This is a genomic window from Nonomuraea maritima, assembly GCF_900100395.1.
Lineage (GTDB): Bacteria > Actinomycetota > Actinomycetes > Streptosporangiales > Streptosporangiaceae > Nonomuraea > Nonomuraea maritima.
Genome location: NZ_FNFB01000025.1, coordinates 1 through 56397 on the forward strand (window position 1 = coordinate 1; position 56397 = coordinate 56397).

A 56397-nucleotide genomic window follows, 5' to 3' on the forward strand; every position below is an offset into this window, starting at 1 on the left:
CGACCGAGTCGATCATCGCTGCGGTGTGGGTGTCCTGGTGAGTGTCCACGCCGCCGGCGACTTCTGGCATCGGCGGGTTTTCGGGTGTAATGGAAGTCATCGTCGTCCTGTCGTCTTGACCGGGGGCAGGGCGGCACGCACCAGCCGGGCAACGCGGACAAGACAGTGATGGGGCCTCTGGCCAGGCTCCTATGAAGTCACGGGCGCCACGTCCGGTGAGTGCAGATGAGCGCCTCCCGGCCAGGGCCGACAGATCCCGTTGAGGACCCAAGGTCAGTCAGTCGCTGGGTCAGACCCTGGCGGGAGACGCTCATCTACATCATCACTGTCAGACGCGGTGCCGCGCCAGGTGCTCCAGCACGGCCTGGTTGGCCTCCCACCCGTCGGGGAACTTGACCGGCACCCCGAGCTGCACCGGCTCGGCCGAAGGATGGGCGTCCAGCAGTTCGGCGATGCCCGCCCTGGCCACCACCACGCACGCGTGCCGGTGCCGGGAGGCCAGCACGCACAGCCGTCCCGACTCCAGGTGGAACGCCGTCGCGTCACGGCGTCCCGACAGGGGGTGCAGCACGATCGTCACGTCGTACTCGCGGCCCTGCAGCCGGTTCGCGGTGTCGACGGTGATCTCCGGCGGCAGCCCGGCCGCCCGGATCGCGGCCACCTGGTCGCGGTGCGCCGCCCCGACCGCGATGCGGTCGGCCGTGACCGGCCGCTCGCCCTGCTCAGAACTCGCCACCGCGCCCCGCTGCAGCAGCCGCTCGGCCAGCATCGCCACCGCCTGCACGGCCTCGCCGTCGGTGCGCACGGTGTGCCGGTTCGGCAGCTCCAGCAGTGCCCAGCCCGAGCGGGCAGCCTCCTCCAGCGCCCGGTCGTGGACGGTCCCCATGCCGCCGGTCGTCAGCTCAAGCCGCCGGTCACCCGGCCCGGTGCCGGACCGGAACCCGGTGAACGGGTAGAACGCCTGCGACACCACGGGCGCCGCCGACGCGGGCAGCCGCCACGACACGGGCAGCCGGTGCACCGGCAGGTCGGGGTTGTGGCGCAGCAGCACCGAGACCGCGCTCTGCAGCGGGTCCCACGACAGCCCCGACCAGCGGTCGCCGTCCACGATCGAGAACGGGTCGAGCTGCCCGGGGTCGCCCACGAACAGCGCCCGCTCGAACAGGCCGGCGATCCGCAGCAGTTTGTCCGAGCGCATCTGGTACGCCTCGTCCACGATCGCCCAGGGCCACACCCGCTCGCTGATCCACGCCCACTTGTCGGCCGTGGCGATGACGATGTCGGGGTCGTTCAGGTCCTGGACCCGGGTGGCGACCCGGACGCCGGCCAGCTCCAGCAGGCGCGGCGGCGGCGTGTACCCGCCCGCCGACAGCCGCCCGACCCTCAGGTGGGGGTGCTTGTCGCTGATCCGTACGACCAGGTCGTCGACCTGCTCGTTGGTCTGGGCCACGATCATCAGCGGCTCGCCGGTGGCGGCGATGTGGGCGGCGGCCCGTACGACGAGAGTGGACTTGCCCGCGCCCGGCGGGGAGTCGACGACCACGCCCCGGTGCCGGGGCAGGTCGGCGAGGACGTTCTGGATGACCTGCTCCGGGCTGTCGGTCACGACCACTCCTCCTGGGCGTCCTCGTCGTCGGGCGTGTACCCCCGCGGCGGCCCGCCGTGCGTCCACGGGGTGGCCTCGGCCTCGGGCAGGGTCGCCGACCCCTGGAAGTCGTCGGTCAGCGACGTGTAGCACACCCGCTCGCCGACCTCGGGAACCGAGCCGGGAGCCGCCGTCTTGCCCCTGCCCATGCCCTTGGTGATCTTCACGGTGATCAGGCCCTCGTCGGCCGCGACCAGCACGGCGCCCTGGCCGCGGCGCTGCGGGGTGCCGAGTGAGGTGCCTTGCGGCAGGCGTACCGGATCGTCGGTCTTGACCACCACGAGCGGGCGAAGCTTGCGGGAGCGGCCCTCGCCCTCGGTGTTCTCGGGGTCCGTCTCGACGACCTCGCCCGCGAACGCCTCCCCGGTCAGCCGGTACTCGGCCATCACCATCGGGTCGTCGTAGGCGCGCTGCACGTCGTAGGCGGCCTGGGCCCGTTCCATGCGGGCCAGCCGGGCGGCGGCGGCCACCGCGCCGTCGCGCCGGGCCTGCGGCGGCGCCCCCTCGGCGACGTGCGCCGCCATGCCGCTGAACGAGCCGCGGTCCTGCTCCCAGCGCTGCGCCACGCTCGCGCCCTCCGGCAGCGCCGCCAGCAGGTCGATCGCCTGCCAGACCAGCCGCCACGTCGGCTCCAGCTGCGTCCGCAGCGCCTCGGCGACGCGCTCGGCGGACCCGCTCTCGATCGCGGGCGCGAGCACCTCGGCGTCGAAACCAGGGTCGGTCGCCGGACCCGCCGGCGGCCAGACGAGCGGGTCCTCAGCCTCGTCGCTCGGCCCTGTGGTGATCCACGACATGAGCGCCGCCAGGTTGGCGTCCTCCAGCGAGCTCTGCCCGCTGGCCCAGTGCCGGCCCAGTTCCTCGGTCGCCGCCAGCATGATCGAAGAACCCGGGTACGCCGCCCGCTCGGCGAAGTACGTCAGCCACCGCCCCAGCAGCGGCACCGACCCCGGCACCGGATACGGCCCGTCGGCCCGGCGGAACCGCGTCGAGCGGCCGAGCAGCGCGGTGAACGCCACCCCGCCCTGGTTGGGCACGACGAGCTGCGGCGCGTCGACCGCCCGCTCGTACGGGTCGGCGTTCTTGCGCTCGACCGTCTCGGTGTCGACGGTCAATGCCTCGACGTACGGCAGCAGCACCCCGGCCAGCTCGGCCGCCCACGCGAAGCGCAGGTCGCGGTTGCGCGGCTGGGCCACCACCAGCAGGCGCGGGTCGTCGCGGTCGGTGCCGAGCATCGCCGCCAGCGGCGCGGCTGCCTCACCCGACAGCTTGAGCGGGATGAACACCATCGGCCGCCGCGACAGATGACAGTGCCGCACGGTCGCGACGGGCTGCGCGATGCCCTCGTCGAGGGCGCGCAGCCGGGCCAGCGAGGTCAGCAGGCTCATGCCGGTCCTCTCACCACAGCCGCCTCAGGACGGCGGAGCTCATGTCAGGCACTCCCTGCGCAGGCGTTCGGCGTTGCGGAGCAACCGGGCGATCTCCTCCTGGCCCTCGGCCGGAGTGCGCGTGCCGTCGGCCAGGCCGAGCGCCTCGGCCACCGAGGCGACCCCGCCGAGCTCGTCGCGCACCTGGCGGCCGAGCAGGTCGGAGGCGCCCTCCTGGCGGGCCTCGTCGCGGCAGAAGAAGCACATGTCGCAGGTGGACAGGCAGTCGGGCGCGTAACGCGCCGTCGTACGGCTCAGCGCGTCGGCCAGCTCGGCCACCGGACGGGTGGGCCGGCCGTCGTCGTCGGGCCGCAGGTCGAAGGTCAGGTCGTCGGGCAGCGCGTCGAGCAGCCGGTCGAGCGTCGTCATGCGGGTGAGCTGGCGCCGCAGCACCGCCAGCTGCTTGCGCACGTCGACCAGCGTGGCCACCGGGCGGTTGGCGAAGTTCTCGGGGCACACGAGCACCACGTCGTGCGAGACCAGCCCGGGGTCGTGCCCCAGCTCCTCGAGCGTCGTCCGCATCGCCAGCACGTAGACCGCCGCCTGCCGGGCCGCCGCCGCCACCGCCGCCGGATCGGCCTGCCCGTCGATCACCGAGAACGACTTGACCTCCACGACGTGGAACCGGCCCCCGAGCTGGAACGCCACCAGGTCGGGCTCCAGGTACGCGGTGTGCCCGGCGATGCTCAGGCTGAGCAGCGGGTGATCGTAGAAGGTGGCCGCGCTGACGGGCTCGGCCGCCGTCGTGGAGCGGGCGGCGTGGTCGAGGAGGGAGCGGGTGTGGGTGTGGCGCAGGTGGGCGCCGACGTTCTCGACGTCGTGGTAGGCCACCTCCTCGACCGGCAGGTCGAGCAGCTCGCGCAGCATGCGCAGCAGTTCGGCGCACCCGTCGGCCTTGACCAGCGCCTCGAACATGTTGCCGCGCGTGATGGCGAACGGCGACTGGCCGAACGGCGCGGGGAAGCCCAGGTGGCGGGCGGCGGCGTCCTTGTCGATGCCGGCGCCGTCCATGAGGGCCCGGCGGGCGCAGCCCGGGTTGGCGGCCAGCGCCGCGATGGCGCGGGCGTCGTGCGGCCGCGGCGGCGTCGTGCCCCGCAGCGCCTCCAACCGGCGCACCGGGTCGCCTTCGCGCTTCAAGCCGGTCACTTCGCCTTCTCCTTCGTGATCGTGCTCAGCGTAGCGGCGCCGAACAGGCGCGCCGTGTCACCGAGTTGGACGGCGGCGCGTCGCGCCAGCTCCGCGCGGTCGCGCGTGTCGCGTTCCACGTGCACGGCGAGCTCGGCCCTGGCCGCGGCCACGACCCGCGCAGGGTCGGGCGGGGCCAGGCCGGAGTCGGTGGCGCCGGGGATGTTCCTGGCCATCCTGGCCAGCAGGCGGACCGCCCGCTCGTCGTCGCTGCGCTGTTTCGCCACCGCGATGGCGCAGTTGAGGAAGTCGACGCGGGGGCTGAGCGGGCCGACGACGCGGCGTTCCAGCGGCCAGGTGCTCAGCGTGAGCAGCCCGCGGGCGGCCGACAGCCGGTCGGTCAGGGCGGCGCACAGGTAGTACGGCCGTCCGAAGGGCGACGACCGGAACGAGCGCTCCTCGTCCCGGCGCAGGCTGGTGAGCCGGTCGCTGCGCAGCGTACCGCCGAAGAAGGCGTCGCTGACCGCGACGATCAGCCGCGGCTGGGCGGTCGCGCCGAGCAGCCGCAGCCCCTGGTGCACCTGCTCGCGCACCGTCACCAGGCGCGGCGGCTCCTGCTTGGCCTGCGGGTGCTCGCCGCTGACGAGCGCGTCCCAGGCCCGTTCGGCGCTGCGCAGGTCGGCGCGCAGGCTGCGGGCGGTGCCGCCGTCGCGGGCGCGCATCGCCCTGCGTACGGCGGCCCGTAACTCGTCGATCCGCCGCTCCAGCTCGTCCAGCCGGTCACCCATGGCGGCGAGCGTACCAACAGTCCCAGTATTTTCCAGTATTTTCCGGGATATCGGGCGCGATCTACGCTGTAAAGGCGGGCTCGGCGGAGACCCACGTGCGGTCCTCGGTGAGGAAGCGCCCCAGCCGCAGGCCGACTGCCGCGAGCTCGGCGGCCAGCTCGTCGTCGGTGAACCTCCGCGACGAGAACGACTGCGTCCAGACCCGCTCCTCGCCGCCCTCCTCGCGGTACGCGTAGCGCATCGTCGCCTCGAAGATCCCCGGCGACACCTGCTCCACGGCCGCCATCGTGACCGAGACGGGACCGTCCGCACGTCCCGTGCCGGACCGCCACCGGTCGTGCGCGTCGGCGGGCATCCACTGGATCAGCACCTGGCCGCCGGGCCTCACGTGGCGCGCGCAGGCCGTGAGCAGCGTCCGCCGCGTCGGGTCGTGCACGGTGTTGACCAGCTGCGAGGCCAGCATGACGGTGTCGAAGAGGCGCTCCAGCCGCAGGTCCTCGACGCGGCTCAGGACCGTGCGGGCGCCGCGCACGCGGGCGAGCATCTCGGGGGACTCGTCGACGGCGACCACGTCGAAGCCGCGTTCGAGCAGCGGGTGGGTGACCCGTCCGACGCCCGCGCCCAGTTCGAGGATCGAGCCGCCGGGCGGCGTCACCTGTGCCACGATGCCGGGCTCGTCGCCCGCCCGCAGCAGGCTGTAGAAGTCGACAGGCGAGCCGTCGGGGGTGATGGGGCCGGAGCCGGTTCCACGTTCGCGCATGCTCAGAACGTAACTCCGCCGACCGCGCACGACACCCGCCGTGTCGAACAGCCGCCCGCGGCCGGAGGTTCGGTCGAAGTGGGTCATGATCGGCGAATACCGCCGATGTCACCGCATGACGGGAGTGACGGGTGCGGCGACGGGGCATGCAACTGCGGTCGGGATCGAGTGATCGGAAGGAGACCTCCCATGGAAGAACGCGTTGCCGGTGCGTCCGCCGGGCAGGCGTCGGCTCGCGTGCCGTGCACGCCGCCCGCCGCCTCCCAGCTGTACGAGATCGCCGTCCTGGACACCACCGCCGAGGACGGGCGGGCGCGCTGGCACACCATCGGGTGGGGCGTCGACCGCATCCACGCGCAGAGCCTCGCCGAGTCGTACGTGACGCGCCCGATGTGCCCCTACGAGGAGGCGCGGATCCGGCACAACGGCCGGCTCGTCGCCGTCCACCGCCGCCCCGCCTGACCCCCCGCCTCACCCGGGGATCGGCGACGCCCCACACTCCGTCGCCGGAAAGAAACCTGCGAATCGGCCCGATCCATGGTCACCGGAAGGCTGTTTCGTCATAGGATTTTCTGTTGATGAATGTATGCGTACGTCCCGGGCCGGCGACCGGGGTGTGGAGGCGAAGGTCGTGAGTGTGTCGGAAGACCGTCCGTCCCGGTGGACGTTTCTCACCCACCATGCCCGGGTGCTGGTGGAGATCGCGCGCAACCCGGAGATCAGGCTGCGCGACATCGCGGCGGCCATCGGGATCACCGAGCGCGCGGTGCAGGGCATCGTCCGCGACCTGTACGAGGCCGGCTACCTGCACCGCGACAAGATCGGCCGGCGCAACCGCTACAGCCTCAACCTCGACCAGGCCTTCCGTTACCCGACCGAGGCCGGGGTGCCCGTCAAGGTGCTGATCGACATCTTCTCCCGGCACGACATGAGCGGGCCCGGCGCCGAGTGACGCGCGCTCACCCGGCGGGCAGGCGCAGGGCGATCATGGCGACGTCGTCGTCGGTCTTGCGGGGCAGGTAGCTCAGCAGGTCGTCGCAGAACCTGTCGAGCGGCGCCCGGTGCAGCGCGGCCGCGCGGGCGCGCAGCCGCTCGAAGCCCTTGTCGAGGTGCTCGGTCGGCCGTTCGACCAGGCCGTCGGTGTAGAGCAGCAGGGTGCTGCCGGGCGGCAGCGGTTCCCGCGCCGACGTGCACGGCTCGTCGTAGGGGATCCCGAGCAGCGGGTTGGGCGCCGCCTCCAGGAAACGCGCCTCCCCGTCGCGGGTGACGAGCAGCGGCGGCGGATGCCCGGCCACCGCGTAGTAGAGCTCGTGACCGCCGTCACCGGTCTGTTCCACCCTGGCCAGCACGCACGTGGCCGTCTCCTCGGCGTACAGCGTCTTCATCGCGGTGTTCAGCCGGCCCAGGATGTGACCCGGCGGCTCCTGACGGTCGACGACCAGGCCCCGCAGCATGTTGCGCAGCTGACCCATCGTGACGGTGGCCCGCAGGTCGTGACCGGCAACGTCGCCGATGGCCAGCACGGTCGCGCCGTCGGGCAGCACGAACGAGTCGTACCAGTCGCCGCCCACCTCGGCGGCCGTCGGGCTGGCCCGGTAGCGGGCGGTGATCTGCAGGCCGGGCAGCTTCGGGGGGTCGGCCAGCAGGCTGTGCTGCAGCGCGAGCGCGATGCGGTGGGTGCGCTGGAAGCGCATCGCGCTGTTCAGGCGGTCGTGCATCTGGTCGATCAGCTCGCGCAGCAGGGCCAGGTCGCCCGGGCTGATCGGCGCCCGGTCGCCGCAGACGCTGGCGCTGAGCACGGCGGCGACGGTCCCGTCCACGACGATGGGGACGAGCGCCACGCAGTGGCCCCGGGTCTCCTCCAGCCACGCCCGCGTGCCCTTGGGCACGAGGTCGGGGGGAGGCTCGCCCGGGGGGAAGGTCTTGAGGAACGGCTTGCGGCGGCGGATCGACCGGGCGAGCCTGCCGTCCGGTGGATGGCGCTCCTCGCTGAACGGCGGCAGCTGCAGCAGCCCGGGACGCACGACGACGGCCACGCGCTCCAGAAGGAAGTCGCCGCCGCGCGACAGGTCCTCGGACAGGTCGATCACCCAGTGGAACGCGCACCCGTCGGCGAGCTCGGGCACGATGACGTTGGCGAGCGCGTTCAGCATCTCCTCCACGCTCGTCAGGTCGCCCGTGGCCGCGGCCGCGGCGTCGAGCAGCCGCCTGCGGCGCTGCGCCTGCCAGTGGTCCTCGATGTCGGTGGCCGTGCCGACCCACTCCACCACGCGGCCCTGCTCCCGCACCGGGACGCCACGGGCCAGGAAGTGCCGGTACTCGCCCGGCTCCGTACGCAGGCGGTAGACGCGCTCCCACGGCTGGACCGGCTCGTTGAGCGCGCGCCCCCACGCCTCGACGGTGGCCGTGCGGTCGTCCGGGTGCAGGGTCTCCACCCAGCCCTCGCCGCGGTACTCCTCCCAGGTCTGCCCGGTCACCCGCTCCCACCCGGGACTCGGCACGATCACCCTGCCCTTGGGGTCGGTCACCCAGAAGATGTCGGCGCTGACCCGCATCAGGCAGTGGTAGCGGTGCAGGATGCGGCGGCGCTCGTCGGCGACCTCCTGCAGTTGCCGCGACACGGTGACCTGCTCGGTCACCTCCATGAGCACGGCCAGCACGCCGTACGTGCCGTCGGAGAAGACGATCCGGGAGAGGCTGAAGGTGAAGTACCGCTCGGAGGGCTCCACGTGGGCCAGCGACTCGGAGCCGGGGACATCGGCGCGCACCACCGGTTCGCCCGTCCGGTAGACCTCGTCGAACAGCCCGAAGCACTCCTCGTCGCCGAGCTCGGCGAACGCCTTCCTGATCGGCACGCCCAGGGGCCGGTCGCCGAACAGCTCGGTGTACCTGGGGTTGTGGTACACCAGCCGGTGCTCGGGCCCCCTGGTCACCGTGATGGCCAGTGGAACCGGGTCGAACACCTCGAACATGGGCCCGTGGACGCTCCGGTCGTGGACATTCTCCATGGCGATTTCCCCCGATGAACACCTCTCGTCGGCCGCGCGCCAGACCGCCCGGCCTGCGGCACCGGAGGCGAAACCCCCCTGTGACGAGTCTCGCACGCAGCGTCGCCGCAGGTCGCGCCGGGGCCGCCGGGAATCGCGGGCGAAAGCGGGGAAAACGGGTGGAGCAGGCGTGGCCGGCGGGGCTACGGTGAACGCGAGGCACCAGGAACAGCGGCGCACCGGCATCGCCGGAACGCGTTCCGCGCATCGGGGGCCTCTCCTCCCGGTAGGTCTTGTGACCGAGGTTCGACTCCTCCTGGGCGTCCCCCGGACGACCGCGTGACGACGGCGAGGCTCTGCGGACTCCCGGCCGCCCCCTGGGCAGCCGGGGACGTCCCCGCCACGCCGCCGGCGGTCTCCGGGGGCCGCTCTTTTCTCCCATCCCGCTCCGACGGAGGTTCTCAGGTGGCACACGTGACCGTGATGGAGTGGCAGCGCGTCCTCATGTACGTCGACGGGCAACTGCGCCGCGTCCTCGACCCGGGCCGGCACCGCTACCGCGCCCGGCGCACGACCCTGGTCACCGTCGACCTGCGGCCCCGGCTCCTCAACGTGCCAGGGCAGGAGCTCATCACGACCGACGGCGTGAGCGTCCGGGTCACCGTGACGGCGCGGTGGCAGGTCGCCGACCCCGTCGCCTACACCGGCGCGGCCACCGCTCCCGACCAGTTCCTCTACGCGGCCGCGCAGGAGGCGGTCCGCGACCGCGTGGCGGGCCTGCCGCTGGAGGCGGCGCTGGCCGAGCGGTCGCTGCTGTCGGAGGGGCTGACCGAGTCCGTCCAGGCGGCGGTGCGGGAGCTGGGGATCGAGGTCTTCGACGTACGCGTGCGCGACCTCATGCTCCCGGGCGAGCTGCGCCGCGCCGCCATGGACGTCGTGGTCGCGCGCGAGCGGGGCAGGGCCGCGCTGGAGGAGGCGCGGGCCGAGGCGGCGGCGCTGCGGTCTCTCGCCAACACCGCGCGCCTGCTGGAGGAGCACCCGTCGCTGCTGCGGCTGCGTACGCTCCAGGTCGCCGCCGACCGGCAGACGACGCTCGTCCTCGACCCGCGCGCGCACGCCGACTGACGGCGGCGGATCAGGCCCGGCCCGGGCGCCTGCGCGCACCCGGGCCGGGGGTCTCAGGGGGCGGGCCTCAGAAGGCGATGCCCACGCCGCCGAGGCGGGCGAGCCGCCGCTCCTGGGCGGGGGTCAGCGCCGGCCAGTGGCGGCCGCCCGGACGGGGCAGCACCCGTGAGGCGTAGTCGCCGGGCTGGAACGCGGCGTCGAACAAGCAGCCCGTGCCGTACGTCGCGTCGAAGGACGGGCAGGAGGCCGCGATCGACGCGGGCGTGGGCCTGACCCCGGTCCGCACCCACGACGACAGCGCGGACATCGCGGTGGCGTACTCCGCGGTGCTCAGGGTGCTGTGCTCGTTCTCCCTGGTGAAGGTCTGCACGAGCCGGTCCGAGGCGCCCTTCAGGCTGGCCCGGTAGGCCGACTCGTGCTCCACGAACGCCGTGGGGTCGTCGATCGCGTGCATCGTCAGCACCGGGATCGACACCGCTCCGGTGATGTCGCTGTCGAACGACAGGTCGCGCACGGCCGACGGGTCGGCGGAGAACCGCTCGACGCCGGCGTTCAGCGCCTTGTCGTCGTGCGAGCCGGTGTAGCGGACGTGCCGGTTGTCGAACGGGTTCCGCCCGCCGAGCCGGTTGTGCACGATGTCGCGGAAGGTGAAGGTGGCGAACCTGAGGTGCGATTCGAGGGTCCGCTCAGGGACCTTCGTCACGGCCAGGATGTCGTCGAGGTTGCGCTGCTGCTCGGCCGTCCGCTCGGCGGGCGCCAGGTCGTAGCCGGTGCACTCGCGCAGGCGCGCCCGCAGGCCGGTCGTCGTCATCGTGGAGCCCTTGCGCAGGCCCTCCCAGAGCGGGTACTGCGGTTCGGAAGGGCGGGGATGGTTGCGGCAGTAGTACTGGTAGACGACCCGCAGGTCGACGCGGTAGTCGTAGCCGCGCGTGCCGCCCGCCAGCACGCCGTTGGTGAGCAGCACCCCGTCGTACGGCGCGTGCTTGCCGCGGCCGTAGATCTCTGCGACCTTCGCGGCGACGTCGCCGCCCCACGACTGCCCGTGGACGTACGTCCGCTGCGGCTCGCCGAAGGTCTCGACGAACAGGCGGCGCAGGTTCTCGGTGTCCTCGGCGGCCATCCTCGTGCCGTAGCCGCCGCGCCGGTAGGCGGAGCCGGCCCAGGCGTAGCCCTCGCGGACCATCACCGACCAGCGCGCGAGGTCCTCGGGGCTGCGTTCGGGGTCGGACGCCTCGGTGAGGTCGGGGCCGCCGTGGGCGTGCACGACCAGGGAGCCGTTCCAGGTGCGCGGGACGGCGATGGCGTAGTAGGCGCCGTTCGCGTCCTGCCCGCCGTAGCAGGTGGCGAGCTGCGCGACTTCGGCGGGGCACGGCGTCGGCTCGGGCCGCGGCGACGCCGACGCCGCCGCCGGGGAGGTGGGCGCGAGCAGGGCGGTCAGGAGCACGGACGCCGTGAGCACGGCGGCCGGCGCGGTGCGGCGCCGGGCTCGTAACGGGGGACGGGGGGTGCGGCCGTGGGCCGGGCTGATGTCCATGGAAGTGGTCCTCCTTCGTCACTCCGCGTTCGACGTGTCGACGTGGAGTTCTCAGGGGTGTGAGGGTTCGATGGTAGGAACGATCTTCGGCCGGGTGAACGTTTCGTTGATTGTGTTCACTTCCGCGTTCCCTGCGACGTGAGGGCCGCCGGTCTCCCTGTCGGGTGACCGGCGGCCCTCACGTTCGTCCGATCTCGTCGCGCCCGCGGAACGGGTCAGCCGGTGCCCACGCCCGCCTGGATGTTCTCGGCGACCTCCTGCGGGCTGATGTCGGCAGCCTGCGCCGCGCTCTGCAGGTCCTGGGCGGTGATGTTGGCGGAGTTGCCGTGGTCCTCGTCCGGCTCTCCGCAGCCACAGCTCAGGCACATGTCGTTCTCCCCTCCTCGGCGAGGCACTCATACCCGACATGAAGTGATGAAACGGATTTATCCGCCAGGGTGGAGGGATGCCTGAGTCCGTGCTCAAGGGGTCGTCGGTGCCGGATTGATGGACGATTCCTGATTTGTCGGGAGAGGCAGACGTACGCTATTTGACCGAAAAAGTCATGAAATGACCGAATATCGGCAAAGGAAGCGGTGAAAAACGGGTGTGATTGCGGTGTGGATCTTCTATGGTGGGGCGCTGACCATGCGTAAGGAGAAGTTCACTGTGCAGAGCCTTGTGAAAGGAAACCGCCGTCGCACCGGTCTGGTCGCGGCCGTCGTGCTCGCCGGCGGGTTACTGACCGCCACTCCCGCCACCGCGGCCACCGCCGCGACGGAAGGGGTCACCGCGGCCGCCCAGACCAGCGCTGCGGCCCGCCCGTCCAACGGCCGCATCCTGTACGACCGCTACAGCGGCGGCCGGGGACGGCTGACGATCAAGAACGGCACCTCGAGGGACAGCGTCATCACCCTGGTCAAGGGCAAGACCAAGGCGATCAGCATCTATGTCCGCGCCCGCTCCACCGCGAGCATCAAGGACGTCAGGGACGGCACGTACCGCGTCTACTTCACCAGCGGCTACCGCTTCGACAACGCCAGGAAGCGGTTCACCAGAAGCGCCACCTACCAGCGCTTCGACGACCGGCTGAGGTTCGTCACGACCTCGACCTCGTACCGGATCTACACCCTGTCACTCCAGCCCGTCGTGGGCGGCAACGCCCGCAGCAGCGCCGTGAACCCGAAGGACTTCCCCTGATCGGCGCCCCCCGAGCCGATTCCGAGGAGCCGGACGCCTGTTCACCACGGGCGTCCGGCTCCTCGCGCGTCACGGCTGCTCACGCAGCATCCGCAGCAGGTCCCACTCGGTCTCGCACACCCGCCGCCCGATCGCGGCCAGCTCGACCGACCGCGCGCCGCCCCGCAGGTGGCGCATCGCCTGCATGACGCAGATGACGCCCCACTTCAGCACGCCGAACGTCTCCCACCAGCGCAGCGCCTCCAGGTCGACCGGCTGCCCACCGGCCGCCTCGTAGCCCTCGACCAGCTCGTCGTAGCCGCCGAACCCGCCCACCGGCAGCGGCGACCCGAACCGCCACGCCTTCACGCACAGCCACCCGAGGTCCTCCAGCGGGTCGCCGGCGTGGGCCAGCTCCCAGTCGAGCACCGCCCGGACGCCCTCGGGCCCGACGATCAGGTTGCCGTTGCGGAAGTCGCCGTGCACGACCGTACGGCGACTTCGGCGCGGCCGGGTCGCGCCCAGCCGGCGCAGCGCCAGCTCGAACACCGGATGCGGCTCGCCGAGCTGGTCGAGCAGATCGCGCCAGCGCTCCAGCGGGTCGTCCTGGCCGTCGTCCGGCACCGCCGACAGCGGCATCCGGTGGATCGCGGCGAGCGCCTGCCCGCACTGCCGGGCCAGCCGCGGCCGGGCGGGCGCGTACGCGTCGTCGCGCAGGATCCTGCGCGGGATCGTCTCGCCCGGCACGCGCGTCATGAGGATGTACGACTCCGCGGAGGCGATGATCCGCGGCACCGGCACCCCGGCGGTCGCCGCGGCCCGCATGAGCCGCGCCTCGGCCGCCAGCCCCGCCCCTGCCGCGCCGCCGACGCCTCCGGGGGAGTCGAGCCGCAGGATCAGCTCGTGCCGTCCGCCCTCGGGCATGACGACGTCGAGTGACCACGTCTCACGGGACGCGCCGCCCGGCAGCCGGGCACTGGCGGAGACGACCGCCTCGGCGCCGAGCGCCGCGCGCACTATCGCGGCAGGGTCGGCCGTCTCAGGGTCGGTCGTGGCAGGGTCGGTCGCGGCAGGGTCGGTCATCGCAGGCCGAACTCCCAGTTGCCGCCGGCCGCGTACGTGCCCAGGATGCGCCGCCCGACCGAGTCGACGTGCACCTCGTCGGGCCCGTCATAGACCCGTCCGGCCCTGGCGTGCCGGTACATCCGGTCGAGCGGCGTGTCAGGGGTCAGCCCGGCGGCGCCGTACACCTGGATGGCGCGGTCGATCACGTTGTGCAGCATGCGCGCGCCCACCACCTTGATCGCCCCGATCTCGACCCGGGACTGCGAGCCCGCGTCGATGTTCGCGGCGGCGTGCAGCGTCAGCAGCCGGGCGGACTGGATCTCGGTGTAGGAGTCGAACACGTGCTGCCGCATGAGCTGCTTGGCCGCCAGCGGCTCGCCGAAGGCCCGCCGCTCGTGCAACCGGCGGCACATCAGGTCGAAGGCCCGCTGCGCCTGCCCCAGCCAGCGCATGCAGTGGAAGATGCGCCCGGGGCCGAGCCGCCTCTGCGCGATGACGAACCCCTGGCCGCGCGGCCCCAGCAGGTTCGACGCGGGCACCCTGACGTCCTCGTAGCGCACCTCGCAGTGCGCGCCGTCGAGACCCAGCACCGGGGTCTCGCGCACGATCGTGTAGCCAGGAGTGTCGGTCGGCACCAGGATCATGGAGAACGCCAGGTGCGCCGGCGCATCCGGCTCGGTCCGGCACATCACCGTCGTGTACGCCGCCCGCGACGCCCCGGTCGTGAACCACTTGTGCCCGTTGATCACCCATTCGTCGCCGTCGAGCACGGCAGACGTGGTGAGCTGCGTCGGGTCGCTGCTGGACACCGCGGGCTCGGTCATCGCGAAGCTCGGCGAGATGTCGCCGCGCACGAGCGGCTCCAGGTAGCGGGCGCGCTGCTCGGGGGAGGCGTGCTCGTGCAGCATCAGCGAGTCCTGCAGCGTGTACGTCCCGAGCGCCAGCTGCCCGTACTCGCTGCGTCCCTGCACCTCGTTGACGTAGACGTAGTCGAGGAACGGCAGCCCGCCCCCGCCGAGCCCGCGCGGGTGGCCGAGCGCCCACAGGCCCTCCTTCTTCGCCTGCGCGCGCAGCTCGCCGAGCAGCGCCGCGGCCTCGGGGCCGCCCGCGTCCAGCACCGGTTCCGCGGGCTCGACCCGCTCGGTCATGAACGCGTACACCGCGTCGCGAACCGGCCGTACGCTGTCAGGCACCGCGAAGCTCATGCGCTCGATCACATCCCGGAACACCGCCGGGGTCAACAGGGCCGGGGTCAACAGGTCAGGGCAGCCAGCTCACCCGGCCGCGCAGGAACGCGTACCCGACGAAGGCGACGGAGTCGATGAGGGTGTGGGCCACGATCAGCGGCATGGCGCGCCCCCACCGCCGGTACGCCCACCCGAACACCAGCCCCATCACCACGTTGCCGACGAACCCGCCGAACCCCTGGTAGAGGTGGTACGACCCGCGCAGCACCGACGAGACCGCCACGGCCTTCCACGGCCCCCAGCCGGCCTGGTCCATCCGGTGCAGCAGGTAGCCGGCGACGATCACCTCTTCCAGCACCCCGTTCTGCGCCGCCGCGAGCAGCAGGACGGGCACCTGCCACCACACCTGCGGCAGCGCGCCCGGCACGACGGTCAGGTTCACCCCGAGCGCCACGACGGCGAGGTAGAAGGCCAGCCCGGAGCCGCCGATGGCGGCCGCCAGCGCCGCGCCGCGCGCGAGGTCGAAGCCGGGCCTGCGGAAGTCGGCCCCGATCGTGCGCATGGACTCGCCCGAACGCACCAGCAGGTACGCCACCAGCCCGACCGGCGCCACCGCGATCGCGATCTGGACGAGCTGCAGCGAGAGGTCCAGCCAGGGACGGCCGGGAGCCAGCGACCCGACCAGCACGGCCTGCTGGTTCTGGAGCTCGCGCGGCGCGGTCAGCGCCCCGATCAGCCGGACGACGGCCACCAGTGCGCTGGCGCCGAGCGAGACCGACAGCACGGCGCCGACCTCGGCGCGGATGAGCCGAGGGGTGAGCACCGGCGCGGGCGCGGGAGGGGAGGAGATGTGCATGCCCGCAGGCTAGCCCTAACATGATCGGATACGGATAAAAGGCGACATACCAGCATGTCAGCCCAGCGGGAACCCCACTTACCGGGGTCCGCCTCGCCGACCGAGCAGCCGTGCGGCCCGGCGCGGCGGGCGATGGCGTGTTAAGCACGTCTTGTGACACCTACCGAACCGCACGACGTACCCACCGCCGCGCAGCTCGTGGCCGCCGTACGCGACTTCCTGCAGACCGACGTGCTGCCGGCCGTCGAGGGCCGGGTCCGCTTCCACACCCGGGTGGCGGTGAACGTCCTCGGCATGGTGGAGCGGGAGCTGGAGCTGGGCCCCGCCCAGGCGGCGGAGCACGCCGCCCGCCTGGCCGAGCTGGGGGTGGCCGACGACGCGGAGCTGGCCGCCGCCATCCGCGCGGGCCGCGTCCCCGACGACGGCCCGCTCCTCGACCTGCTGGAGCAGGCCGTGCGCGCCAAGCTGGAGGTCGCCAACCCGGGCTACCTCGCCCACGACTGACGAAGCGGCCCGCCCCCGCGCGAACGGGAGCGGGCCGCATCGGGCGCGGATCAGTGGGAGCCGGCCAGGTCCAGGTCCTTGACGTCGGGGTCGCCCTCGTCGGCGAAGTAGTCGCCGCGCTTGGTCGCGTCCTGGCCGTCGGCCACCTTGGCCGCCCGGAAGATCAGCGTGCCGACCGCCGCCACCGCCAGGTTGACGATCAGCGCGAGGAACCCGGCGTAGATGGTCATCGTGGTGTCGAAGCCGAGGTTCTGCAGCCCGAACGCCGAGCCGCCGAAGTGCTGCTTGCCGTTGGCGGGGTTGGGGATGAGGTACAGCATCCACATGCCCGCCGCGAGACCGGCCGCCCAGCCCGCGATGAGCCCGCCCTTGTGGAACCAGCGCGTGTACAGGCCGAGCGCCACCGACGGCAGCGTCTGGAGGATGATCACGCCGCCGATGAGCTGCAGGTCGATCGAGAACTGCGGGTCGAGCAGCAGGATGCACAGCACCGCGCCCACCTTGACGACCAGCGACACGATCTTGGAGACGCTCGCCTCCTGGGAGTCGGTGGCGTTCTTGTTGATGTACTCGCGGTAGATGTTGCGGGTGAACAGGTTGGCCGCCGCGATCGACATGATGGCGGCCGGGACGAGCGCGCCGATGCCGATGGCCGCGTAGGCGACGCCCGTGAACCAGTCGGGGAACATCTGGTCGAGCAGCACCGGAACGATCGTGTTCGAGTCGGCCTTGCCGCCCGCGGTGATCGGCTTGGTGCCGGCGGCGATGGCCATGAAGCCGAGCAGGGCGATGAGGCCCAGCACGAGGCTGTAGGCGGGCAGCGCCGACATGTTGCGCTTGATGACGTTGCGGTTCTTGGAGGCCAGCACGCCGGTGAGGCTGTGCGGGTAGAGGAACAGCGCCAGCGCCGAGCCGAAGGCGAGGGTCACGTACTGGAGCTGGTTGTTGGCGGTGAGCAGGATGCCGTCGTTGGGGTTCGGCGTGGCGGCGAACTTCTCCGCCGCCGCGTCGAAGATCGACGACCAGCCGCCGAGCTTGGCGGGGATGTAGATGACGGCCGCCAGGATCACGATGTAGATCAGCGAGTCCTTGACGAACGCGATGAGCGCGGGCGCCCGCAGACCCGACTGGTACGTGTACGCCGCCAGGATCGCGAAGGCGATGATGATCGGCAGGTGCCCGGTGATGCCCATCGCCTTGAGCACGGCCTCGATGCCGACGAGCTGCAGCGCGATGTACGGCATCGTCGCGACGAGCCCGGTGATGGCGATGACGAGGGCCAGCGTCGGCGAGCCGAAGCGGGCCCGGACGAAGTCGGCCGGCGTGACGAACCCATGGACGTGCGACACCGACCACATGCGGGCCAGCACGAGGAAGACCAGCGGGTACACCACGACGGTGTACGGCAGCGCGTAGAAGCCGAGGGCGCCGGAGCTGAAGACGAGGGCGGGCACCGCGACGAAGGTGTAGGCGGTGTAGAGGTCGCCGCCGATGAGGAACCAGGTGATCCAGGATCCGAAGCTGCGCCCGCCGAGGCCCCACTCGTTGAGGCTGGCCAGGTCGTTCGGCCTGCGCCAGCGGGCGGCCACGAAGCCCATGCCGCTGACGATCGCGAACAGGAGGATGAAGACGACCAGTTCGGTCGTGTGCGCGCTCACTTGGTCATCCTGTAGACGATCGTCGTGGTGGTGACGCCGACCACGATGAAGGCGACCTGGAGCCAGTAGAAGAGTGGCCAGCCGAACAGGCGGGGCTCGTCGCCGTTGTAGAGAAACGTCAGCAGCGGCAGTGCGATCGGCACGACCAGCAGCCAGTTCCAGGGGCTGCGGTCGGTCCGCTGCTGCCCGGGTTCCCCGGTAGTCATCGACCCTCCGACACGTTGTTCAGGAGCGTTTGTCAACGCCACCTGACATGGAGTGAATGGAGGGAGATTAGCTTCACCGGCTTATTCGACCCAACATTTTGTGTATTACAGTTTGGCCGCAATGCCGAGTTCGTCTCGCAATACGAGACGAAATGCGGCGGCGCAAAAAATCCGCATCCTGCACCTTAGCGAGCACCATCTGGGGTCAGGCAGCACGTGATCGGCGAGTGGTAGGTAGCCAGCGCCGAACGGTCACCCGGCGGCATCCGTGACAAACCGACCGATCCGGGCTCTATCGCTCGTCGTAGAGGGCGGCCGTACGGGCGGCGGCGTCCGCGACCATCGCTCGTAACCGCTGCGGTCCGAGCACCTCCGCCTCCGGCCCGAACCGCAGCACCTGCGCGTACGCCACCTCCAGCGACTCCACCGCCAGCCGTACGGTGCCGTCGGGCTCCAGCGAGGCGAGGGCGTCGTCGAGCGCGGCCGGGTCGGCGACGTGCCGCAGCATGCGCACCCCGCGCTCGCTCAGGCGCAGCGTGACCACCTCCCGCAGCAGCGAGCGGGCGAACGCCGCCGACCGCTCCGCCCAGAAGGCGGCCAGGTCGAACCCGGCGTCCCGCTCGAACCGCTCGTCCAGCACCGTGAGGTCGCCGAACCGGTGCACGCGGAAGATCAGGTACCGCTCGCGCAGCCGCGCCGCGAGATACCAGACACCCGCCTTGAGCACCAGCCCGTACGGCTCCAGCACCCGCTCGGCGTCCCGGTAGACGGCAGTGACCCGCCGGTCGTCCCAGACGGCCCTGGCCAGCGGCGTCAGGGCGGACGGCGGCGGCGAGTCCCCGGCGAACCAGCCGGGCGCGTCCAGATGGAAACGCTGGGCCGCGGTCGCCGGGGCGTCCCGGAGGCCGGGGGAGAGCGCGGCGGCGGCCTTCAGCCTGGCCGTGGCCGCCACCTCCTCAAGGCCCATCTCCCGCAGCGCGGCCGGCACCCCCGACAGGAACAGCGCCTGCGCCTCGGCCCGGTCCAGCCCGGTCAGCCGGGTCCGGTAACCGTCCAGCAGGCGGTACCCGCCGCCCCGCCCGCGTTCGGCGTAGACCGGCACGCCCGCCGCCGACAGCGCGAGGACGTCGCGGTGCACCGTGCGCTCGGAGACCTCCAGCTCCACGGCCAGCTCGGCCGCCGTCATCATGCCCCTGGCCTGCAGCAGCAGGACCAGCGAGATCAGCCGCGAGGCGCGCACAGCGGGAGCACCACCGCGGACGGGTGGTCGGGGGAGTGGAACACCTCGACGTCGGCGGGGATCATCCGGCCGTCGGACGTCAGCGGGTCACCCGTGCCGGTGTTGCGGGAGATCGTCGGGTACGCCCCCGCCGCCACGTGCACCCTGACGCGGTGGTCGCGGCGGAACCGGTGCGCGATCGGCCACAGATCGACCGTGACCCGCCGGACACCGTCCGCGTCGCCGGTGCCGTCGGCGGGCCCGAGACGGTGCACGCCCTCGCACACGTTCATCGACCGCCCGTCCGGGTGCACATCGCACACCCGTACCACGACGTCCACGAACGGCGTGCTGGAACGGACGAACAGTTCCGCGCGGACCGGGCCGATCGCCTCGAGGTCGGCGTCCAGCGCAGGCGAGCTGTAGACGAGCACGTCGCGCCGCTGCTCCAGACGCCGCTGGTCGCGCGGCCTGGAGTCGCCCAGCAGCACCGGGCCGCCGATCACCGGCGTCGGGTGGGCCGGGTGGTAGCGGAAACGGTCGGGCTCCGCGGCCCGCGGAGCCTCCTGCCCGAGCCCGAACCCGTGCTGCAGGTGCCAGCGCCGCTCCCGCATGCCGGACACCGGCCAGTCGGAGTGGTCGCGCCACTCCTCCGCCCCGGTGACGTAGATCCGCACCGGGTCCGGCCGCAGCCAGGAGCGGTCGCCGAGCAGGTGCGCGCGGAACCAGGCCGACGCCTCGGTCAGCGACGCCCTGCCGTGCCGCGGATCGACGTGGTACCAGGGCCCGATCGTCAGGTACGGCCGCCGCCCCGCGGCCCGCAGCGCCGCGTAGTCCTTGAGCTGCCACGGCAGGAACACGTCGTACCAGCCGCCCAGCATGTTGACCGCCGCGTCGACCTCGCCCACCTTCGCCGAGAAGTCGCGCCTTTGCCAGTACGGGAGGGGGTCGGCGTGGTGGGTCAGCAGGTCGCGGTAGAAGCGCAGCGGCCGTCCTGCCGAGGCCAGGTCGAGCTCGACGAGCGGCCGCCCCGACAGGACCGCCCTGCGGGTCAGCCGCGGCGCGGTCAGTGGCGCCGCCGTGCCGCCGAACCTGTGCGACATGCCGTCGGTGAGCGTGGTCCAGCTCAGCACCGACTCCAGCGCGAACGCGCCGCCGACGTACGCGGCGTCGCGGAACTGCGAGGCGGTGACCTGCACCGCCATGGCCTTCATGTCGGGCACGTCGAAGGGCGCGATCGCCCACTGGGCGTAGCCCAGGTAGGAGGGGCCGAACATGGCGAACGACCCGCCGTACCACGGCTGCTTGCGCAGCCAGGCGACGGTCGCCAGGCCGTCGTCGTGCTCGTCGCCGAGCGGGTCGAGCACGCCTCCGGAACCGAAGCCGCCACGGCAGCTCTGCAGCACCACGTGGAAACCCTGCCGGGCGAAGCCGCGGCCGTAGTACAGGCCGAACAGGCCGCGCCGTCCGTACGGGGACCGCATCAGGACGACCGGCGCCGGCCCGCCGCCTGGCGGGGCGTAGTGGTCGGCGAGCAGCGTCACCCCGTCGGGCATCGGGACCGCCAGGTCCCGCTCCAGCCGCACGCGTTTCATGTACCAACCAGTAACAGATGCCTCGACCCCGGTGGCACCCGGGTCCCGCCTTCCCCGCGCGGGGCACCGAGGCCCCGCGGGGTGCGGTCTTTCTGCAGGTGGGCGAGCTGGGGCCCCCGGGGTCGGTCTTTCCTGTGGTGGGGCTTGGGGTCGTACGGGGTGCTGTCTTTCTGCGGGCGGGGTCCGTGAGGTGCTGCCGGGAACGCGAGGAGCCCGCCCCGCCTGTTCGAGGCGGGGCGGGCTCGTCGGGTTCTCTTCCGCGTGAACCCTCTGATCAGGTCACGGGGCCGTACGGTCAGGGCGTTCCGAGATGCGCAGGGCGTTGACCAGCGTCGCACCCTGCCTCGTCGCGAAGCGCACGTTGAGCTGCCCGTCGCTCACCCGTACCGTGTACTGCCTGCTCACCGCGGTGTACGTGCCCGCCTCGAGGGCCAGGTCGAGTGCGGGGATCGCGAGCTCCCCCTCGACCAGCACGTCGAACACCCGCTTGCCCATCTTGGTGTTCTTGATCTCCGCGAAGTCCAGCTCCACCGTGTACGTGCCGTCGGGCACGCCGTCGAACCGGTACTCCAGCATGGACTCCCTGGCCGTCTTGAACTTGGCCTGGTCGGAGGTGCCGGAGATGCTCTTCGACGTGCTCACCGTCTTGTTGGAGCTGCTGACATAGCCGTAGCCGCCCGCGGTGTACTTGCGGTCGGCCGACCAGGAGTCGCCGACGCTGTCCACGAACGTCTTATTGGCGCCCACCTCGATGGCGACCTGGTGCTTGGGCACCACGGCCGTCACGGCGATCTCGATGGCGGGCTGTCGTCCGCTGTCCGACTCGACCACCAGCGTGCCCTGCCGGAACGTCCCCGCCGCGACGCCCTCGCTGGACACCTCGATCTCCAGCGTCACCGACTGCCCGGCGTCGAGCCGTCCGCTCGCCGGCGTCACCGTGAACCACGACCCGCCGGTCACCGTGTACGGCGTCGCCGCGCCCAGGTTCGTCAGCTTCACCGTCCGCGTACGGCTCTGCCCGGCCGGCATGATCGCCGACACCTCCGCGGCCCCGGCGCTCACGCGGCCGGTGACCAGCGCCGTGTCGATGGGCGTCACCGAGGTGGCGGCGACGGTGACCGGCTGGGTGAAGGTGCCGTAGTGCTGCTTGGAGACGACGACCTCGTAGTCGCCGGCGAGCACCTGCCCGTAGAAGGCGCCGTCCTCACCGGTGGTGAACGTGGCCACGTCGCCGATCTTCACCGTCGCCCCGGCGATGGCGTCGCCGTCGTTGGCGTCGGTGACCTTGCCGGTGACCAGGCCGTGCCGGGCCGCGGTGAACGTCAGGCTCTGCCCGGTGGACAGCGCCGCCTCCTCGTAGACGTACTCCATCGCGTCGTCACCCGACGCGTTCTCGATGCCGATCGTGGCGCTGGTGCCCTGGTCGCGCCCGCCCTCGATGTCCTTGTAGCGGAAGGCGACCGAGCCGTCCTCACCGAGCAGCGCCTCGAACGACAGTCGCTGGCTGCTGTCGCCGTAGAAGGTGACGTTGCGCCACTCCACCACGTACGTGCGGTTCGGCGCGGTGCCCGTCACCGTTGTGTAGATGCCGCCCTGCGCGTCCACCACGATGTCGTCCCAGAACGGGTACACCGCGTTGTTCGGGACGCCCGTGGCAGGCAGCCGGGTGTTGGCGCCGGTCGTCGCCCGGTCGGCGAACGTGATGTAGCCGTTCGTGCCGATCCACGCCTGGCTGTACCCGGTGCCGTAGAACGGCACCCGGAAGGGCAGCGTGACCTGCATGGCGTCGTCGTCGCCGGTCAGCGCCAGCTTCTCGCCGCCCTCGACGTACGTCTCCTGGCCGCTCGCGCACGTGTAGCCGAAGTTGTCGCCGCGCAGCGGCAGCTCGATGTCCTTCACCAGGTCGCCGTCGACCGTGATCTCCTCCGTCGCACCGCTGGAGCAGCGCGAGACAGGCGTGACCTGCAGCTCGTACGAGCCCTGCGGCAGCCGCAGGCTGTAGCGGCCCGCCTCGTCGGTCACCGCGCTCGCCGGCGTGCCGACGGCGGAGACGGTCGCGCCGGCCTCAGGCGTGCCGGCCGTGGCGACCGTGCCGGACACGGTGCTCGACGGGTTCGCGGTCAGCTGCACGTCCGCGGTCGCCGCCTCGTCGGCGACGATCGTGACGTCGGTGGAGACCGCCTGGTAGCCGAACTTCTCGGCGGTCAGCTGGTACTCGCCCGGCAGCAGCCGGGGGAGGGCGTACGTGCCGTCCTCGCCCGTCACGACGGTCCGGGTGAGCGGGCCCGCCAGCGCGACCGTCACGCCGGACACGGGCCGGCCGCCCTCGGTGGCCGTGCCGGACAGCTGCCCGAGTCCCTCGTCGGGAGCGATCTGGACGGCGGCGAACGCGTCGAGCCGGCCCTCACCCCAGACGTTGTTGTCGGTGTCGGTGCCGCCGCAGCTCGTGTCGGCGACGTCGATCGCGGTGCTGTCGAGCAGCGGCCGCGTGGCGTCCACGTCGCCCTGCAGGCCCGGCGAGGCCGACCAGATCAGCGCCACCGTGGCCGCCACGTGCGGCGAGGCCATCGACGTGCCGGTGTAGCTGGCGTAGCTGTTGCCGGGGACCGAGGAGCGCACGTTGACGCCCGGCGCGGCGATGTTCGGCTTGATGTCGCCGTTCTCGCCCTCGCCCTTGCTGGACCGGTTGTACAGCGCGTTGTTGATGTCGAAGCCGCCCGCGCTGTAGGAGATCTCGTACTGGCCGGGCGAGCCGCTGGTGTCGCAGCTCGGGCCGCTGTTGCCGTTCGAGAAGGCCGGGAAGATGCCCGCGGCCACCCACGCCTCGACGGTCGGGCGGTACCACGGGTCGTACCCGTCGCCGCCCCAGGAGTTGTTGACGATGTCCGGCGCGAGGTCAGGGCGCGGGTTCTGGCCGTTGAGGTCGGTCGGCGCCAGCACCCACTGACCGGCCGCCAGCAGCGAGGCGTCCGTGCAGGTGTTGAGCTCGCAGCCCTTGGCGGCGATCCACTGGGCGCCAGGGGCCACGCCGATGCCGTTGGCGCCGGTCATCGTGCCCATGGTGTGGGTGCCGTGGCCGTTGTTGTCGCAGGGCGCGCTCGTCGGGCAGACGCGCGCCGGGTCGAACCAGTTGTAGTCGTGCGTGTACGACCCGTCCGGGTTCCTTCCCCGGTACGAGGCCGCCAGGTCGGGGTGGTCGAACTGGACGCCGGTGTCGATGTTGGCGACCACGATGCCCTCACCGCGGTTGCCCAGCTCGTCCCAGACGCGCGGCGCGTTGACGCGGTCGATGTTCCACTCCACCGCGTTCACCCCGTTGCCGGTCCTGGGCTCGGCGGCGCCGGGGACGGGCTTCGGCACGGACAGCGTGCGCACCGGCTCGATGCTCGAGACCTCCGGCAGGCCGGCGATCTCGGTGGCGAGCTTCTCGTCGGCCGTCACCCGCACCGCGTTGACGATCCAGAACGGGGTGTAGTCGGCCTTCTGCGAGTCGAGCAGCTTGCGCAGGCTCGCCTGGGAGCTCTTCGCGTGCTCGGTCTTGGCCTCGAAGACCAGCTCGGCCTTCGCGTCCTTGGTGACGGCCCGGCGGGCGGCGCCCAGGTCGGCGTCCCCCTTCATCCGGACCCAGAAGGTGGCCTTGTCGTCCTGTACGAGCTGCGCCTGGACGGCGGAGTCGATCTTGACCGGGTCGGGCGCCGCTTGTGCCACCCCGCTGGGTAACAGGAGGGCGGCGGCCGTGACGATCCCGGTCAGGATCGCCCGCCGTCGGAGGGTGTGGTGCACGTGCTCTCCTTCTCGGCTGTGCGGGTACTCGGGACTTCGGGCGTGATCTTTACGCCTCTGTCGAGAAGAGTGAAGTGATCATGTCGATAAATCAATAGATCGCGTCAAAGTTTCCTTTGCGGCGAGAAAAGAGATTCGGTCATCTTTAATGCCGTCATATCCGCCACAAACGGCAACCCCCTCACTTGACAACCAGGCTCACCGCCGGTTGCCACGCCCAGAATCGCCCCTATTGGTAACGCCCGTAACATCCGCTACATCGCCGGACGACCTGCTGCGGACACGGCGTCCACGCCGGCGCCAAGGAAGGAAGCCGGCGGCCCCGGCCGAAGAAGCCCGCCGTCCGCCCCGCCGCAGGAACTTGCCGGGTCGGCGGGAGCTCGCACCGCGCGGGCGTCCGCCTGGATGGAGGAGCCCTCCGGGGCGGAGTGGGCCGTGCGGGGGCGGAGGTGCTTCGGGCCAGGGGTGGGGTGTGGGGCGCGTTGCGTGATCATCAGGGGACGGTTAGGCTGGACCGCATGCGAAATCACGCCCAGCCCCAGTGGTGGCGCCGCTTCTAGGCGGCGCGTGATTCGCACTTCTCGACGGAGGCCGCCCCGCGTGGCGGCCTTTCCCGTGTCCGCCCCCGGGGCTCGATCAGTTGACGTGATAAGGGGCACAGCACATGGAGACGAGCGGATATACGACCGCCGGGGGCATCCGGGTCGAGCGTGAGGCGCGAGAGGTCGACGAAGCCGCGCTGGAAGAGATCGTCACAGCCCTCGGCGAACGGCGCGGCGGCGCCTTCTCCTCGGGCATGGACTACCCGGGCCGGTACAGCCGATGGGCGTTCGGCTACGTCGACCCGTGCCTCGAACTGGTCGCCAAGGGCCGCACCATCGCCGCGAGGGCACTCAACGAGCGCGGCCGCGTCGTGCTGCCCGCCGTCGCCTCCTGCCTCCTGGCCGCGGGCAAGCCGGTCGCCGAGCCCACGGCCGACCACGTCGAGGTGTACGTGCCCGAGTCGGAAGACCTGCTGCCGGAGGAGATGCGCAGCCGCCGGCCCACCGTCTTCACCGCGATCCGCGAGGTCATCGCCGCCTTCCAGGGCGACGACCCGCACCTCGGCCTCTACGGCGCCTTCGGCTACGACCTGGCCTTCCAGTTCGAGCCCGTCCGGCACAAGCTCGTCCGCCCCGACGACCAGCGCGACCTCGTGCTGCACCTGCCCGACCGGCTCGTCGTGATCGACCGTCAGCGCGAGACCAGCCTCGAATACCGCTACGAGTTCATCGTCGACGGCGCGAGCACCCGCGGGCTCGAGCGCACCGGCGAGACCTTCCCGCGGGTGACCCCCGCAGAGCTGCCGGACAACCCCGTGAGGGGCGAGTACGCCAAGGTCGTCGCCGCCGCCAAGGAGAAGTTCAAGCGCGGCGACCTGTTCGAGGTCGTGCCCGGCCAGGTCTTCCACGCCACCTGCGCCGACCCGTCGGCGTTCTACCGCGGCCTGCGCAGGAGCAACCCGGCCCCGTACGAGTTCATCATCAACCTCGGCGAGGGCGAGCACCTGGTCGGCGCCTCACCCGAGATGTACGTGCGCGTCAGCGGCGACCGTGTCGAGACCTGCCCCATCTCCGGCACCATCGCCCGCGGCAGCAACCCGGTCGAGGACGCCGAGGCCATCCGCACCCTCCTGTCCAGCGTGAAGGAGGAGTCGGAGCTGACCATGTGCACCGACGTCGACCGCAACGACAAGTCGCGCGTCTGCGTCCCCGGCACCGTCAAGGTCATCGGCCGCCGCCAGATCGAGCTCTACTCCCGGCTCATCCACACCGTCGACCACATCGAGGGCCGCCTGCGTCCCGAGTTCGACGCGCTCGACGCCTTCCTCACCCACATGTGGGCCGTCACCGTCACGGGCGCTCCCAAGACGTGGGCCATGCAGTTCATCGAGGACCACGAGGCCACCACCCGCCGCTGGTACGGCGGCGCCATCGGCTTCATCGGCTTCGACGGCTCCATGAACACCGGCCTGACCCTGCGCACCGCGCAGATCAGGAACGGCGTGGCGACCGTCAGGGCCGGGGCGACACTGCTGTTCGACTCCGACCCCGAGGCCGAGGAGCGCGAGACCGAGCTCAAGGCGAGCGCCCTGCTCGGCGCCCTCGCCACGGTCGGCGAGGGCGACGTCGCGCCGGTCGTCGAGCCCCGCGAGCAGCCGGGCCTCGGCCTGAAGGTGCTGCTCGTCGACCACGAGGACTCCTTCGTCAACACGCTCGCCGACTACTTCCGCCAGGAGGGCGCCGACGTCGTCACCCTGCGCCACGGCTTCCCGATCCACATGCTCGACGAGATCGCACCCGACCTCGTGGTGCTCTCGCCCGGCCCCGGCTGGCCGACCGACTTCGGCATCTCGGCGCTGCTCGACCAGGTCTACGCCCGCGACCTGCCCGTGTTCGGCGTCTGCCTCGGCCTGCAGGCCATGGTCGAGCACGCCGGCGGCACACTCGAACTGCTCGACCACCCCGAGCACGGCAAGCGCGGCCGGGTCGCCAGGCTCGGCGACAGCGCGCTGCTCGACGGGCTGCCCGAGGAGTTCACCGCGGCCCGCTACCACTCGCTGCACGCCAAGCGTCCCGGCGTGGTCGGCTTCACCCCGACCGCGCTCACGCCCGACGGCAACGTCATGGCCGTCGAGGACGCCCAGCGGCGACGCTTCGCCGTGCAGTTCCACCCCGAGTCGATCCTGACCCAGGAGGGCGGCGCCGGCGCGAAGATCATCGCGAACGTGCTTCGTCTGGCCCGCAGGTAGGTAAAACGCGGGCGGGAGCGTGCGGGGCTCCCCTAGAGTCTCCGCATGCTCCCCGTAGACCTGCCCGGCACGGTGCGTGACGCGCTGCTCGCCCCGCTCGTCGACCACCACTGTCACGGGGTGCGGCGAGACGACCTGTCCCGAGGGCAGTTCGAACTGCTCATGGGCGCGGGCGCGGCCCCGGCCCCGCCCGGCACCACCCACTTCGACACCCCGGTCGGCACGGCCGTACGCCGCTGGTGCGCGCCCGTCCTCGACCTCGATCCGCACGCGCCGCCCGCCGTCTACCTCGCCCGCCGCGACGAACTGGGCGCCACCGAGGTCAACCGGCGCCTGCTCGGCGCGGCCGGGGTGGTGGCGTTCCTCGTCGACACCGCCGCCGACGACATCGACATGCTGACCGCCACCGAGATGGGCCGGCACGGCGGGGCCGCCGCCGACGAGCTCGTCCGCGTCGAACGCGTCGAACAGGACGTGGCCGTGACGGCGCAGATCGCCGTCGACTACCTCGACGGCCTCGGCGAGGAGCTGACCCTCAGGGCCGCCCGCGCGGTCGGGCTCAAGACCGTCATCGCCGCCCTGTACGGCCTCGACTTCGACCCCGCGCGGCCCGCCAGAGGCGCGGTCATCGCGGCGGCCAACCGGCGCCTCGACGACCCCAAGGGGGCCGTCACCGACCCCGTGCTGCTGCGCCACCTGCTGTGGTGCGCGATCGACGTGGCCAGGGAGCGCGGGCTGCCGGTACAGTTCCACACGGGCTTCGGCGGGCGGTCACCGGCCGAGCCGCACCGCGCCGACCCGGCCCGCCTCGGGGCGTTCGTCCAGCAGGTGCAGCCGCTCGGGGTGCCCGTCGTGCTGCTGCACAGCTACCCGTTCCACCGGCAGGCCGCCCATCTCGCGGGCGCGCTGCCGCACGTGTACGCCGACGTGGGCCTCGCCTTCCCGCACACCGCCGCCGGCGCCCGCGTCATGGACGAGCTGCTGGAGCTCGCGCCGTACCACAAGCTGCTGTTCAGCTCGGGGTGTCACGGGCTCGCCGAGAGCGGCTACCTGGGCGCCCTCCGCTACCGTCGCGCGCTGGCCGCCGCGCTGGGGTCGCGGCTGGCCGACGGCGAGTGGAGCCCCGCCGACGCCGCCCGCGTCGCCCACATGATCGGCTCCGCGAACGCCCGCCGCGTCTACCGTCTGTGACCGCGGTCGCACCGCTGCTGACCTGCCCCGGTACGCTGACAGGTGTGCGGCGGGGGCTGAGTCGCGCTCACCGCCGCGACCTGGTTTGCTTGGGCCGTCACACTGCCGATCCGAGCGGGGGCTCCCCACATGCGCACTGTCGAACCCGAGGTCTTCATCGTCGCCCGTCCGGCGCTCGACTACGACGAGCTGGCCCGTTACCTGCGCGAGGTCGGCGGCGAGAGCTGGCTGGAGCGCCTCGACCGCGGCGACCTCGACGCCCAGAACCTCGCCGAGTTCGCCGGCCGGCTCTGCTACCGCTCCTTCGAACCCGGTCTCAACCCCAACGTGACCCGGATCAGGGACAACCAGGACGACTACCTGCGCAACATCCTCGCCAGCGCGCACGGTTCCGTCCTCGAACACCTCAACTTCAGCTTCGTGCTCCACAACGTGAGCCGCGTGCTGACCCACGAGCTGGTGCGTCACCGCCCCGGGGTGGCGATCTCGCAGGAGTCGATGCGCTTCGTCCGCCTGGAGGAGCTGCCGTTCTGGTTCCCCGAGTGGGCGCAGGCCGACGAAGAGCTGATGAAGCGGGCCGGCGCCGTGCTCGAGCACCTCGAGCAGTTCCAGCTCTGGATGGGCGAGCACTTCGGGCTCGACGAGGAGGGCGTGAAGTTCGCCGAGAAGAAGCACCGCACGTCGTTCATGCGCCGCTTCGCCCCCGAGGGCGTCGCGACCGGGCTCGTGTGGACGGCCAACGTGCGGACGCTGCGGCACACGATCGAGGCCCGCACCGCCGTCGGCGCGGAGGAGGAGATCCGCATGCTCTTCCAGCGCATCGGTGAGATCATGCGCGAGGAGGCGCCCGCCCTGTTCGGCGACTACGTCGTCGAGGACGGCGCCTGGGTGCCCGGCTGGCGCAAGGTCTGACGACCACGGCCCGCCGCGTGCCCCCCGCCTGACCAGCCCCTGAAGATCGTGCCAGGCTGCCGAGCCCTTCGGCTCGGCAGCCGTCGTCAGGCGAGGGCGGGCAGGACGTAGATCTCGGCGCCCGGGGGAAGGGCGCAGTCGAGGCCGCCGACGCAGCGCGCGTTCTCCGCGCACACGATCATGCTGATGTGCCGGCGGACGCCGCCGTACTCGTCGCACAGCCGCTCCGCCAGCAGGGGATGGGTGCGCCGCAGCGTGTCGAGGGCCGCGCCGAGGGTGGGTGGGGAGTCGCGGTCGGCGCCCACGGCGAAGACCTTGACCTCGGTGCGCCCGCTCACCCATCGCCGCAGCACGCTCGGCAGGACGAACACCACCATCGTGACGGGTCTCGCCATCGACTAGAGCACCGCCGCGCGCACCGTGAGCACGTCGGGCAGGTGCCGGCCGACCTGCGACCACGTCTCGCCGTCGTCGCGCGAGCCGTAGACCTCGCCGTCACGGGTGCCGAAGAACACCCCCGCCTCCGACGCGGTCATCGCGTCGCGCAGCACCGCCGCGTAGACCGGCTCCTCCGGCAGGCCTCGCGACATCGGCTGCCACGTCGCGCCGTCGTCGTCGCTGCGGTAGACGCGGTAGCGGTGATCGACCGGCGTGCGGTCGATGTCGGCGGTCAGCGGCAGCACGTAGACGGTGCCGGGCCGCGTCGGGTGCACCGCGATCGGGAACCCGAAGTCGGACGGCAGGGCGGAGCCGATGTCGTGCCAGGTGCCGCCGAAGTCGTCGCTGCGGTAGACGCCGAAATGGTGCTGCAGGTAGAGCCGCTCGGGCCGGGACGGGTGCAGCGCCACCTTGTGGACGCACTGCCCGAACTCCGGATACTGCTGCCCCTCGGGCATGAAGGGCGCGCGGATGCGGTGGTTGGCCGCCTCCCACGACGAGCCGCCGTCGGACGTGCGGTAGAAGCCCGCGGACGAGACGGCGACGCCCATGGTGCGGGGGTCGGTGGGGTGGGGGACGATCGTGTGCAGGCACAGGCCGCCGCCGCCCGGCACCCATCGCTCGCGGTGCGGGTGCTCCCAGAGACTCTCGACGAGCTCGTAGGTGACGCCGCGGTCTTCCGAGCGGAACAGGGCGGCCGGCTCGGCGCCCGCCCACACCACGTCGGGCTCGGACGGCGAGGGCGTGAGCTGCCAGACCCTGGCGAGGGTCGCCTCGGTCTTCTCGGGGAAGGCGATCGGCGCGCGGGGCGCCTCCTGCCAGGTGCGCCCGAGGTCGTCGGAATACATGACGGACGGACCGAAATGCCCGTACTCGATGCCGGCGAGGAGCCGGGGCGCCGGGCCCCGCGTGTCGATCGCCACCGCGTGGACCGCGACCGTGGAGAACTGGATCGGCTGGAGCTCGAAGGGCCCACCGCCCTTGGACAGGGCCAGGAACAGGCCTTTTCTGGTGCCGATCGCGAGGATTGCGTCACTCATAGCGTCGCTCCCGTGTTGGTTGCGCCCATGGTGTCACGCGCCACCGACAGTAACCGAGGACTGGGAGATTCGGCACCGTGACGCCCGCGCATGACCTCGGGGGTAATCGCGACGCTTCCTCCCTGACCGATAGCGTTCACGGCATGAGTGCGGTGGCCGTCCAAGGCGGGTCGTTCGGGGAATTGCTGCGGTCATGGCGGCAGCGGCGACGGGTGAGCCAGCTCGACCTGGGCATCGAGGCCGACGTGTCGGCCCGCCACATCAGTTTCCTGGAGACCGGCCGCTCCCGGCCCAGCAGGGAGATGGTGATGAAGCTGGCCGAGGAGCTCGACGTGCCGCTGCGGCACCGCAACGCGCTGCTGGTCGCCGCCGGCTTCGCCCCCGTCTATCCCGAACGCGAGGTACGCGCCCCCGAGATGAGCGTCGTACGCCAAGCGCTGGAGAAGATCCTGGCCGGGCACGAGCCGTACCCGGCGGTCGTGGTCGACGCGGCGTGGAACCTGGTCGCCGCCAACGCGGCCGCGGCCATGTTCATGGAAGGGGTGCCGGACGAGCTGCTGGCGGAGCCGGTCAACGTGCTGCGGCTGTCGCTGCACCCGAAGGCGATGGGCGGGCGGCTGCTCAACCTGGCCGAGGTGCGGGCCCACCTGCTGTACCGGCTGCGCCGCCAGGCCGAGGTGTCGGGCGACGGGCGGCTGGCCGAGCTGCACGACGAGCTGGCCGCGTACACGTACCCGGGGGTCGACCTCAACGTGGCGCACGTGCCCGGCCCCGGCGACATCCTGGTGCCGCTGCGGATCGCGGCGGGCGACCGGGTGCTGTCGATGTTCACCACCATCGCGACGTTCGGGACACCGGTGGACGTCACGCTCTCCGAGCTGGCGATCGAGACGTTCTGGCCGAACGACGAGGAGACCGCCGCCGCGTTCGCCACAAGCTAGCGGGACGTCGCGGGCGGCCCGGCGGCTGGATCGCCGGTCGCGACCGCCGCATCGACGGACACGGTGGCGGGGCCGCCACCCACCAGCGGCAGCCCTCCGGCGACGGTATGGGTGCGCACCTCGCCCACCTCGTCAGGGGGCGGGGCGGCGACCGCGAAGGCGGGGAAGGCCCGGCCTCCCGGCAGCACCGAGGTGGAGATGTAGTCGCCCACCGTGAGCCCGGCGCCCGCGGCCGCCAGCCGGTCGAGCTCGACCGGGCCGTGCAGCTCCAGCGGCGGCGACCAGCCGGCGCCCCCGTCGACGGACGAGGTGTAGGCGACCGTGAGGCGGCAGGTGGCCGCCGTGCAGGCGGCCTCGGGGTAGCGGTAGTACGTCAGCGCGAGCCTGGCCGCCTGCTCGCCGCCGCTCTCGCGGTCGACGCCGAGACCGGGGATGAAGTGGTCGCCGCCGCCGGACGTGACGCGCACGGGGTCGCTCCACGACGCGCCCGTCCCCGACCTGCTCAGCACGATGTCGTTGCCCGCGCAGCCGTACTGGAAGCGGCAGTCGTGCCAGGCGACGTACACGGTTCCCGAGGCGTCGGCCTCGGCGGACGGCAGGGGCTCGGCGCGCAGGCCGCCCGCGACCGGGTGCCGCTCGACCCGCGCGACCGCCACGCTCGCGCCCCACGTCCCGCCGCCGTCGAGCGAGCGGAAGGCGCGGACGTACCCGTCGTCGCCCAGGTACGGCACCACGACGGCGCCGTCCGGCCGCACCACCGGCTGGCCGCCGAGGCCGGTGGCCGAGGTGGGGGCGACCTCCCAGGTCACGCCGCCGTCGGAGGAACGGGCCACCATGATCAGATTGCCGGCCGCGTGGTCGTCGAAGACGGCGTAGCAACGGCCCAGGTACGGGCTGCGCTCGCCGTTGTCGCACACCACCCAGCTCTTGTCCAGGTCGGCCCGGTCGGCCGCCGCGGTGACGACCGGACGTTCCCAGTTCAGCCCGCCGTCGACCGATCGGCTGGTCAGCACCGCGGCACCGGTGCCGTCGCCGGAGAGCGCGAGGGTGGTGACCAGCCACACGCCGTGCCGGGCGTCGTAGGCCACCGACGGGTCGCTCACCCGCTGGTACGGTCCGCCGATGAGACCCGGCAGCAGGCCGCTCGTCCAGCTGGTGTCGCCGTCGGCGGAGGCCGCGACCACGACGCCGGCCGCGCCCACGTCGGCGTACCTGCCCGCCTGGTGCGCCACCACGAGGGTCGAGCCCCACTGGTAGGTGTCGGGGCCGGTCTGCGGGCCGGGCGCGTCCGCTCCGACGAGGGTGAGCGGGATGGCCGTGTCGTCGGACGCGTACGCCGGCACGATCGTGAGGACGACGGTGAGCAGCGCGACGGCGAGCGCGCGTACGCCCGTCCGCGCGGCCGGAGGGAGACAGGGCACAGAGGAGGGCGCGGAGGAGGGCGGCACGGATCACCTCTCTTGGCGTGGCACCCTCCAGCAGGCACCGTCCGGGCCGCCCGTGTCAACATCCTGATCTAGAAATCGCGCTCGCCCTGGGTGACGTCGCGGTGGATCTGCGCCGGCGGCACGCCGCCGTCCTGGAGGCGCCGCACGGTCTCGTTGACCATGCCGCGCGGTCCGCACACGTACACGTCGTGCTCGGCCCAGGAGGGGAAGCGCTGGGTCACCTCCGGCAGGTGGCCGCGCATGCCGTCGAAGGCCGGCTGGTCCGACACGACCGGCAGCACCCGCAGCCACGGGAACGACGACTCCATCCTGATCAGGTCGGGCAGGTCGTACAGCTCCTCGGCGGTACGGGCGCCGTACAGCAGATGGATGTTGGGACGGCGGCCGGAGGCGATGATCGACTCGATGACGGCCTTCAGCGGCGCGAGGCCGGTGCCGCCGGCGACGCACAGCACGTCGCGCTCGCTGTCCTCGCGCGGCGCCATCGTGCCCATGGGCGGCCCGAGCATGACCGTGTCGCCGATGCGGGTGTGCCGGGCGAGCGCGGTGGACACCCAGCCGCCCGCGACGGCGCGTACGTGCAGCCTGATCGTGTTGTCGGGGCGCGGCGCGTTCGCGATGGAGAACGTCCGCCACACCCGGGGCCAGCGCGCGGTCTGCACGTTGACGTACTGACCCGGCGTGTACGGCAGCCGCTGCGTGGGCCGCAGCGTGATCACCGTGATGTCGCGGTGGCGCGGCTCGTGGTCGATCACCTCCGCCAGCCACCACGCGGGGTTGACCCCGGCGTCCTCGTCGGCCGCCTTGATCATGAGGTCGGCGGCCGCCGCGTACGCCGACACCCAGGCGGCCTCGATCTCGTCGTTCCAGATCTCGGCGGCGAAGCGCCTGATCGTGGCGACGAGCGCGTTGCCGACAGCCGTGTAGTGCTCGGCGATGACGCCGTACTTGCGGTGGTCCCGGCCGAGCTGGCCGAGGTACGCGGCCATGCCGTCCGGGCTGTCCACGCTCCACACGATGCGCGTGAGCGCGCTGAACAACCGGTCACGCTGGACGTCCATGGCCGGCGGGAACATGCCGCGCAGGTGCGGACTCTCAGCGAACAACCGTCCGTAGAAGTAGGCCGTGGCCTTTTCGGCCTGCGGCTCGACGGCGGAGAAACTCTCCTTTACCAGGCGCGGATTCAACGACATCTTTCCAACCCCACCCCTTGACCGGAAACGCATTCCGGTCTTGTCGTCCACCTCCCTGACGGCTCCGGGTCGTGAGCGCCTGACCCCCACCCCGGCGTATGTCCTGCGCTCGAAAGTGAGTGTTACACCGCTCATGACGCGTCACAACCGTTTCACCCCAATAAGGTGCGATGCTGAACTATCCGTAGTGGGACGGTGATTTTCTGTATCCGGCGCTCCGCTGTTTCGGCGGCGAAGGTGAATATTCATCACATTGGCTTCCCCGCGTGCTCAGTAAAGACAAAAGCGGGGCGCGCGCCGCTCCATGGCCGGCGACGAGGGGAGAGGGGACCCGACGGGAAACTCGCGCCCCGCCGGGCCCAAGTGATCTCCGGGAGGGGTGACAATCGGGAAAGCAGGTGCGCCATGATGGCCATGTGCCCGCCGCCTTCCGGCCCGGCCGGTGACGGCGCGAACTCCACCGTGCCCCCCTGGAGACCGCATGTCCCGACCGCTGATCGGCATCACCGCCTACTTCGAAGCAGCCCGCTGGGGCGACTGGGTGCGCGAGGCCGTGCTGTCACCTCCGTCCTACGCCAAGGCGGTCGCGCGTGCGGGGGGCGCGCCGGTGGTCCTGCCGCCGCTCGGCCCGCAGAGCGCCGACGACTACGTGAGCGGCCTTCGGGGCCTCGTCCTTTCGGGCGGCGTCGAGGTCGGCACCGACGCCTACAACGCCGAGCGCGACGAGCGCGTCCCCGAGCCCCAGACCCACCGCGACCGGTTCGAGCTGGCCCTGGTCAGGGCCGCCGTCCGCGCCGGCCTGCCGATCCTCGCCATCGCCCGCGGCATGCACGTGCTCAACGTCGCCCAGGGCGGCACGCTCATCCCGTGGCTGCCCGAGGTGCTCGGCAACGACCGCCACACCGAGTCCGGCGGCGCCCACGTCATCCAGGTCAGCGTCTCCAGCAAGCTCGGCAAGGCGCTCGGCGACAAGGTCGAGGTCACCGCGCCGCACCACCAGTCCGTACGCCGCCTCGGCAGCGGCCTGCTCGCCGTGGCGTGGGCCGACGACCAGATCGTCGAGGGCATCGAGCTGCAGGGGCACCGGTTCGGCGTGGGCGTCCAGTGGCACCCGGAACGCGGCGACGACAACCGGCTCTTCGATGCGTTCGTCGAGGCGGCCCGCTAGGCTTCGATCATGCCGCTGCACCCCCAGGCGCGCGACCACCTCGCCCGGCACCCGTCCGATCTCAGCGTCGATCCGGCCACCCTCGACCTGGCGGCCATCGAAGAGATCCGCTCGCACGACGCGCTGGCGATCCACCGCGGCCCGCTCACCAAACTGCCGCTCATCCGTGACGAACTGGCCGAGGGCGTCCCGGTCCGCATCTACCGCGCTGACACCGGCGACGCGCCGCTGCCCGTGGTCGTCTACTTCCACGGCGGCGGCTGGGTCTTCGGCAGCGTCCAGCGCAACGACGCCGCCGGGCGCGACCTCGCCCTCCGCACCGGCGCGGTCGTCGTGTCGGTCGACTACCGGCTGGCGCCCGAACACCCCTTCCCCGCCGCCGCCGACGACGCCTGGACGGTCGTCCGCGACATCTTCGCCCGGCCCGCCTTCTACCAGAGCAACGGCAGCGTGGCGGTGCTCGGCGACAGTGCGGGCGGCAACCTCGCCGCCGTGGCCGCCTGGCAGGCCCGCGACGCCGGGCTGCGCCTGGCCCACCAGGTGCTCGTCTACCCGGTCGTCGACCTGGCCATGGACACACCGAGCTACGCCGAGTTCGCCAAGGGCTACGGCCTCGACGCCGAGGAGATGGCCTGGTTCGCCCGGCAGTACGCGGACGGCGCCGACCCGGCCGACCCGCGCCTGTCCCCGCTGCGCCTGCCCGACATGTCCGGCCTGGCCCCGGCCACCGTCGTGACCGCCGAGTACGACGTGCTGCGCGACGAGGGCGAGCGGTACGCCCGCCGCCTCGCCGACGCCGGTGTCCCTGCCGAACTGCGCAGGTTCGACGGCGCGGTGCACAGCTTCTTCGTCCTGCCCGGGCTGTTCGACCAGGCGGCGCAGGCACGCGACTACGTCGCCGCCCGGCTGAAGGAGGCGCTGTGACAGGCCCGTACGAGAAGCTCAAGATCGACACGCCGGCCGAGGGCGTGCTGCGGGTGACGATCAGCGAGCCGGGCCGGCTCAACGCCGTCGACGCGACCGCCCACCGCGAGCTGGGCGAGGTCTGGCGCGACGCCGACCGCGACGACTCGGTGCGGGCGGTCCTCGTCACGGGGGAGGGGCCGGCGTTCTCGGCGGGCGGCGACCTGTCGATGATCGAGGAGATGACGCGCGACCACGCCACCCGGCTGCGGGTGTTCGCCGAGGCCCGCGACATCGTCTACAACGTGCTCAACTGCTCCAAGCCGATCGTCTCCGCGATCCGCGGCCCGGCCGTCGGCGCCGGGCTCGCCGTCGCGCTGCTCGCCGACATCTCCGTCGCCGGCCGCACCGCGCGCATCATCGACGGCCACACCCGGCTCGGCGTCGCGGCCGGCGACCACGCCGCGATCGTCTGGCCGCTGCTGTGCGGCCTGGCCAAGGCCAAGTACCACCTGCTGCTGTGCGAACCCGTCACCGGCGAGGAGGCCGAGCGCATGGGGCTGGTCAGCCTGTGCGTCGACGACGACGAGGTGCACGACAAGGCGATGGAGATCGCCGTCAGGCTGGCCTCGGGGGCGCAGGAGGCGATCCGGCTCACGAAGTACTCGCTCAACAACTGGCTGCGCCTCGCGGGCCCGTCGTTCGACGCGTCCCTGGCGATGGAGTTTCTCGGCTTCACCGGCCCCGACGTCGTCGAGGGCGTGCGTGCGGTGCGCGAGAAGCGACCGCCGTCGTTCGGTTGAGCGACGGGTGTGCTTCCCCCGCCTTCGGGTAGGCGGGCCTCATGCGGGGTGGACCGCTGAGACAGCAGAGGAGGAGCCGGCCCACCCGTACGCTCGGGGACCACGGGGCCGGGGGGCCTCCTGTGACAACTCGGGCGAACCGGGCATCTGAGCCGCCAGGGAGTCGAGCAGGGAGCTTCCCGGCGTTGGGTCCGGCCACCCGATCCAGGCGCCGATCGGGAGGCCGGGCTCCCTGAGCCCGGGGATCAGCGGGGACGTCGTGCGTTGAAGACGAAGGCCGGGGGAGTGTTGCGCCAGACCGTACGCCCCTGGACGACCTCCTCGAACCGCTCGGCCAGCAGCGCGCGGAAGCGCCGCGCCGAGCTGAGCGCGATGGCGTGCGCGTAGGAGAACGTCGTGAACGCCGCCCCCGGGCTCATGGCCGCCGTCACCGCGGCCAGCAGATCATGCTGCAGCCCGTTGGGGAACGCGGCCCACGGCAGCCCGCTCACCACCACGTCGGCCGAACGCAGGCCCCGCTCACCCAGCAGGTCGGTGAGGCGGGCGGCGTCGGCGTGCGCGACGTCCACGCCGGGGAACCGCTCGGCCAGCAGCCCCGCCAGCGTCTCGTTGAGCTCCACGGCCAGGTGGTGGCCGCGCCCGCCCAGCCGCCGCTGGATCTCGGCGGTGAACGCGCCCGTGCCCGGCCCGAGCTCGACGACGACCGGCTCGCCGCGTTCGGGGATGGGGGCGCACACGGCCGCCGCGAGGCGCCGGGAACTCGGGGCCACCGCGCCGATCGTGCCGGGGGAGCGCAGGAACTGTCCGAGGAAGAGCGCCGTGTCGTTCGCCATGACCCGAAGGTAGGGGATGTTCGGCGCTGATCGCTCCACCGTCCGGACACAGGTCCGGCCACTTGGAGGAGGCGAATTCCCTCGCGGGGAGGATCGGCCGGTCACGGACGGCCGATACCGTGTGTGCATGCGTTGGCGTGGTGTGCCACTGGACGTCCTGCTGGCGGCGTCCGGAGTGAGCCTGGATCTGCTGACCACGGCGAACGCCGGCGACACCCCTTCCCTGCCCGCCGCGTCCAACATCCCGATGGCGCTGCTGGTCGGCCTGCCCATGGGCCTCGTACGCCACCGGCCGCTGCTCGTCACCCTCTACCTGGCCGCCTTCCTCGCCGTCACCGACCAGCTCGGCTCGTTCACCTCCAACACCGCGCAGATCCTCCTCTGCGTGGCGCTGGGCGTGGCCGGATACCGTGCGCGGCCGCGGGCCACCAGCATGGCCGTGGCCCCCGCCATCGCCGCGACCGCGCTCAACCTCGCCGGCTCCGACTCCCCGCCCACCGCCAACATGGTCGTGTACGCCGTGCTGCTGCCGGTCGCCCCCGCCGTGCTCGGCTCCTACCTGCGCAGTACCGCCGAGCGGCTGCGCGAGCGCGACGTCACCCCCGACGCGCTGCTCGCCGCGGGCGGCGTGACCATCACCGTCCTCACCACCTGGACCTCCTGGCACTCCGGCGGCCAGCCCGTGTGGGTCGCCGGGCTGCTCGCCGTCGTCGGCGGCCTGTCGCTGGGCGTCGCCCGGCGGCTGCCCGGCCTGGTCCTCGTGCTGCAGGGCGTGCTGCTGGTCACCGCCGACGCCTATCTCAAGGACGCCGTCACCACCTGCCTCATCCTCACGCTCATCGCCATCGGGGTGTTCGCCATGCGGGTGCACTCGTGGGCGTGGACCATCGCGGCGTACCTCACCGGCTGTCTGCTCGGCGCGATCGCCATGGTCGGCGACGACACCGAGATCACCGCCTTCCGGGCCGGGGTGCTGATGTCGGTGGTCGCGACGCCCATCGCGATCGGCCGCTACCTCGGGATGCGCCGGGCCGCCGTGGCGGCCGAGCGGCTGCGCGGCGAGGAGGCCGCCCGCGCCGCCGTGGCGCAGGTACGCGCCGACCAGCTCGCCGAGCGCGAACGCATCGCCCGTGACGTGCACGACATCGTCGCCCACCACGTCGGCGCGATGGTCCTGCGCGCCGGCGCGGCCCGCTACACCGCGCCCGACGGCCCGGTCGCCGACGCGCTCGACGACATCCGCGAGGCCGGCCACCAGGTGCTGCAGGACCTGCGCGACCTGCTCGACCTGCTGCGCGACCCCGACCGCCAGCCCGACCTGCTGACCGACCCCTCCGACGTGGTCCGCGAGGCCGCCGAACGCATGTCCTCGGCGGGCCTCGCCGTCGACCTCGACCTCGACCCGGCCACCGACCACGCCCCACTCATCGCCCGCGCCTCCGCGGCCCGCATCGTCCAGGAAGGACTCACCAACGTGCTCAAACACGCCGGCCCCGGCACCAGGGTCCGGGTCTGCTTGGCGGCCTCGCCGGAGGGGATGGAGGTCGAGATCCGCAACGGCCGCCCTCCCACCACCGTCGAGCGGCTGCCCTCCTCGGGGCGCGGCCTGGCCGGCATGCGTGAACGCGTGCGTGCCCTCGGCGGCACCCTCAGCGCCGGCTCAGACGGCGACGGCGGCTGGGTGCTGCTCGCGCACCTGCCCGCCCGCCCGGCGTCGGGCATGACGCAGGACGACGTGAGCACGCCGGCCTGCGGCCTGGGGAACGCGCTGAGGAGCAGGGCGTGATCCGCGTGCTGGTGGCGGACGACCAGGCGCTCGTCCGCGCGGGGGTGCGCATGCTGCTGCAGGCCGCGGGCGACATGGAGGTGGTCGCCGAGGCGGCGGACGGCGCGGAGGCCGTCCGCCTGGCCGAGCGTCACCTGCCCGACGTGATCCTCATGGACCTGCGCATGCCGCGGGTCGACGGCCTGGAGGCCATCCGCCGGGTGCTCGCCGCCCGGCCGGGCGCGCGGGTCGTGGTGCTGACCACGTTCGCCGAGGACGGCAATGTCTACGCCGCCCTGCGCGCCGGGGCGGTCGGCTTCCTGGTCAAGGACGACGACCCCGCGCGTATGGTGGACGCCGTCCGCCGGGCCGCGTCCGGCGAGCAGCTGCTCGCGCCGTCGGTGCTGCGCCGGGTGGTGGAGCGCTTCCTGGCCGCCGAGGAGCAGGCGGCCGCCTCGCCGGTTCCGCCGGGGCTGACGGAGCGCGAGCTGGAGGTGCTCGCCCTGGTCGGCACCGGCCTGTCCAACGCGGAGATCGCCGAGGAACTGCACGTCGGCGTCACGACCGTCAAGACCCACATCGCCGCCGCGATGGAGAAACTGGGCCTGCGCAACCGCATCCAGGCCGCCGTCGTCGCCCACCGCTCCGGCCTGGTCGACGCCTCCTTCCGCCCCGTCCACCCCCGCCGCAACCCGTCGAACCCCTGACCACCGGCCCACCTCCACCGGCCCGCCGGCCGGCCGCCGTCTCCGTCCGCAGCTACGTTCGCCACGGGATCGGTGGGGTTCCGGCGCCGCTAAGGTCGGACGTGTGTATGTGAAGATCTGTGGTCTGAGCGAGCCGGAGCACGTGGTCGCCGCCGTTGAGGCGGGAGCCGATGCCATCGGCTTCGTTCTGACGAGGAGCTCGCGCCAGATCACGCCCGAGCGCGCCGCCGAGCTGGGCGCGCTGGTGCCCGAGCACGTGCTCACGGTCGGCGTGTTCCGCGGCGAGGACCCGGCGACCGTACGGCAGGCGGCGCTCGCCTCCGGGGTACGCGCCGTCCAGTTGCACGGCCGCCACCCCCACGGCGACTTCACCGCGCTGAAGGACCTCGGCGTCCGCCTCGTCAGGGCCGTGGACGCCCAGGCCGACCTGCGGTGCGGCGCCTTCGACGAGGACCTGCTGATCGTCGACGCCCCCCAGGCGGGTTCCGGCCTGCCGTGGGACTGGGCGGCCGTGCGCGGCCGCGCCTCGGGGCGGTGGATGCTGGCGGGCGGCCTCGACCCGGCCAACGTGCGGGAGGCCGTCGCCGCCGCCGACCCGTGGGGGGTCGACGTCTCCAGCGGCGTCGAGACCGCTCCTGGCGTGAAGGACTCCACGCTGATCCAGGCGTTCCTGAAGGCGGTACGCGGGTGACGACGGCCCCGCCCGATTCGGCCGCGCTGACCCGCGCCGTACGGTTCCTGCACGACTTCGCCCGCCGCAAGTCCCCGCGCGTGCTGCCCGTGCCCGGCGGCTTCGCGGTGCTCGACGACCGCTACACCGGCTCCTACGACGACAACAAGCTGATCGTCACCGAGGCGGCCGACCCGGGGGCGATCCTGGCGGCCGCCGACGAGGTGCTGGCCGCCAGGCAACACCGGCTGGTGTGCACCGACGACGACCGTCTCGGTGCGGCCCTCGAACCCGCCTTCACCGCCGCCGGCTACACGCACGAGACGAACCTCGTCATGACCTTCCACGGCGACCCGCCGCACGACCCGCCCCCGGCCGAACGGGTCGACCTCGGCGAGCTGGTGCCGGTGCTGCGTGGCGAGTGGCGCCGTACGCTGCCCGAGGCCACCGACGACGTGGTCGACGGGTTGGCCCGGCGGGCAGAGGCGCGGCCGCGGGGAGCAGAAAGGGTGGGCTTCTACGCCGTCCGCACCCCTGAGGGCGAGATCGCCGCCCATGCCGACCTCTACGTGCACGAGGGTGTCGCCCAGATCGAGAGCGTCTTCACCGCGGAGGAGCACCGGGGCAAGGGCTACGCGCGCGCCCTGCTGACGGCCGTGCTCGCCGAGGCCGTGGACGCCGACCTGATCTTCCTGGTGGCCGACGCCGCCGACTGGCCCCGTCACTTCTACACCCGTCTCGGCTTCACCGAGGCCGGCCGCGCACACGACTTCCTCCGCGCCTGAGCCGCCGGCAACGGCCCGTCCTTCACCGCTCCTGTGCCGCCGGCGGCGGCACGCTGCGCCCTACCCGAGTCGCCAATAACGTCATACATGGCGGAAAAGCATGTAATGCCCCATCCTGGGCCGCTGCGGCCGGGCCCCACGCAGTAGGGTCTGCTGCGTGAGTGAGACTTCCGCCGAGGACCGTATCTGGACGGTTCCCAACCTCCTGAGCTTCCTGCGCCTGCTGGGCGTGCCCGTGTTCCTGTGGCTGGTGCTCGGGCCCAAGGAGGACGGCTGGGCCATCGGGGTCCTCGCGGTCGCCGGTTTCACCGACTGGCTCGACGGAAAGATCGCCCGCGCGTTCAACCAGACCAGCCGCCTCGGCCGGCTGATCGATCCCGCCGCCGACAAGCTCTACGTCTTCTGCACGCTCCTCGCCCTGCTGCTGCGCGAGGTCATCCCGTGGTGGCTGGTCGTCCTCATCCTCGCCCGCGAACTCTTCGTCGGGGCGTCCATCCCCGCCCTCCGTAAATACGGATATAAAGCGCTTCAAGTGCATTTTCTGGGCAAGGCAGCCATGTTCAACCTCATGTACGCCTTCCCGCTCCTCTTCCTCGCGACCCACCCCGGGTGGTATGCCGATATAGCCCGAGTTGTTGGGTGGGCGTTCGCGCTCTGGGGAACGGGCCTGTACTGGTGGGCGGGGGTGCTGTATGTGGTACAGGTGCGACAACTCGTAACCGCGGCCAAGAAGGGGTGATCGGGTGAAGGCGGTCGTCATGGCGGGCGGAGAGGGCACTCGGCTGCGTCCGATGACTGCCAACCAGCCCAAACCCCTGCTCCCCGTCGCCAACCGCCCGATCATGGAACACGTGTTACGCCTGCTCAAACGGCACGGCGTGACCGACACGGTGGTGACGCTCCAGTTCCTCGCCGCCCTTGTGCGCAACTACTTCGGCGACGGCGACGAACTCGGCATGAACCTCGAGTACGCCACCGAGGACGTCCCCCTCGGCACCGCGGGAAGCGTCAAGAACGCGGCCGCCCGCCTCCGCGACGACCGATTCATCGTCATCTCCGGCGACGCCCTCACAGATATTGATTTATCGAGCATGCTCCGCTTTCACCGCGAAAATGGAGCCCTTGTCACGATCGGCCTGAAACGCGTTCCCAATCCGCTCGAATTCGGGATCATCATCGTCGACGACGGCGGCCGCGTGCAGCGCTTCCTGGAGAAGCCCACCTGGGGCCAGGTCTTCTCCGACACCGTCAACACCGGCATCTACGTCATGGAGCCCGAGATCCTCGACGCCGTCGCCGACGGTGAGCCGGTCGACTGGTCCGCCGACGTCTTCCCCACCCTCCTCGCCCGCGGCGCCCCCATCTACGGCTACGTGGCCGACGGCTACTGGGAGGACGTCGGCACCCACGAGAGCTACCTCAAGGCCCAGGCCGACGCCCTGTCGGGCAAGGTCCGGGTGGACATCGGCGGCTTCGAGATCTCCCCGGGCGTCTGGGTGGCCGACTCGGCCTCCGTCGATCCCGACGCCGTGCTCAAGGGCCCCGTGCTCATCGGCGACTACGCCAAGGTCGAGGCGGGGGCCGAGCTGCGCGAGTACACCGTGATCGGCAACAACGGGGTCGTGCGCGAGGGGGCTTTCCTGCACCGCGCGGTCGTCCACGACAACGTCTACCTCGGCCCCGGCGTCCACCTGCGCGGCTGCGTGATCGGCAAGAGCACCGACGTGATGGCCGGCGCCCGTATCGAGGAGAACGCCGTCATCGGCGACGAGTGCGTCATCGAGTCCGAGGCGTACGTCTCCAGCGGGGTCAAGGTCTACCCGTTCAAGACCATCGAGGCCGGCGCGGTGGTGAACACCAGCGTCATCTGGGAGTCGCACGGCCGGCGCAGCCTGTTCGGTCCGCGCGGCGTCAGCGGCCTCGTCAACGTCGAGATCACCGCCGAGCTGTGCGTCCGCCTCGCCAGCGCGTACGCCACCACCCTGCGCAAGGGCTCCCTCGTCGTCACCTCGCGCGACTGCTCGCTCGCGGCCAGGGCGCTCAAGCGGGCCGTCAACGCGGCGCTGACCGCGAGCGCGATCAACGTCCTCGACCTCGAGGCCGCCCCGATGCCCGTCACCCGCTTCCACACCGCCAGAGAGTCGGCCGCGGGCGGCATCGCGCTGCGCACCACCCCGGGCGACCCGCAGAGCGTGGACATCGTCATCATGGACGGCCGCGGCGCCGACCTGGCCCCGGCCGCCCAGCGCAAGCTGGAGCGGGTCTTCTCCCGCCAGGAGTACCGCCGCGCCTTCCCCGGCGAGATCGCCGAGCTGACGTACCCGTCTAGGGCCGTCGAGGGCTACACCCGTGAGCTGCTCGCCCACGTCGGCGTGCACGGCGTGCGCGACATGAAGGTGGTCGTCGACTGCGCCGGCGGCACGTCCTCGCTGGTCCTGCCCGCGCTGCTCGGACGGGTCGGCGTGGAGGCGCTCATCGTCAACGCCCGCCTCGACGACGTCTCGCCCACCGAGACGCTGGCCGGCCGGCGTCGCGACCTGCAACGCCTGTCGGAGCTGGTCGCCTCCTCGCGGGCGGCGTTCGGGGTGCGGTTCGACCCGGTCGGCGAGCGCATCGCCCTCGTCGACGAGCGGGGCCGGCTCATCAGCGAGGAGCGCGCGCTGCTCGTCGTCCTCGACCTCGTCGCCGCCGAGCGCCGCGGCGGACGGGTCGCCCTGCCGGTCACCACGACCCGCGTCGCCGAGCAGGTCTGCCGGTTCCACGGCGTGCAGGTGCAGTGGACGACCACCGCGCTCGACGCGCTCACCTCGGCCGCGGCCGGCCACGACATGATCTTCGCGGCCGACGGGCGCGGCGGGTTCGTGGTCCCGGAGTTCAGCCCCGCCATCGACGGGCTGGCCGTGTTCATGCGGCTGCTCGGGCTGGTCGCCCGCACCCGCCTGTCGCTCAGTCAGATCGACGCGCGCATCCCCGAGGTGAAGCTGCTCAAGCACGCCGTGCCGACCCCGTGGGCGACCAAGGGCGCCGTCATGCGCTCGGTCATGGAGGCCGCCGAGGCCGAGGGCGGCGGGCGCGTCGACACCACCGACGGTGTCCGGATGGCGTACGACGACGGCAGCTGGGTGCTCGTGCTGCCCGCCGCGGCGGAGCCTGTCACCGACCTGTGGGCCGAGGCGTGGGACGTCGACGCGGCCCAGGCGCTGCTCGAACGCTGGGCCCGTATCGTCGAGCGGGCCGCCACGTGAGGCCCGCCGGAGGAGAAGGGAAAATCTGTGCCGACGCCGCGCGCGGAAAGCGCCGCAAGATCGTAATGTTGAAGTGCGCGGCGGCATGGACCGCGGGGCGGGGCGACGGTAACTTGGTCTGCGTCCAACCCGAGTCCAGCGCCCCGGCTTGACCTTTGCCGCTGATCAGCGTAAGTTGCGGCATTCGCAAAAGTGGAAAAGCGAAGGCAGGCGCGCCCGAAAGCACCGTCGCCGCGTCTTCGCGGTAGGAGGCCGAGCCGATCGATGCCGAGCGTCTACTGCACGCAGTGCGGGCACGCCAACCCCGAGGATGCCCGTTTCTGTTCCCGTTGTGGGTCACCGCTGACCAGACCCGAGGTCTCCGGGGACACCACGTCGACGATCTCCGTCGCGGGAATCGAGGCGTACGAGGCTGAGACAGGCGACATGCTCCTGGCCGAGCGGGCGCTCGTCGAGCAGCTGCCGCCGGGCGCGGCCCTGCTCACGGTCACCCGGGGGCCCAACCAGGGCAGTCGTTTCAGGCTCGACAAAGACCTGACCACGACCGGGCGCCACCCCGAGAGCGACATCTTCCTCGACGACATCACGGTCTCCCGCCGGCACGTCGAGTTCTACCGTCACCGCGGCGGCCAGTTCTCCGTGCGCGACGTCGGCAGCCTCAACGGCACCTACGTCAACCGGGAGCGGATCGAGGAGGTACCGCTGCACTCCGGAGACGAGGTGCAGATCGGCAAGTTCCGGCTTCTCTTCCTGATGCGGGGCCACTCCGGCGTATGAGTGAGCCAAGCGCGCGATCCATGGACACGCGCCCGGACGGGGCCGGGGCACCGGCGCTGGAGGCCTCATGAGCTCGCAGGCCGCACGCTCGCACATGAGCATCGGTGAGGTGCTCGCCCTCCTGCAGGGCGAGTTCCCCGACGTCACCGTCTCCAAGATCAGGTTCCTGGAGGGTGAGGGCCTGATCGAGCCGGAGCGCAGCCCGTCCGGCTTCCGGAAGTTCACCCACCTGCACGTCGAGCAGCTCCGCTTCATCCTCACCGAGCAGCGCGACAACTACCTGCCGCTGCGGGTGATCAAGGACAAGATGGCCGAGAGCTTCGGCCGGCCGCGCGTCGTGCAGGACAAGCAGGAGGTCCGGCTCAGCCGGGCCGAACTGCTGGAGGCCGCCGACATCGACGAGGAGACCCTCGCCGAGCTGGAGGACTACGGCCTGCTGGCCCCGGTGGCCCGGCGCTACGACGAGGAGGCGCTCAAGGTCGCCCGCGTCGTCGGCTCCCTGTCCCGCTTCGGCCTGCGGGCCCGCCACCTGCGCGGGGTCAAGGCCGCCGCCGAGCGTGAGTGCGGCCTCGTCGAGCAGACGGTCGCCCCCATGCTCAAGCGCCGCGCCCCCGGCGCGATCGCCGAGGCCGACGAGGCCGCCAGGGAGGTCTCCACCCTTCTGCTCGACCTGCACGCCTCTCTCGTACGTACGGGCATCCGCTCGGTCTTCGGGCGTTGAGCAGCGGACGAACGTCACATGGGCCCTGCTTGACCTCTGGGGCGAGGGCGCATTCCGGGCCCCGCGGGTGTTACGTTGAAACGAAGAGCCAATCAGCAGAAGCGATGTTCGAAGAGCTGTGCCGGGTGACCGGTCACAATTACGGAGCAGCCCGTGTTGCAGATGGAGGTCGTGGGCGTACGCGTTGAAATGCCCACCAATCAGCCGATCGTCCTGCTCAAGGAGGCACACGGGGAACGGTTCCTGCCCATCTGGATCGGCATGACCGAAGCCACGGCCATCGCCCTCGCCCAGGCGGAGGAGCCGCCACCGCGGCCTCTCACCCATGACCTGTTCCGCGACGTGCTGAGCGCCCTCGGTGTCGGCCTGCGGGCGGTCAACATCGTCGCCCTGCGCGACGGCATCTTCTTCGCGGACCTCGTCTTCTCCAACGGGGTGGAGGTCAGCGCCCGCCCGTCCGACTCGATCGCGCTCGCCCTGCGCACGGGGGCGCGCATCTTCGCCAGCGAGGAAGTCGTCCAGGAAGCGGGTGTGATCATCCCCGACGACCAGGAGGACGAGGTGGAGAAGTTCAGGGAGTTCCTTGACACAATCACTCCCGAGGACTTCGGCCGGGCGGGGTAGGTATTTCAGTGCATTTACGCTTCACGACGCGCCGAGCCGGATCGTTGACTGCGCATGGTCACGGTCCTACGGTGCAAGTGAAACCCATGGCCGCACTTCACGAACCCCCAGATCAGGCCATGGGATGAGAGAAAGCCGGAGGTCCGCGTGGCGGTCAGCAGCGGCGAGGGAAAAACGGCCGGCCAGGAAGATCCGGTGCGGCGTGAGAGTGCGCGGCAGCGTGCGGGAGAGCAGGGTCTGCTCTTCGACGAGCAGCCGGCGCAGCTGCCGGCCGACATCGGCTACCGCGGGCCGACGGCCTGCGCGGCGGCCGGCATCACCTACAGGCAGCTCGACTACTGGGCGCGCACCGGTCTGGTGGAGCCCACGATCAGGGCCGCCCAGGGCTCCGGTTCGCAGCGCCTCTACAGCTTCCGCGACATCCTGGTGCTCAAGGTCGTCAAGCGGCTCCTCGACACCGGGGTCTCCCTCCAGCAGATCCGTACGGCCGTGCAGCATCTGCGTGACCGCGGGGTCGCCGACCTCGCGCAGATCACGCTCATGAGCGACGGGGTCAGCGTCTACGAGTGCACCTCCGCCGACGAGGTGATCGATCTGCTCCAGGGCGGCCAGGGCGTGTTCGGCATCGCGCTCGGCAGGGTCTGGCGAGAGGTCGAGGGGTCGCTCGCGGAGCTGCCGGGGGAACGCGCGGCGGTCGAGGACACCGTCCCGGCCGACCACCCCGCTGACGAACTCGCCCGCAGGCGCCGGGCCCGCCGCATCGGCTGAACAGATCCCGGCATTCGGTGACAGGCCGGTCATCAGCGCCAATCGTCGTTATGTCGCCTTACCGTAGTAACCTAGGGCAGGTAAGGCTGACGACCCCGTGCGGGAGAGTCCCCGGGCTGATGAGTGCCGGGGCGCCGAAGGAGCAACCCTCCCCGGAATCTCTCAGGCATCCAGTACCGCTCGGGCGAGGCAACTCTGGAAAGCAGGTGCGTCTGCCAGACGCACCTCACCGACGGTGCAAGCCCCACGGGGTGAAGCTCTCAGGTCGCGGCGCACCGCCGCACTGACAGAGGGGGAGATCCGGCACTCGCCCGCGCCCTGGCGCCGGTCTCCATAGCCTCGGGAGGCACCTCGATGACCGACCTGTCCGCACCGCCCTTCTCCACCAGGCACATCGGGCCTTCGGAGTCCGAGCAGCAGCGCATGCTCGAGGCCGTGGGCTTCGAGTCCGTGGCGGACCTCGTGGCGGTGGCCGTACCCGAGGCCATCAGGGCCAAGGACAGCCTCCAGCTTCCCGCTCCGGTCGGCGAGGCCGAGGCCATCGGCGAGCTGCGCGCCCTGGCCGGACGCAACCGCGTGATGACCTCCATGATCGGGCTCGGCTACTACGACACCGTCACGCCCGCCGTCATCCGCCGCAACCTGCTGGAGAACCCGGGCTGGTACACCGCGTACACGCCGTACCAGCCGGAGATCTCGCAGGGGCGTCTGGAGGCGCTGCTGAACTTCCAGACCGTCGTCTCCGACCTCACCGGCCTGCCTGTCGCCGGGGCGTCCCTGCTCGACGAGGGCACGGCCGCCGCCGAGGCGATGACGCTGGCCCGCCGCGCGGGCAAGTCCAAGAGCTCGGTGTTCGTGGTCGACGCCGACGCGCTGCCCCAGACCAAGGCCGTGCTCGCCACCCGCGCCGAGCCGCTCGGCATCACGCTGGTCGAGCACGACCTCGAGGGTGACCTGCCCGAGTGCTTCGGCGTGCTCGTCCAGTACCCGGGCGCGTCCGGGTGGGTGCGCGACTTCCGCGCCGTGGCCGCCGCCGCCCACGAGGCAGGCGCGCTCGTCGTGGCCGCCGCCGACCTGCTGGCCCTGACGCTCGTGGCCGCCCCCGGTGAGCTGGGCGCCGACATCGCGATCGGCTCCTCGCAGCGGTTCGGCGTGCCGTTCGGGTTCGGCGGGCCGCACGCGGCCTACATGTCCGTGCAGGAGGGGCTGCAGCGGCAGCTGCCCGGCCGCCTGGTCGGCGTGTCGGTCGACGCCGACGGCGGCCCGGCCTACCGCCTGGCCCTGCAGACCCGTGAGCAGCACATCCGCCGTGAGAAGGCCACCAGCAACATCTGCACCGCGCAGGTCCTGCTGGCCGTCATCGCCGGCATGTACGCCGTCTACCACGGCCCCGAGGGCCTGCGCCGCATCGCCCACCGGGTGCACCGGCACGCCGTCGTCCTGGCCGACGGGCTGCGCGGGGCCGGCGTCGAGGTCGAGCACGGCGAGTTCTTCGACACCGTCCTCGCCCGCGTGCCCGGCCGGGCCGCTGAGATCGTGGCCGCCGCCGCCGAGCAGGGCGTGAACCTCTGGCAGGCCGACGCCGACCACGTTGCGATCTCCTGCGACGAGAAGACCGGCGCCGCCGAGGTCGCCAAGGTGTGGGCCGCGTTCGGCGTGCCCGCCGGCGAGGTGGACGTCGAGGGCGCCGCCGACGCGCTGCCGCAGTCGCTGGCGCGCGAGAGCGGGTACCTCACCCACCCGGTGTTCCACCAGCACCGCTCCGAGACCGCGATGCTGCGCTACCTGCGCAAGCTGCAGGACAAGGACATCGCGCTCGACCGCTCCATGATCCCGCTCGGCTCCTGCACGATGAAGCTGAACGCGACCACCGAGATGGAGCCCATCACCTGGCCCGAGTTCGCCGCGATCCACCCGTACGCGCCGGAGGAGCAGTCCGAGGGGTACCGGGAGCTGATCGGCTCGCTGGAGAGCTGGCTGGCCGAGGTGACCGGCTACGACGCCGTGTCCATCCAGCCGAACGCCGGCTCGCAGGGCGAGTTCGCGGGCCTGCTGGCCATCCGCGCCTACCACCGCGCGAGCGGCCATGGCGAGCGCGACGTCTGCCTCATCCCGTCCTCGGCGCACGGCACGAACGCCGCCAGCGCCGTCATGGCGGGCATGCGGGTCGTCGTGGTGGCCTGCGACGACCAGGGCAACGTCGACCTGGCCGACCTCGACGCCAAGATCGACAAGCACCGTGACGCGCTCGCGGCGATCATGGTGACGTACCCGTCGACGCACGGCGTGTACGAGGAGACCATCACCGAGATCTGCGAGAAGGTGCACGCGGCCGGCGGTCAGGTGTACGTCGACGGCGCCAACCTCAACGCCCTGGTCGGCCTGGCCAAGCCGGGCGCGTTCGGCGCCGACGTGTCCCACCTCAACCTGCACAAGACCTTCTGCATCCCGCACGGCGGTGGCGGCCCCGGCGTCGGGCCGGTCGCGGTGCGCGCCCACCTGGCCGAGTTCCTGCCGGGTCACCCGCTGCGCGACGGCAGCGCCGTCGGCCCGGTGTCGGCGGCCCCGTACGGGTCGGCGGGCATCCTGCCGATCTCGTGGGCGTACGTCCGCATGATGGGCGCCGAGGGCCTCAAGTCGGCCACCGAGCAGGCCATCCTGTCGGCCAACTACGTGGCCAGGCGGCTGGCCCCGCACTACCCGGTGCTCTACACCGGCCGCGGCGGCCTCGTGGCCCACGAGTGCATCATCGACCTGCGCCAGATCACCAAGGAGACCGGCGTCACCGTCGACGACGTCGCCAAGCGGCTCATCGACTACGGCTTCCACGCGCCGACCATGTCGTTCCCGGTGGCGGGCACGCTGATGATCGAGCCGACCGAGAGCGAGGACCTGCGCGAGCTCGACCGGTTCGTGGACGCCATGATCGCCATCCGGGGCGAGATCGCCAAGGTGGCCTCCGGCGACTACGACAAGACCGACAACCCGCTGCGCAACGCGCCGCACACGGCCGAGGCGGTCACCGCGGACGACTGGTCGCACCCGTACACCAGGGCCGAGGCGGCCTACCCGGTGCCGTCGCTGCGCGACGGGAAGTACTGGGTGCCGGTGCGCCGCATCGACCAGGCCTACGGCGACCGCAACCTGGTCTGCTCGTGCCCCCCGCTGGAGGCGTACGAGGACTGATCCCGTCCGGCGGCTCACCGCGTGCGGTGAGCCGCCGGCATCGGAGGTCTGAGGGATGTGGCGGTCCGGTCAGTCCTTCCGTGTCAACGGAGCAGACATGATCGGCTGAAGTCGTTAGGCTCGGGGCGACCGTCGCCGAAGGAGCTCTCTTGACGTCATCAGAGCTGCAGACCCCGCCCCTCGACGCCGCCCGCCTGCTGGCCGAACGCGGAGATCTCGAGGGCGCCGCCGCCATCCTCGCCGAGCTCGCCGCCGACCCCGACGAACCCGACCGGCCGCAGGCGGCCGTGGGGCTGGCCGTGGTGCTGGAGCAGCGCGGCGACGTCGAGGCCGCCCGGGCCGCCGCCCGCACCGCGCTGGCCACCGGGCATCCCGAGTTCGCCGCCCAGGCGGCCTGCCATCTCGCCCAGGGGTTCGAACGCGAGGGGCGAGCCGAGCAGGCCAGGGCCGCCTGGCAGGCGGTGCTGGGCGTCGGCACCCCCGCCTACCTGCCGCTGGCCCACCTCGCGCTCGGCAGGCTCGCCGTCCGGGCGCAGGATCCCGACGAGGCCGTGGCCGAGTTCCGCGCCGCCATGGAGGCGGGTGACGAAGCGGTCGGGGCTCATGCCGCGCAGCAGCTGGCCGAGCTGATGATGGAGCACGGCGAGCCGGGGGCGGCGGCCGAGGTGCTGCTCGACGCCCTGGAGTTCGCGCCCGCCGGCGAGGTGCCGGGGCTTCGGGTGCAGCTCGGCATCGCGCATCTGGAGCTGGCCTGTGCCGAGTTCGCCGAGAGCCTCGAGGGCGGCGCCGACCCGCGGACCGGCGCGCTCGCCATCGAGCTGCTCGCCCGCACGCTGCCGCTGCGGGGCCGCGCCGACGACGCCGACCGGGTCTGGACGTACGGCTTGGAGCACGGCGACGAGACGCTGGCGGCCGAGGTTCGCCTGCGCTACCACCGCGACGCCTGATTCGCGGCTGCTCAGGGGCGGCGCATGACGGCCACGGCCGCGGCCACGTTGACGGCCACGATCGCCATCCAGACGATGATCAGTCCGAGGCGCCCGGCGTTCGACGTCGCGATGGCCGTCAGCGGGATGGCGAGGCCCATCGAGCCGAGCACGATCGGCGTCATCTGCGAGGCCGGCGACCGCTTGGCCTGGTGGCCCTGCCCCCGCTCGAGCTCCGCGCGCACCCGTGCGGTGATCGTCTCGTCGAGACGGTCGGCGAAGGAGTCGATGAGCGCGTGCTCGTACTCCGGGCCGAGGTCGCGTCGCGCGTCGAAGGTGGCCTGCAGGTCGTCGCGCAAGGGGCGCATGTCTGACATGAGGCCATCATCCACCCCGTGATCGTCGCCGTCATCCGACCTGAGGGCTAGCTCTGCCTCCTCCCCAGGTACGGTGCTGCCATGCAGGTGATGACGCCGCGGGGGCCGGCGATGGTGGAGATCGACGAGGCCGCTGACCCGCGGCTGCTGCTGGTGCTGACCCACGGGTCGGCGGGAGGGGTCGATGCTCCCGATCTGCTGGCGGTACGGGACGCCGCGCTCGGCGTGGGTGCCACGGTGGCCAGGGTGACGCAGGCGTTCCGGGTGGCGGGGGCGCGGGCGCCGGGCTCGGCGGCCCGGCAGGACGAGGCGTGGGAGACGGTTCTCGCCGAGCTCCGCGCGCGCCTTCCTGGGCTGCCTGTCGTGCAGGGCGGCCGGAGCAACGGGGCGCGGGTCGCGTGCCGTACGGCGAAGGCGGTGGGCGCGGTCGCGGTGGTGGCGCTGGCCTTTCCGCTGCATCCGCCGGGGAAGCCGGAGCGCTCGCGGGCGGACGAGCTGCGCGGCGCCGGCGTGGACGTGCTGGTCGTGAACGGCGATCGCGACCCGTTCGGCATACCCGCCGCGGAGGACGCCGCGCGCCTGGTGGTGCTGCCGGGGGAGGGGCACGACCTGAAGCGTGACCCCGCCCGGGTGGGTGAGACGGTGGCCGGGTGGATCACCGGCTACGTGTAGCCGGGATCTCGCCCGGACGGATCAGACCGCTCCGGCCACGGGCCGGTGCGGCGCGATGACGGTGCCACTGGGGAGCAGCTCGCCGGTGTCCTCGAACAGGACGACGCCATTGCAGAGCAGGCTCCAGCCTTGCTCGGGATGGCAGGCGAGGGTGCGCGCGGCCTCACGGTCGGGCGCCTCGGCATCCGGACAGGGCGGGTCGTGCGGGCACATCGGCGTGCCTCCGATATCTCGTGATTGCTCCCGTTGGCATGGGGCGGGAGCCGATTCGGGTGTATTTCTACGGCAAGTGTGCGACGCGTGGCACACGTTCCGACATAGCCCGTTGTGACTGTTACGGGGGGATCGCAGGAACGTGTGACCTTCGACACAGCGTGCCTTATGCAGGATAACGGGCCAAGCGTGACACGCGCATCACGTTTGCAATCCCTTGAGAAGGGCGTCGAGTCCGCGTTCGAAGTCGCGGTCGGCTCTTTCGTCGCGTTTGACCCACCGGTCCACCTCGGGGTCGGCCCACCCCGACTGCTGCACCTCGACGGCCACGCTGCCGAAGACGAACGCCCGCAGCGCGCGCACGGCCTCGGCGGCGTCGGGCAGCCCCGCCTCGGCCAGCTGCTCGGTCTGCTCCTTGACGGCCAGGGCGGTGGCGCCCTTGGGCGGTTTGGTCAGCGCCAGGGCCAGGACGCCCGGGTGGTCGCGCAGTCGCTCGCGCGCGGCCCTGCACCACGTCTTGGCGGTCTCCTGCCAGGTGGCCGACGGTTCGACGTGGACGGTGGTCACGTGCTCGGCCAGGGCGTCCATCAGCGCCTCCTTGCCCCGGGGCAGATGGTGATAGATGGCCATGGCCTCCACCTGGAGGGCGTCGCCCAGGCGGCGCATGGTGAGCCGGCGCAGGCCCTGGCTGTCGGCGATGTGCAGGGCGGCCTCGAGGATGCGCTCGCGGGAGAGCGGGACGGGCGGTCGCTTGGCGGGCATGGTGATCATCTTACTATGTAAAGGCGCTCGCGCCGGGCGGATTTCCGTCCGTGTCGTACGACGGCGTACCCTTGCCGGTGAACGATTGGACGTACAGCGTGAAGGGGCCAGGTCGATGGCGTTTTTCCGTCCGCGGGTGAGCCGGGAGGCAGAGGTCCGCTACCACGCGGACCAGGAGATCTCCAAGAGCCTTCCTGAACTGCTCGAGATGGCCAGGCAGGCCGAGGAGACGCTGCAGCAGCTGCGCGCGGCCGGGGCCGACGAGTTCGAGCTGCGGGAGGCCGGCATCGCCCTCGACAAGGCGCTGACCGAGGCGCTCCGGGCCGCCGAGGCGGGCCAGCGGGCCACGTTCGGCGTGAAGGCGTACGACGACCGGATCGCGCGCCGCAAGGCCAAGGCGACGCCGGCCGGCGCCATGTGGACGGCCGAGGTCGACCGGCTGCGCACGCTGCGCGAGGCCAACCGGATGTGGGGCATCCCGCGGGTTCCCCGTCCGGTCCCCGTCGCCCACTGACCTGACATGAAGGAGCCCCGGCGGATCGCGCCGGGGCTCCTTCATGTCATAGTGATCAGCTGGCCCAGTCGAGCAGCGGGCGGGTGTTGCTCGGGTGGCGCAGCTTCGACAGCGACTCCTTCTCCAGCTGACGGATCCGCTCCCTGGTCAGGCCCAGGTGCTTGCCGATCTCGTCAAGGGTGTGCGGCTTGCCGTCCACCAGGCCGAAGCGCAGAGCCATGATCTTCGACTCGCGCGGCGACAGGTTGTCGAGCACGCCACGCAGCTGGTCGCCCAGCAGCTGACGGTCGACGATCTCCGACGCCTCGGGCGAGTCGACGTCCTCGATGAGGTCGCCGATCGTGGTCTCGCCGTCCTCTCCGATCGTGGCGTTGAGCGAGATCGGCTGGCGGCTCGTGCGCAGCAGTTCCTCGATCTGGTCGGGCGTCTTGTCGAGCTCGACGGCCAGTTCCTCCGGCGTGGGCTCGCGTCCCAGGCGCTGGTGCATGTCACGCTCGATCCGCGACAGCTTCGACAGCATCTCCAGCACGTGCACCGGCAGCCGGATCGTCCTGGCCGAGTCGGCGAAGCCGCGCTGGATGGCCTGCCGGATCCACCACATGGCGTACGTGGAGAACTTGAAGCCCTTGGTGTAGTCGAACTTCTCCACCGCGCGGATCAGCCCCAGGTTGCCCTCCTGGACGACGTCCAGCAGGGACATGCCGCGGTCGGTGTACTTCTTGGCCACCGAGACCACCAGACGGAGGTTGGCCTCCAGCATGTGGTCCTTGGCCTCCTTGCCGTCCGCGACGACCATGCGCAGGTCCTCCTTGGCGGACTCGGGCAGGTCGGGCTCGCTCTCCAGCTTGTACTCGGCGTACAGGCCGGCCTCGATCCGGCGGGCCAGCTCGACCTCCTGCGCGGCGGTGAGCAGTGTGCGGCGGCCGATGGACTTGAGGTAGGTGTGCACGGAGTCGCCCATGACGGACGCCGTGTCGTCCAGGTCGAGCGGCTCGTTGTCGAGGTCGTTCTCGTCGGTGAGGTCGACGTCCTCGGGGACGTCCTCGAGGTGCTCCGGCTTGGACGCGTCTTTTGCCCCGTTGGCGGCGCGGCCGGTAGTCTTCACCCGAGATGTCTTCTTGGTGGACGCCGGCTTCCGGTCGGTCTTTCCGGGGACGGTGGTGCTGTGCGACGTTTCCTTCTCGGCGGCGAGGCTCACGCCCGACTCTGAGAGTTCCCGCAGGATGGTGCGGCCTTCAGAGGGGCTGATGCCTGCCTTAGCGAACGCGTCACGCAGCTCCGCCAGAGAAAGGTGACCCTGAACCCGCCCTCGTTCGATGAGCTGGTCGAGGGTCGGGGGTGGGGTCGCCAAAGCGGTTCTGGGCATGAGGACACCTCCTCCGTACGGAGTAGAAGCGATCAGGCT

At 71.9% G+C, this 56397-nt stretch carries 51 protein-coding genes and 2 riboswitches; of the genes, 26 read left to right on the plus strand and 25 right to left on the minus strand.

Annotation, left to right across the window (positions count from 1 at the left end; genetic code table 11):
• Window positions 1–328 precede the first annotated feature (328 nt).
• The 5 genes from BLR04_RS29590 to BLR04_RS29610 all read right to left on the minus strand — a co-directional run bounded on the left by BLR04_RS29590 (window position 329) and on the right by BLR04_RS29610 (window position 5742).
• Window positions 329–1606 carry an AAA family ATPase gene (locus BLR04_RS29590; protein ID WP_090771603.1) on the minus strand — a complete coding sequence of 426 codons (1278 nt, stop codon included), beginning with the start codon at window positions 1604–1606 and terminating at the stop codon, window positions 329–331.
• Window positions 1603–3030: a hypothetical protein gene (locus BLR04_RS29595; RefSeq protein WP_090771431.1), complete on the minus strand. Its 1428-nt coding sequence runs from the start codon at window positions 3028–3030 to the stop codon at window positions 1603–1605. Before BLR04_RS29595 ends, BLR04_RS29590 begins: the two co-directional genes overlap by 4 nt.
• Window positions 3031–3069: 39 nt before the next feature.
• Window positions 3070–4215 (minus strand): hypothetical protein, encoded by a 1146-nt coding sequence (locus tag BLR04_RS29600; RefSeq protein ID WP_090771433.1) that lies wholly within the window; start codon window positions 4213–4215, stop codon window positions 3070–3072.
• A complete protein-coding gene (locus BLR04_RS29605; RefSeq protein ID WP_090771435.1) occupies window positions 4212–4982 on the minus strand; it encodes a hypothetical protein in 771 nt (256 codons plus the stop codon). Before BLR04_RS29605 ends, BLR04_RS29600 begins: the two co-directional genes overlap by 4 nt.
• A 61-nt stretch (window positions 4983–5043) precedes the next feature.
• Complete coding sequence (locus BLR04_RS29610; protein WP_090771605.1) at window positions 5044–5742, minus strand: class I SAM-dependent methyltransferase; 699 nt, start codon at window positions 5740–5742, stop codon at window positions 5044–5046.
• A 189-nt stretch (window positions 5743–5931) separates the two neighbouring features.
• Here BLR04_RS29610 and BLR04_RS29615 point away from each other — a divergent pair, with 189 nt between their 5' ends.
• Together BLR04_RS29615 and BLR04_RS29620 are read left to right on the plus strand one after the other, a co-directional pair.
• Window positions 5932–6204 carry a hypothetical protein gene (locus BLR04_RS29615; RefSeq protein ID WP_090771437.1) on the plus strand — a complete coding sequence of 91 codons (273 nt, stop codon included), beginning with the start codon at window positions 5932–5934 and terminating at the stop codon, window positions 6202–6204.
• 175 nt (window positions 6205–6379) lie between these two features.
• On the plus strand, window positions 6380–6694 hold the full coding sequence (locus tag BLR04_RS29620) for a MarR family transcriptional regulator (RefSeq protein ID WP_245740683.1): 315 nt from the start codon (window positions 6380–6382) through the stop codon (window positions 6692–6694).
• A 7-nt stretch (window positions 6695–6701) separates the two neighbouring features.
• Here BLR04_RS29620 and BLR04_RS29625 read toward each other — a convergent pair whose 3' ends face one another.
• Window positions 6702–8750 carry a SpoIIE family protein phosphatase gene (locus BLR04_RS29625; protein ID WP_090771441.1) on the minus strand — a complete coding sequence of 683 codons (2049 nt, stop codon included), beginning with the start codon at window positions 8748–8750 and terminating at the stop codon, window positions 6702–6704.
• Window positions 8751–9212: 462 nt separating this feature from the next.
• Here BLR04_RS29625 and BLR04_RS29630 point away from each other — a divergent pair, with 462 nt between their 5' ends.
• Window positions 9213–9854, plus strand: a complete 642-nt coding sequence (locus BLR04_RS29630) for a slipin family protein (RefSeq protein ID WP_245740706.1) — start codon at window positions 9213–9215, stop codon at window positions 9852–9854.
• A 67-nt stretch (window positions 9855–9921) separates the two neighbouring features.
• Here the strand turns inward: BLR04_RS29630 and BLR04_RS29635 are convergent, their stop codons facing one another.
• Complete coding sequence (locus tag BLR04_RS29635; protein WP_090771445.1) at window positions 9922–11388, minus strand: hypothetical protein; 1467 nt, start codon at window positions 11386–11388, stop codon at window positions 9922–9924.
• Between the two features lie 215 nt (window positions 11389–11603).
• Window positions 11604–11756, minus strand: coding sequence for a hypothetical protein (locus BLR04_RS40965; protein ID WP_176903349.1), 153 nt, complete (start codon window positions 11754–11756; stop codon window positions 11604–11606).
• 280 nt (window positions 11757–12036) lie between these two features.
• Between BLR04_RS40965 and BLR04_RS29640 the strand changes: the two genes are divergently transcribed.
• Window positions 12037–12567, plus strand: coding sequence for a hypothetical protein (locus BLR04_RS29640; RefSeq protein ID WP_143022266.1), 531 nt, complete (start codon window positions 12037–12039; stop codon window positions 12565–12567).
• 69 nt (window positions 12568–12636) lie between these two features.
• On the opposite strand, the gene BLR04_RS29645 is transcribed toward BLR04_RS29640, so the two are convergent.
• The 3 genes from BLR04_RS29645 to BLR04_RS29655 are packed head-to-tail and all read right to left on the minus strand — an operon-like array spanning window position 12637 to window position 15654.
• Window positions 12637–13629: a phosphotransferase family protein gene (locus BLR04_RS29645; RefSeq protein WP_090771450.1), complete on the minus strand. Its 993-nt coding sequence runs from the start codon at window positions 13627–13629 to the stop codon at window positions 12637–12639.
• Window positions 13626–14816 carry an acyl-CoA dehydrogenase family protein gene (locus BLR04_RS29650; RefSeq protein ID WP_090771607.1) on the minus strand — a complete coding sequence of 397 codons (1191 nt, stop codon included), beginning with the start codon at window positions 14814–14816 and terminating at the stop codon, window positions 13626–13628. Before BLR04_RS29650 ends, BLR04_RS29645 begins: the two co-directional genes overlap by 4 nt.
• Window positions 14817–14871: 55 nt before the next feature.
• Entirely contained in the window at window positions 14872–15654 is a 783-nt protein-coding gene (locus BLR04_RS29655; protein ID WP_090771452.1) for a CPBP family intramembrane glutamic endopeptidase, read from the minus strand.
• 153 nt (window positions 15655–15807) lie between these two features.
• Here BLR04_RS29655 and BLR04_RS29660 point away from each other — a divergent pair, with 153 nt between their 5' ends.
• Window positions 15808–16158, plus strand: coding sequence for a DUF6285 domain-containing protein (locus BLR04_RS29660; RefSeq protein WP_090771454.1), 351 nt, complete (start codon window positions 15808–15810; stop codon window positions 16156–16158).
• A gap of 50 nt (window positions 16159–16208) precedes the next feature.
• Here the strand turns inward: BLR04_RS29660 and mctP are convergent, their stop codons facing one another.
• From mctP to BLR04_RS29685, 5 genes are all read right to left on the minus strand, one after another.
• Window positions 16209–17816, minus strand: a complete 1608-nt coding sequence (gene mctP / locus BLR04_RS29665; RefSeq protein WP_281191754.1) for a monocarboxylate uptake permease MctP — start codon at window positions 17814–17816, stop codon at window positions 16209–16211.
• The gene (locus BLR04_RS29670) at window positions 17813–18022 is read right to left on the minus strand and encodes a DUF3311 domain-containing protein (protein WP_090771456.1); all 210 of its coding nucleotides are present in this window, start codon (window positions 18020–18022) and stop codon (window positions 17813–17815) included. Before BLR04_RS29670 ends, mctP begins: the two co-directional genes overlap by 4 nt.
• Before the next feature lie 292 nt (window positions 18023–18314).
• Window positions 18315–19262: a helix-turn-helix transcriptional regulator gene (locus BLR04_RS29675; RefSeq protein WP_090771458.1), complete on the minus strand. Its 948-nt coding sequence runs from the start codon at window positions 19260–19262 to the stop codon at window positions 18315–18317.
• Window positions 19244–20836 carry a CocE/NonD family hydrolase gene (locus tag BLR04_RS29680; protein WP_218129227.1) on the minus strand — a complete coding sequence of 531 codons (1593 nt, stop codon included), beginning with the start codon at window positions 20834–20836 and terminating at the stop codon, window positions 19244–19246. The genes BLR04_RS29675 and BLR04_RS29680 overlap by 19 nt, the downstream gene beginning before the upstream one ends.
• 279 nt (window positions 20837–21115) lie before the next feature.
• Window positions 21116–24619, minus strand: coding sequence for a S8 family serine peptidase (locus BLR04_RS29685; protein WP_090771460.1), 3504 nt, complete (start codon window positions 24617–24619; stop codon window positions 21116–21118).
• Window positions 24620–25283: 664 nt separating this feature from the next.
• On the opposite strand from BLR04_RS29685, the gene BLR04_RS29690 reads away from it, so the two are divergent.
• From BLR04_RS29690 to thyX, 3 genes are all read left to right on the plus strand, one after another.
• The gene (locus BLR04_RS29690) at window positions 25284–27410 is read left to right on the plus strand and encodes an anthranilate synthase component I (RefSeq protein WP_090771462.1); all 2127 of its coding nucleotides are present in this window, start codon (window positions 25284–25286) and stop codon (window positions 27408–27410) included.
• A gap of 45 nt (window positions 27411–27455) precedes the next feature.
• Complete coding sequence (locus BLR04_RS29695) at window positions 27456–28601, plus strand: amidohydrolase family protein (protein ID WP_090771464.1); 1146 nt, start codon at window positions 27456–27458, stop codon at window positions 28599–28601.
• A 129-nt stretch (window positions 28602–28730) separates the two neighbouring features.
• A complete protein-coding gene (gene thyX / locus BLR04_RS29700; RefSeq protein ID WP_090771466.1) occupies window positions 28731–29513 on the plus strand; it encodes an FAD-dependent thymidylate synthase in 783 nt (260 codons plus the stop codon).
• Window positions 29514–29599: 86 nt separating this feature from the next.
• On the opposite strand, the gene BLR04_RS29705 is transcribed toward thyX, so the two are convergent.
• Complete coding sequence (locus tag BLR04_RS29705) at window positions 29600–29908, minus strand: ubiquitin family protein (RefSeq protein WP_143022267.1); 309 nt, start codon at window positions 29906–29908, stop codon at window positions 29600–29602.
• A gap of 3 nt (window positions 29909–29911) precedes the next feature.
• Window positions 29912–30991 (minus strand): WD40/YVTN/BNR-like repeat-containing protein, encoded by a 1080-nt coding sequence (locus BLR04_RS29710; RefSeq protein ID WP_090771470.1) that lies wholly within the window; start codon window positions 30989–30991, stop codon window positions 29912–29914.
• Between the two features lie 143 nt (window positions 30992–31134).
• Here BLR04_RS29710 and BLR04_RS29715 point away from each other — a divergent pair, with 143 nt between their 5' ends.
• On the plus strand, window positions 31135–31932 hold the full coding sequence (locus BLR04_RS29715; protein WP_090771472.1) for a helix-turn-helix domain-containing protein: 798 nt from the start codon (window positions 31135–31137) through the stop codon (window positions 31930–31932).
• Here the strand turns inward: BLR04_RS29715 and BLR04_RS29720 are convergent.
• A complete protein-coding gene (locus BLR04_RS29720; RefSeq protein ID WP_143022268.1) occupies window positions 31929–33380 on the minus strand; it encodes a sialidase family protein in 1452 nt (483 codons plus the stop codon). The two genes, BLR04_RS29715 and BLR04_RS29720, sit on opposite strands and share 4 nt — an antisense overlap.
• A gap of 68 nt (window positions 33381–33448) precedes the next feature.
• Window positions 33449–34573 carry a globin domain-containing protein gene (locus tag BLR04_RS29725; RefSeq protein ID WP_090771476.1) on the minus strand — a complete coding sequence of 375 codons (1125 nt, stop codon included), beginning with the start codon at window positions 34571–34573 and terminating at the stop codon, window positions 33449–33451.
• Between the two features lie 481 nt (window positions 34574–35054).
• On the opposite strand from BLR04_RS29725, the gene BLR04_RS29730 reads away from it, so the two are divergent.
• From BLR04_RS29730 to BLR04_RS29740, 3 genes are read left to right on the plus strand one after another with little or no spacing between them, the layout of a single operon-like run.
• Complete coding sequence (locus tag BLR04_RS29730) at window positions 35055–35741, plus strand: gamma-glutamyl-gamma-aminobutyrate hydrolase family protein (RefSeq protein ID WP_090771478.1); 687 nt, start codon at window positions 35055–35057, stop codon at window positions 35739–35741.
• Between the two features lie 9 nt (window positions 35742–35750).
• The gene (locus tag BLR04_RS29735; RefSeq protein WP_090771480.1) at window positions 35751–36665 is read left to right on the plus strand and encodes an alpha/beta hydrolase; all 915 of its coding nucleotides are present in this window, start codon (window positions 35751–35753) and stop codon (window positions 36663–36665) included.
• Window positions 36662–37447, plus strand: coding sequence for an enoyl-CoA hydratase/isomerase family protein (locus tag BLR04_RS29740; protein WP_090771482.1), 786 nt, complete (start codon window positions 36662–36664; stop codon window positions 37445–37447). Before BLR04_RS29735 ends, BLR04_RS29740 begins: the two co-directional genes overlap by 4 nt.
• A gap of 245 nt (window positions 37448–37692) precedes the next feature.
• Here BLR04_RS29740 and BLR04_RS29745 read toward each other — a convergent pair whose 3' ends face one another.
• A complete protein-coding gene (locus BLR04_RS29745) occupies window positions 37693–38280 on the minus strand; it encodes a class I SAM-dependent methyltransferase (RefSeq protein ID WP_090771484.1) in 588 nt (195 codons plus the stop codon).
• A gap of 127 nt (window positions 38281–38407) precedes the next feature.
• On the opposite strand from BLR04_RS29745, the gene BLR04_RS29750 reads away from it, so the two are divergent.
• From BLR04_RS29750 to BLR04_RS29805, 12 genes are all read left to right on the plus strand, one after another.
• A complete protein-coding gene (locus tag BLR04_RS29750) occupies window positions 38408–40066 on the plus strand; it encodes a sensor histidine kinase (protein WP_245740684.1) in 1659 nt (552 codons plus the stop codon).
• On the plus strand, window positions 40063–40752 hold the full coding sequence (locus BLR04_RS29755; protein ID WP_090771486.1) for a response regulator: 690 nt from the start codon (window positions 40063–40065) through the stop codon (window positions 40750–40752). Before BLR04_RS29750 ends, BLR04_RS29755 begins: the two co-directional genes overlap by 4 nt.
• 103 nt (window positions 40753–40855) lie before the next feature.
• Window positions 40856–41443, plus strand: a complete 588-nt coding sequence (locus BLR04_RS29760) for a phosphoribosylanthranilate isomerase (RefSeq protein ID WP_090771488.1) — start codon at window positions 40856–40858, stop codon at window positions 41441–41443.
• Window positions 41440–42207 (plus strand): GNAT family N-acetyltransferase, encoded by a 768-nt coding sequence (locus tag BLR04_RS29765; protein WP_218129228.1) that lies wholly within the window; start codon window positions 41440–41442, stop codon window positions 42205–42207. The genes BLR04_RS29760 and BLR04_RS29765 overlap by 4 nt, the downstream gene beginning before the upstream one ends.
• A gap of 157 nt (window positions 42208–42364) precedes the next feature.
• Entirely contained in the window at window positions 42365–42946 is a 582-nt protein-coding gene (clsA, locus tag BLR04_RS29770; RefSeq protein WP_090771490.1) for a cardiolipin synthase ClsA, read from the plus strand.
• Window positions 42947–42950: 4 nt separating this feature from the next.
• Window positions 42951–45452, plus strand: coding sequence for a mannose-1-phosphate guanyltransferase (locus BLR04_RS29775; RefSeq protein ID WP_090771492.1), 2502 nt, complete (start codon window positions 42951–42953; stop codon window positions 45450–45452).
• A gap of 264 nt (window positions 45453–45716) precedes the next feature.
• Window positions 45717–46229: a double zinc ribbon and FHA domain-containing protein gene (locus BLR04_RS29780; RefSeq protein ID WP_090771495.1), complete on the plus strand. Its 513-nt coding sequence runs from the start codon at window positions 45717–45719 to the stop codon at window positions 46227–46229.
• 67 nt (window positions 46230–46296) lie between these two features.
• Window positions 46297–46950 carry a transcriptional regulator FtsR gene (gene ftsR / locus BLR04_RS29785; protein WP_176903350.1) on the plus strand — a complete coding sequence of 218 codons (654 nt, stop codon included), beginning with the start codon at window positions 46297–46299 and terminating at the stop codon, window positions 46948–46950.
• A gap of 153 nt (window positions 46951–47103) precedes the next feature.
• Window positions 47104–47574 carry a bifunctional nuclease family protein gene (locus BLR04_RS29790; RefSeq protein ID WP_090771501.1) on the plus strand — a complete coding sequence of 157 codons (471 nt, stop codon included), beginning with the start codon at window positions 47104–47106 and terminating at the stop codon, window positions 47572–47574.
• Window positions 47575–47721: 147 nt separating this feature from the next.
• Complete coding sequence (locus BLR04_RS29795; protein WP_090771503.1) at window positions 47722–48342, plus strand: MerR family transcriptional regulator; 621 nt, start codon at window positions 47722–47724, stop codon at window positions 48340–48342.
• A 90-nt stretch (window positions 48343–48432) separates the two neighbouring features.
• A riboswitch (glycine riboswitch) is annotated at window positions 48433–48531 on the plus strand.
• A riboswitch (glycine riboswitch) is annotated at window positions 48532–48642 on the plus strand.
• Window positions 48643–48696: 54 nt separating this feature from the next.
• Entirely contained in the window at window positions 48697–51528 is a 2832-nt protein-coding gene (gene gcvP / locus BLR04_RS29800; RefSeq protein ID WP_090771505.1) for an aminomethyl-transferring glycine dehydrogenase, read from the plus strand.
• A 149-nt stretch (window positions 51529–51677) separates the two neighbouring features.
• A complete protein-coding gene (locus BLR04_RS29805) occupies window positions 51678–52475 on the plus strand; it encodes a tetratricopeptide repeat protein (RefSeq protein ID WP_090771506.1) in 798 nt (265 codons plus the stop codon).
• An 11-nt stretch (window positions 52476–52486) separates the two neighbouring features.
• Here BLR04_RS29805 and BLR04_RS29810 read toward each other — a convergent pair whose 3' ends face one another.
• Complete coding sequence (locus BLR04_RS29810; RefSeq protein WP_090771508.1) at window positions 52487–52831, minus strand: hypothetical protein; 345 nt, start codon at window positions 52829–52831, stop codon at window positions 52487–52489.
• A gap of 81 nt (window positions 52832–52912) precedes the next feature.
• On the opposite strand from BLR04_RS29810, the gene BLR04_RS29815 reads away from it, so the two are divergent.
• Entirely contained in the window at window positions 52913–53503 is a 591-nt protein-coding gene (locus tag BLR04_RS29815; protein WP_090771510.1) for an alpha/beta hydrolase family protein, read from the plus strand.
• A gap of 21 nt (window positions 53504–53524) precedes the next feature.
• Here the strand turns inward: BLR04_RS29815 and BLR04_RS29820 are convergent, their stop codons facing one another.
• Together BLR04_RS29820 and BLR04_RS29825 are read right to left on the minus strand one after the other, a co-directional pair.
• Window positions 53525–53716 (minus strand): DUF5999 family protein, encoded by a 192-nt coding sequence (locus BLR04_RS29820; protein WP_090771512.1) that lies wholly within the window; start codon window positions 53714–53716, stop codon window positions 53525–53527.
• Window positions 53717–53917: 201 nt separating this feature from the next.
• A complete protein-coding gene (locus tag BLR04_RS29825) occupies window positions 53918–54478 on the minus strand; it encodes a TetR/AcrR family transcriptional regulator C-terminal domain-containing protein (protein WP_176903351.1) in 561 nt (186 codons plus the stop codon).
• Between the two features lie 115 nt (window positions 54479–54593).
• Here BLR04_RS29825 and BLR04_RS29830 point away from each other — a divergent pair, with 115 nt between their 5' ends.
• Window positions 54594–54992 (plus strand): hypothetical protein, encoded by a 399-nt coding sequence (locus tag BLR04_RS29830; protein WP_090771515.1) that lies wholly within the window; start codon window positions 54594–54596, stop codon window positions 54990–54992.
• Between the two features lie 55 nt (window positions 54993–55047).
• Here BLR04_RS29830 and BLR04_RS29835 read toward each other — a convergent pair whose 3' ends face one another.
• Window positions 55048–56358: an RNA polymerase sigma factor gene (locus BLR04_RS29835; RefSeq protein WP_090771517.1), complete on the minus strand. Its 1311-nt coding sequence runs from the start codon at window positions 56356–56358 to the stop codon at window positions 55048–55050.
• Window positions 56359–56397 lie beyond the last annotated feature (39 nt).

What these genes read in the sequence shown, in the direction of transcription:
- BLR04_RS29595 (WP_090771431.1), bottom strand. Translation starts at nt 3,030, where the DNA reads ATGAGCCTGCTGACCTCGCTGGCCCGGCTGCGCGCCCTCGACGAGGGC.
- BLR04_RS29605 (WP_090771435.1), bottom strand. Translation starts at nt 4,982, where the DNA reads ATGGGTGACCGGCTGGACGAGCTGGAGCGGCGGATCGACGAGTTACGG.
- BLR04_RS29610 (WP_090771605.1), bottom strand. Translation starts at nt 5,742, where the DNA reads ATGCGCGAACGTGGAACCGGCTCCGGCCCCATCACCCCCGACGGCTCG.
- BLR04_RS29615 (WP_090771437.1), top strand. Translation starts at nt 5,932, where the DNA reads ATGGAAGAACGCGTTGCCGGTGCGTCCGCCGGGCAGGCGTCGGCTCGC.
- BLR04_RS29625 (WP_090771441.1), bottom strand. Translation starts at nt 8,750, where the DNA reads ATGGAGAATGTCCACGACCGGAGCGTCCACGGGCCCATGTTCGAGGTG.
- BLR04_RS29630 (WP_245740706.1), top strand. Translation starts at nt 9,213, where the DNA reads ATGGAGTGGCAGCGCGTCCTCATGTACGTCGACGGGCAACTGCGCCGC.
- BLR04_RS29635 (WP_090771445.1), bottom strand. Translation starts at nt 11,388, where the DNA reads ATGGACATCAGCCCGGCCCACGGCCGCACCCCCCGTCCCCCGTTACGA.
- BLR04_RS40965 (WP_176903349.1), bottom strand. Translation starts at nt 11,756, where the DNA reads ATGTGCCTGAGCTGTGGCTGCGGAGAGCCGGACGAGGACCACGGCAAC.
- BLR04_RS29645 (WP_090771450.1), bottom strand. Translation starts at nt 13,629, where the DNA reads ATGACCGACCCTGCCGCGACCGACCCTGCCACGACCGACCCTGAGACG.
- BLR04_RS29650 (WP_090771607.1), bottom strand. Translation starts at nt 14,816, where the DNA reads ATGAGCTTCGCGGTGCCTGACAGCGTACGGCCGGTTCGCGACGCGGTG.
- BLR04_RS29655 (WP_090771452.1), bottom strand. Translation starts at nt 15,654, where the DNA reads ATGCACATCTCCTCCCCTCCCGCGCCCGCGCCGGTGCTCACCCCTCGG.
- BLR04_RS29670 (WP_090771456.1), bottom strand. Translation starts at nt 18,022, where the DNA reads ATGACTACCGGGGAACCCGGGCAGCAGCGGACCGACCGCAGCCCCTGG.
- BLR04_RS29680 (WP_218129227.1), bottom strand. Translation starts at nt 20,836, where the DNA reads ATGAAACGCGTGCGGCTGGAGCGGGACCTGGCGGTCCCGATGCCCGAC.
- BLR04_RS29690 (WP_090771462.1), top strand. Translation starts at nt 25,284, where the DNA reads ATGGAGACGAGCGGATATACGACCGCCGGGGGCATCCGGGTCGAGCGT.
- BLR04_RS29695 (WP_090771464.1), top strand. Translation starts at nt 27,456, where the DNA reads ATGCTCCCCGTAGACCTGCCCGGCACGGTGCGTGACGCGCTGCTCGCC.
- thyX (WP_090771466.1), top strand. Translation starts at nt 28,731, where the DNA reads ATGCGCACTGTCGAACCCGAGGTCTTCATCGTCGCCCGTCCGGCGCTC.
- BLR04_RS29705 (WP_143022267.1), bottom strand. Translation starts at nt 29,908, where the DNA reads ATGGCGAGACCCGTCACGATGGTGGTGTTCGTCCTGCCGAGCGTGCTG.
- BLR04_RS29710 (WP_090771470.1), bottom strand. Translation starts at nt 30,991, where the DNA reads ATGAGTGACGCAATCCTCGCGATCGGCACCAGAAAAGGCCTGTTCCTG.
- BLR04_RS29715 (WP_090771472.1), top strand. Translation starts at nt 31,135, where the DNA reads ATGAGTGCGGTGGCCGTCCAAGGCGGGTCGTTCGGGGAATTGCTGCGG.
- BLR04_RS29725 (WP_090771476.1), bottom strand. Translation starts at nt 34,573, where the DNA reads ATGTCGTTGAATCCGCGCCTGGTAAAGGAGAGTTTCTCCGCCGTCGAG.
- BLR04_RS29730 (WP_090771478.1), top strand. Translation starts at nt 35,055, where the DNA reads ATGTCCCGACCGCTGATCGGCATCACCGCCTACTTCGAAGCAGCCCGC.
- BLR04_RS29735 (WP_090771480.1), top strand. Translation starts at nt 35,751, where the DNA reads ATGCCGCTGCACCCCCAGGCGCGCGACCACCTCGCCCGGCACCCGTCC.
- BLR04_RS29745 (WP_090771484.1), bottom strand. Translation starts at nt 38,280, where the DNA reads ATGGCGAACGACACGGCGCTCTTCCTCGGACAGTTCCTGCGCTCCCCC.
- BLR04_RS29750 (WP_245740684.1), top strand. Translation starts at nt 38,408, where the DNA reads ATGCGTTGGCGTGGTGTGCCACTGGACGTCCTGCTGGCGGCGTCCGGA.
- BLR04_RS29780 (WP_090771495.1), top strand. Translation starts at nt 45,717, where the DNA reads ATGCCGAGCGTCTACTGCACGCAGTGCGGGCACGCCAACCCCGAGGAT.
- ftsR (WP_176903350.1), top strand. Translation starts at nt 46,297, where the DNA reads ATGAGCTCGCAGGCCGCACGCTCGCACATGAGCATCGGTGAGGTGCTC.
- gcvP (WP_090771505.1), top strand. Translation starts at nt 48,697, where the DNA reads ATGACCGACCTGTCCGCACCGCCCTTCTCCACCAGGCACATCGGGCCT.
- BLR04_RS29810 (WP_090771508.1), bottom strand. Translation starts at nt 52,831, where the DNA reads ATGTCAGACATGCGCCCCTTGCGCGACGACCTGCAGGCCACCTTCGAC.
- BLR04_RS29815 (WP_090771510.1), top strand. Translation starts at nt 52,913, where the DNA reads ATGCAGGTGATGACGCCGCGGGGGCCGGCGATGGTGGAGATCGACGAG.
- BLR04_RS29820 (WP_090771512.1), bottom strand. Translation starts at nt 53,716, where the DNA reads ATGTGCCCGCACGACCCGCCCTGTCCGGATGCCGAGGCGCCCGACCGT.
- BLR04_RS29825 (WP_176903351.1), bottom strand. Translation starts at nt 54,478, where the DNA reads ATGCCCGCCAAGCGACCGCCCGTCCCGCTCTCCCGCGAGCGCATCCTC.
- BLR04_RS29830 (WP_090771515.1), top strand. Translation starts at nt 54,594, where the DNA reads ATGGCGTTTTTCCGTCCGCGGGTGAGCCGGGAGGCAGAGGTCCGCTAC.
- BLR04_RS29835 (WP_090771517.1), bottom strand. Translation starts at nt 56,358, where the DNA reads ATGCCCAGAACCGCTTTGGCGACCCCACCCCCGACCCTCGACCAGCTC.